At 69.6% G+C, this 55214-nt stretch carries 51 protein-coding genes (1 of these 51 running past the window's edge); 18 read left to right on the forward strand and 33 right to left on the reverse strand.

The window, feature by feature from the left end:
• Nucleotides 1-90 precede the first annotated feature (90 nt).
• Nucleotides 91-651: a GNAT family N-acetyltransferase gene (locus tag AB0H36_RS30280; protein ID WP_360530996.1), complete on the reverse strand. Its 561-nt coding sequence runs from the start codon at nucleotides 649-651 to the stop codon at nucleotides 91-93.
• Nucleotides 652-883: 232 nt separating this feature from the next.
• Here AB0H36_RS30280 and groL point away from each other — a divergent pair, with 232 nt between their 5' ends.
• Together groL and AB0H36_RS30290 are read left to right on the forward strand one after the other, a co-directional pair.
• Complete coding sequence (groL, locus tag AB0H36_RS30285; protein ID WP_360530999.1) at nucleotides 884-2509, forward strand: chaperonin GroEL; 1626 nt, start codon at nucleotides 884-886, stop codon at nucleotides 2507-2509.
• Between the two features lie 269 nt (nucleotides 2510-2778).
• Nucleotides 2779-5058, forward strand: coding sequence for an MMPL family transporter (locus AB0H36_RS30290; RefSeq protein WP_360531002.1), 2280 nt, complete (start codon nucleotides 2779-2781; stop codon nucleotides 5056-5058).
• A gap of 4 nt (nucleotides 5059-5062) precedes the next feature.
• Here the strand turns inward: AB0H36_RS30290 and AB0H36_RS30295 are convergent, their stop codons facing one another.
• A complete protein-coding gene (locus AB0H36_RS30295; RefSeq protein WP_360531005.1) occupies nucleotides 5063-6004 on the reverse strand; it encodes a glycoside hydrolase family 6 protein in 942 nt (313 codons plus the stop codon).
• Nucleotides 6005-6245: 241 nt separating this feature from the next.
• On the opposite strand from AB0H36_RS30295, the gene AB0H36_RS30300 reads away from it, so the two are divergent.
• Together AB0H36_RS30300 and AB0H36_RS30305 are read left to right on the forward strand one after the other, a co-directional pair.
• Nucleotides 6246-7181 carry a GNAT family N-acetyltransferase gene (locus AB0H36_RS30300; RefSeq protein WP_360531008.1) on the forward strand — a complete coding sequence of 312 codons (936 nt, stop codon included), beginning with the start codon at nucleotides 6246-6248 and terminating at the stop codon, nucleotides 7179-7181.
• Nucleotides 7182-7228: 47 nt separating this feature from the next.
• On the forward strand, nucleotides 7229-7684 hold the full coding sequence (locus AB0H36_RS30305; RefSeq protein WP_360531011.1) for a hypothetical protein: 456 nt from the start codon (nucleotides 7229-7231) through the stop codon (nucleotides 7682-7684).
• Here AB0H36_RS30305 and AB0H36_RS30310 read toward each other — a convergent pair whose 3' ends face one another.
• The 12 genes from AB0H36_RS30310 to AB0H36_RS30365 all read right to left on the reverse strand — a co-directional run bounded on the left by AB0H36_RS30310 (nucleotide 7685) and on the right by AB0H36_RS30365 (nucleotide 21196).
• Nucleotides 7685-8407: an FHA domain-containing protein gene (locus tag AB0H36_RS30310; RefSeq protein WP_360531015.1), complete on the reverse strand. Its 723-nt coding sequence runs from the start codon at nucleotides 8405-8407 to the stop codon at nucleotides 7685-7687. It lies immediately after the preceding gene.
• On the reverse strand, nucleotides 8404-9681 hold the full coding sequence (locus AB0H36_RS30315) for a VWA domain-containing protein (protein ID WP_360531018.1): 1278 nt from the start codon (nucleotides 9679-9681) through the stop codon (nucleotides 8404-8406). Before AB0H36_RS30315 ends, AB0H36_RS30310 begins: the two co-directional genes overlap by 4 nt.
• Nucleotides 9682-9700: 19 nt before the next feature.
• Entirely contained in the window at nucleotides 9701-10741 is a 1041-nt protein-coding gene (locus AB0H36_RS30320) for a PP2C family serine/threonine-protein phosphatase (protein WP_360531021.1), read from the reverse strand.
• Nucleotides 10738-13131 (reverse strand): tetratricopeptide repeat protein, encoded by a 2394-nt coding sequence (locus tag AB0H36_RS30325; protein ID WP_360531024.1) that lies wholly within the window; start codon nucleotides 13129-13131, stop codon nucleotides 10738-10740. Before AB0H36_RS30325 ends, AB0H36_RS30320 begins: the two co-directional genes overlap by 4 nt.
• A complete protein-coding gene (locus AB0H36_RS30330; protein ID WP_360531027.1) occupies nucleotides 13128-14252 on the reverse strand; it encodes a hypothetical protein in 1125 nt (374 codons plus the stop codon). Before AB0H36_RS30330 ends, AB0H36_RS30325 begins: the two co-directional genes overlap by 4 nt.
• On the reverse strand, nucleotides 14249-15223 hold the full coding sequence (locus AB0H36_RS30335; protein WP_360531030.1) for a glutamate ABC transporter substrate-binding protein: 975 nt from the start codon (nucleotides 15221-15223) through the stop codon (nucleotides 14249-14251). Before AB0H36_RS30335 ends, AB0H36_RS30330 begins: the two co-directional genes overlap by 4 nt.
• Nucleotides 15220-16542: a hypothetical protein gene (locus AB0H36_RS30340; RefSeq protein WP_360531033.1), complete on the reverse strand. Its 1323-nt coding sequence runs from the start codon at nucleotides 16540-16542 to the stop codon at nucleotides 15220-15222. Before AB0H36_RS30340 ends, AB0H36_RS30335 begins: the two co-directional genes overlap by 4 nt.
• Nucleotides 16539-17909, reverse strand: a complete 1371-nt coding sequence (locus AB0H36_RS30345; protein WP_360531036.1) for an AAA family ATPase — start codon at nucleotides 17907-17909, stop codon at nucleotides 16539-16541. Before AB0H36_RS30345 ends, AB0H36_RS30340 begins: the two co-directional genes overlap by 4 nt.
• Nucleotides 17906-18457 carry a hypothetical protein gene (locus tag AB0H36_RS30350; protein WP_360531040.1) on the reverse strand — a complete coding sequence of 184 codons (552 nt, stop codon included), beginning with the start codon at nucleotides 18455-18457 and terminating at the stop codon, nucleotides 17906-17908. Before AB0H36_RS30350 ends, AB0H36_RS30345 begins: the two co-directional genes overlap by 4 nt.
• A gap of 30 nt (nucleotides 18458-18487) precedes the next feature.
• Nucleotides 18488-19762 carry a toxic anion resistance protein gene (locus tag AB0H36_RS30355; protein WP_360531043.1) on the reverse strand — a complete coding sequence of 425 codons (1275 nt, stop codon included), beginning with the start codon at nucleotides 19760-19762 and terminating at the stop codon, nucleotides 18488-18490.
• Nucleotides 19763-19872: 110 nt separating this feature from the next.
• Entirely contained in the window at nucleotides 19873-20328 is a 456-nt protein-coding gene (locus AB0H36_RS30360) for a dihydrofolate reductase (protein WP_360531046.1), read from the reverse strand.
• A gap of 76 nt (nucleotides 20329-20404) precedes the next feature.
• Entirely contained in the window at nucleotides 20405-21196 is a 792-nt protein-coding gene (locus AB0H36_RS30365) for a thymidylate synthase (RefSeq protein WP_360531049.1), read from the reverse strand.
• A gap of 33 nt (nucleotides 21197-21229) precedes the next feature.
• Between AB0H36_RS30365 and AB0H36_RS30370 the strand changes: the two genes are divergently transcribed.
• Nucleotides 21230-21880 carry a peptidyl-tRNA hydrolase gene (locus AB0H36_RS30370; RefSeq protein ID WP_360531052.1) on the forward strand — a complete coding sequence of 217 codons (651 nt, stop codon included), beginning with the start codon at nucleotides 21230-21232 and terminating at the stop codon, nucleotides 21878-21880.
• On the opposite strand, the gene AB0H36_RS30375 is transcribed toward AB0H36_RS30370, so the two are convergent.
• From AB0H36_RS30375 to AB0H36_RS30390, 4 genes are read right to left on the reverse strand one after another with little or no spacing between them, the layout of a single operon-like run.
• Entirely contained in the window at nucleotides 21859-22449 is a 591-nt protein-coding gene (locus tag AB0H36_RS30375) for a dihydrofolate reductase family protein (RefSeq protein WP_360531055.1), read from the reverse strand. The genes AB0H36_RS30370 and AB0H36_RS30375 overlap by 22 nt on opposite strands.
• The gene (locus tag AB0H36_RS30380; RefSeq protein ID WP_360531058.1) at nucleotides 22434-23057 is read right to left on the reverse strand and encodes a dihydrofolate reductase family protein; all 624 of its coding nucleotides are present in this window, start codon (nucleotides 23055-23057) and stop codon (nucleotides 22434-22436) included. Before AB0H36_RS30380 ends, AB0H36_RS30375 begins: the two co-directional genes overlap by 16 nt.
• Nucleotides 23058-23059: 2 nt before the next feature.
• Complete coding sequence (locus tag AB0H36_RS30385) at nucleotides 23060-23530, reverse strand: SRPBCC domain-containing protein (protein WP_360531061.1); 471 nt, start codon at nucleotides 23528-23530, stop codon at nucleotides 23060-23062.
• A gap of 13 nt (nucleotides 23531-23543) precedes the next feature.
• Entirely contained in the window at nucleotides 23544-23882 is a 339-nt protein-coding gene (locus tag AB0H36_RS30390) for a metalloregulator ArsR/SmtB family transcription factor (protein WP_360531064.1), read from the reverse strand.
• 123 nt (nucleotides 23883-24005) lie between these two features.
• Here AB0H36_RS30390 and AB0H36_RS30395 point away from each other — a divergent pair, with 123 nt between their 5' ends.
• Genes AB0H36_RS30395 through AB0H36_RS30405 form a run of 3 tightly spaced genes read left to right on the forward strand, consistent with a single transcriptional unit; the run spans nucleotide 24006 to nucleotide 25383 of the window.
• Nucleotides 24006-24230 carry a hypothetical protein gene (locus AB0H36_RS30395; protein ID WP_132212221.1) on the forward strand — a complete coding sequence of 75 codons (225 nt, stop codon included), beginning with the start codon at nucleotides 24006-24008 and terminating at the stop codon, nucleotides 24228-24230.
• Nucleotides 24230-24721 carry a Clp protease N-terminal domain-containing protein gene (locus AB0H36_RS30400; RefSeq protein ID WP_360531068.1) on the forward strand — a complete coding sequence of 164 codons (492 nt, stop codon included), beginning with the start codon at nucleotides 24230-24232 and terminating at the stop codon, nucleotides 24719-24721. The genes AB0H36_RS30395 and AB0H36_RS30400 overlap by 1 nt, the downstream gene beginning before the upstream one ends.
• Nucleotides 24721-25383: a DUF998 domain-containing protein gene (locus AB0H36_RS30405; protein ID WP_360531071.1), complete on the forward strand. Its 663-nt coding sequence runs from the start codon at nucleotides 24721-24723 to the stop codon at nucleotides 25381-25383. Before AB0H36_RS30400 ends, AB0H36_RS30405 begins: the two co-directional genes overlap by 1 nt.
• Here the strand turns inward: AB0H36_RS30405 and AB0H36_RS30410 are convergent.
• From AB0H36_RS30410 to AB0H36_RS30435, 6 genes are all read right to left on the reverse strand, one after another.
• Nucleotides 25380-26891, reverse strand: a complete 1512-nt coding sequence (locus AB0H36_RS30410) for a multicopper oxidase domain-containing protein (protein WP_360531074.1) — start codon at nucleotides 26889-26891, stop codon at nucleotides 25380-25382. The two genes, AB0H36_RS30405 and AB0H36_RS30410, sit on opposite strands and share 4 nt — an antisense overlap.
• Nucleotides 26888-27319: a hypothetical protein gene (locus AB0H36_RS30415; RefSeq protein ID WP_360531077.1), complete on the reverse strand. Its 432-nt coding sequence runs from the start codon at nucleotides 27317-27319 to the stop codon at nucleotides 26888-26890. The genes AB0H36_RS30410 and AB0H36_RS30415 overlap by 4 nt, the downstream gene beginning before the upstream one ends.
• Entirely contained in the window at nucleotides 27316-27681 is a 366-nt protein-coding gene (locus tag AB0H36_RS30420) for a hypothetical protein (protein WP_360531080.1), read from the reverse strand. The genes AB0H36_RS30415 and AB0H36_RS30420 overlap by 4 nt, the downstream gene beginning before the upstream one ends.
• 57 nt (nucleotides 27682-27738) lie before the next feature.
• Nucleotides 27739-28083, reverse strand: a complete 345-nt coding sequence (locus tag AB0H36_RS30425) for a hypothetical protein (protein ID WP_360531083.1) — start codon at nucleotides 28081-28083, stop codon at nucleotides 27739-27741.
• A 149-nt stretch (nucleotides 28084-28232) separates the two neighbouring features.
• Nucleotides 28233-28445 (reverse strand): hypothetical protein, encoded by a 213-nt coding sequence (locus AB0H36_RS30430; protein ID WP_360531086.1) that lies wholly within the window; start codon nucleotides 28443-28445, stop codon nucleotides 28233-28235.
• 116 nt (nucleotides 28446-28561) lie between these two features.
• Complete coding sequence (locus tag AB0H36_RS30435; protein ID WP_360531089.1) at nucleotides 28562-29602, reverse strand: LacI family DNA-binding transcriptional regulator; 1041 nt, start codon at nucleotides 29600-29602, stop codon at nucleotides 28562-28564.
• 168 nt (nucleotides 29603-29770) lie between these two features.
• Here AB0H36_RS30435 and AB0H36_RS30440 point away from each other — a divergent pair, with 168 nt between their 5' ends.
• A complete protein-coding gene (locus AB0H36_RS30440; RefSeq protein WP_360531091.1) occupies nucleotides 29771-30475 on the forward strand; it encodes a copper homeostasis protein CutC in 705 nt (234 codons plus the stop codon).
• Nucleotides 30472-30729: a DUF4031 domain-containing protein gene (locus AB0H36_RS30445; protein ID WP_360531094.1), complete on the forward strand. Its 258-nt coding sequence runs from the start codon at nucleotides 30472-30474 to the stop codon at nucleotides 30727-30729. The genes AB0H36_RS30440 and AB0H36_RS30445 overlap by 4 nt, the downstream gene beginning before the upstream one ends.
• 39 nt (nucleotides 30730-30768) lie before the next feature.
• Here the strand turns inward: AB0H36_RS30445 and tuf are convergent, their stop codons facing one another.
• Complete coding sequence (gene tuf, locus AB0H36_RS30450; protein ID WP_360531097.1) at nucleotides 30769-31956, reverse strand: elongation factor Tu; 1188 nt, start codon at nucleotides 31954-31956, stop codon at nucleotides 30769-30771.
• Nucleotides 31957-32290: 334 nt separating this feature from the next.
• Nucleotides 32291-34672 carry a hypothetical protein gene (locus AB0H36_RS30455; protein ID WP_360531100.1) on the reverse strand — a complete coding sequence of 794 codons (2382 nt, stop codon included), beginning with the start codon at nucleotides 34670-34672 and terminating at the stop codon, nucleotides 32291-32293.
• Nucleotides 34673-34880: 208 nt separating this feature from the next.
• Between AB0H36_RS30455 and AB0H36_RS30460 the strand changes: the two genes are divergently transcribed.
• Entirely contained in the window at nucleotides 34881-35765 is an 885-nt protein-coding gene (locus AB0H36_RS30460) for a Gfo/Idh/MocA family oxidoreductase (RefSeq protein WP_360531104.1), read from the forward strand.
• On the opposite strand, the gene AB0H36_RS30465 is transcribed toward AB0H36_RS30460, so the two are convergent.
• Nucleotides 35749-38010 carry a PQQ-binding-like beta-propeller repeat protein gene (locus AB0H36_RS30465; RefSeq protein WP_360531107.1) on the reverse strand — a complete coding sequence of 754 codons (2262 nt, stop codon included), beginning with the start codon at nucleotides 38008-38010 and terminating at the stop codon, nucleotides 35749-35751. The genes AB0H36_RS30460 and AB0H36_RS30465 overlap by 17 nt on opposite strands.
• Before the next feature lie 90 nt (nucleotides 38011-38100).
• Nucleotides 38101-38412 carry a helix-turn-helix domain-containing protein gene (locus AB0H36_RS30470; RefSeq protein WP_360531110.1) on the reverse strand — a complete coding sequence of 104 codons (312 nt, stop codon included), beginning with the start codon at nucleotides 38410-38412 and terminating at the stop codon, nucleotides 38101-38103.
• Nucleotides 38413-38500: 88 nt separating this feature from the next.
• Here AB0H36_RS30470 and AB0H36_RS30475 point away from each other — a divergent pair, with 88 nt between their 5' ends.
• The 5 genes from AB0H36_RS30475 to AB0H36_RS30495 are packed head-to-tail and all read left to right on the forward strand — an operon-like array spanning nucleotide 38501 to nucleotide 47075.
• Nucleotides 38501-39688, forward strand: coding sequence for an MFS transporter (locus AB0H36_RS30475; protein WP_360531113.1), 1188 nt, complete (start codon nucleotides 38501-38503; stop codon nucleotides 39686-39688).
• Nucleotides 39689-39748: 60 nt separating this feature from the next.
• Complete coding sequence (locus tag AB0H36_RS30480) at nucleotides 39749-40672, forward strand: MurR/RpiR family transcriptional regulator (RefSeq protein WP_360531117.1); 924 nt, start codon at nucleotides 39749-39751, stop codon at nucleotides 40670-40672.
• Nucleotides 40669-43311: a family 20 glycosylhydrolase gene (locus tag AB0H36_RS30485; RefSeq protein ID WP_360531120.1), complete on the forward strand. Its 2643-nt coding sequence runs from the start codon at nucleotides 40669-40671 to the stop codon at nucleotides 43309-43311. The genes AB0H36_RS30480 and AB0H36_RS30485 overlap by 4 nt, the downstream gene beginning before the upstream one ends.
• A gap of 10 nt (nucleotides 43312-43321) precedes the next feature.
• Complete coding sequence (locus AB0H36_RS30490) at nucleotides 43322-46141, forward strand: alpha-L-fucosidase (protein WP_360531123.1); 2820 nt, start codon at nucleotides 43322-43324, stop codon at nucleotides 46139-46141.
• Nucleotides 46142-46172: 31 nt separating this feature from the next.
• Nucleotides 46173-47075: a hypothetical protein gene (locus tag AB0H36_RS30495; protein WP_360531126.1), complete on the forward strand. Its 903-nt coding sequence runs from the start codon at nucleotides 46173-46175 to the stop codon at nucleotides 47073-47075.
• On the opposite strand, the gene AB0H36_RS30500 is transcribed toward AB0H36_RS30495, so the two are convergent.
• From AB0H36_RS30500 to AB0H36_RS30520, 5 genes are all read right to left on the reverse strand, one after another.
• Nucleotides 47061-49076 carry an AAA family ATPase gene (locus AB0H36_RS30500; protein WP_360531129.1) on the reverse strand — a complete coding sequence of 672 codons (2016 nt, stop codon included), beginning with the start codon at nucleotides 49074-49076 and terminating at the stop codon, nucleotides 47061-47063. The genes AB0H36_RS30495 and AB0H36_RS30500 overlap by 15 nt on opposite strands.
• Nucleotides 49077-49114: 38 nt before the next feature.
• On the reverse strand, nucleotides 49115-49915 hold the full coding sequence (locus tag AB0H36_RS30505; RefSeq protein ID WP_360531132.1) for a phosphatase PAP2 family protein: 801 nt from the start codon (nucleotides 49913-49915) through the stop codon (nucleotides 49115-49117).
• Between the two features lie 113 nt (nucleotides 49916-50028).
• Nucleotides 50029-50916, reverse strand: a complete 888-nt coding sequence (locus AB0H36_RS30510; RefSeq protein WP_360531135.1) for a carbohydrate ABC transporter permease — start codon at nucleotides 50914-50916, stop codon at nucleotides 50029-50031.
• Nucleotides 50913-51854, reverse strand: coding sequence for an ABC transporter permease subunit (locus AB0H36_RS30515; RefSeq protein WP_360531138.1), 942 nt, complete (start codon nucleotides 51852-51854; stop codon nucleotides 50913-50915). The genes AB0H36_RS30510 and AB0H36_RS30515 overlap by 4 nt, the downstream gene beginning before the upstream one ends.
• The gene (locus AB0H36_RS30520) at nucleotides 51855-53477 is read right to left on the reverse strand and encodes a substrate-binding domain-containing protein (RefSeq protein ID WP_360531141.1); all 1623 of its coding nucleotides are present in this window, start codon (nucleotides 53475-53477) and stop codon (nucleotides 51855-51857) included.
• Between the two features lie 47 nt (nucleotides 53478-53524).
• Here AB0H36_RS30520 and AB0H36_RS30525 point away from each other — a divergent pair, with 47 nt between their 5' ends.
• Together AB0H36_RS30525 and AB0H36_RS30530 are read left to right on the forward strand one after the other, a co-directional pair.
• Nucleotides 53525-54586, forward strand: a complete 1062-nt coding sequence (locus AB0H36_RS30525; RefSeq protein WP_360531144.1) for a sialidase family protein — start codon at nucleotides 53525-53527, stop codon at nucleotides 54584-54586.
• Between the two features lie 14 nt (nucleotides 54587-54600).
• On the forward strand, nucleotides 54601-55214 hold the 5' portion of the coding sequence (locus tag AB0H36_RS30530; protein ID WP_360531147.1) for a dihydrodipicolinate synthase family protein. Its footprint extends 322 nt past the window's final position; 614 of the gene's 936 nt are visible here — the first part of the coding sequence; the start codon lies at nucleotides 54601-54603; its stop codon lies beyond the right edge, outside the window.

The following is a 55214-nucleotide window of genomic DNA, read 5'->3' on the forward strand; positions in this document are numbered from 1 at the left end:
GCCAGCCTTCACACGCACCCGCCCCGACAGCATCCGCGCTACAGCCCACACAGCGACCAACCCCAGAACCCGCCCTAATTCAGCGCCCTCCTAGAGGCTCTTGCGGACGAGGACCCAGCGCTCGCTGGTTCGGCTGACCTCGGTGAAGCCGGCGTCGAGGAACACCGTGAGCGGGCCGCGGTAGAGGTCGGCCGACGAGGTGCGGTCGACCTCGTCGACGTCGACCGCGCAGGCCTCGACGACTGAGGCGCCGTACGACTGCGCGAAGTCGGCGGCGCCGAGGGCAAGCTCGCCGGCGATGCCCTGGCGGCGGTGCCCGACGGGTACGACGAAGCAGGTGATCACCCAGGCGTCCGGCTGGTCGGTGCGCCAGTTGGGAGAGGCGACCACCCGTGGGTACGCCGTCCGCGGGGCGACCGCGCACCAGCCGACCGGCGCGCCGTCGTCGTACGCCAGGACGCCGGGTGGGACGTCGCCGTGGCAGACCTGCTCGCGGAGGGCGCTCCGGTTGCTCCGCTGGGTGGCGGCGTTCCATTGCTGTCCGCGCAGGCGGAAGTACTGACAGAAGCAGCGCGCGGGGTCGCCCCGCTCGCCCATCACGGTGGCAACGTCCGGCCACGAGTCCGGGCCGGCCGCTCGTACGTCCACCATGGGGCCTACCGTAGCGGGGGGCTGGCTTGCACTCGTTTGGGGCGAGTGCTAATACTTGGTTAGCACTCCATGGGTGAGAGTGATAAGACTCGTGCTCGCGGTGTGTGACAGAAGACGGCCTCGATGAGGTGCCGGAGCGTGGCGGGACGTGACCGCCGCGGTGTGGCGCCGTCCGTCGCGGGCATCCCGGCCGGCTGAACACAAAGACTCGACGCGGGAGGACTCGCGGAGAATGCCCAAGCTGATTTCTTTCAATGAAGAGGCGCGCCGCGGCCTCGAGCGGGGGATGAACACCCTCGCCGATGCGGTCAAGGTGACGCTCGGCCCGAAGGGCCGCAACGTCGTCCTGGAGAAGAAGTGGGGCGCCCCCACGATCACCAACGACGGTGTCTCCATCGCCAAGGAGATCGAGCTCGAGGACCCGTACGAGAAGATCGGGGCCGAGCTCGTCAAGGAAGTTGCGAAGAAGACCGACGACGTCGCGGGTGACGGCACCACCACCGCCACCGTGCTGGCCCAGGCGCTCGTCCGCGAGGGTCTGCGCAACGTTGCCGCCGGCGCCAACCCGATGGGCCTGAAGAAGGGCATCGAGAAGGCCACCGAGGCGGTCAGCGAGCAGCTGCTGTCGCTGGCCAAGGACGTCGAGACCCGGGAACAGATCGCCTCCACGGCCTCGATCTCCGCCGCCGACAACCAGGTCGGCCAGATCATCGCCGAGGCGATGGACAAGGTCGGCAAGGAAGGCGTCATCACCGTCGAGGAGAGCAACACCTTCGGCCTCGAGCTCGAGCTCACCGAGGGTATGCGCTTCGACAAGGGCTACATCTCGCCGTACTTCGTGACCGACACCGAGCGGATGGAAGCGGTCCTCGACGACCCGTACATCCTGATCGTGAACAGCAAGATCTCCAGCATCAAGGACCTGGTCCCGGTGCTGGAGAAGGTGATGCAGACCGGCAAGCCGCTGGCCATCATCGCCGAGGACATCGAGGGCGAGGCGCTGGCCACCCTGGTCGTCAACAAGATCAAGGGCACCTTCAAGGCCGTCGCCGTCAAGGCGCCGGGCTTCGGTGACCGCCGCAAGGCCATGCTGGTCGACATCGCCGTCCTCACCGGCGGCGAGGTGATCTCCGAGGAGGTCGGCCTCAAGCTCGACTCCGTCGACCTGGAGCTGCTCGGCCAGGCCCGCAAGATCGTCGTCACCAAGGACGAGACGACCATCGTCGAGGGCGAGGGCGACGCGGACCAGATCGCCGGCCGGGTGAACCAGATCCGCGCCGAGATCGAGAAGTCGGACTCCGATTACGACCGCGAGAAGCTACAGGAGCGGCTGGCCAAGCTGGCCGGTGGCGTTGCGGTGATCAAGGTCGGCGCGGCCACCGAGGTCGAGCTGAAGGAGCGCAAGCACCGCATCGAGGACGCCGTTCGCAACGCGAAGGCGGCCGTCGAGGAGGGCATCGTCGCCGGTGGCGGCGTGGCGCTGCTGCAGGCGTCCGTGGCGGCGTTCGAGAAGCTGGAGCTCGAGGGTGACGAGGCGACCGGTGCGCAGATCGTGCGCCACGCGCTGGAGGCACCGCTGAAGCAGATCGCCGTGAACGCCGGCCTCGAGGGCGGCGTCGTGGTGGAGAAGGTCCGCAACCTCGACAACGGTTTCGGCCTGAACGCCGCGACCGGCGAGTACGTCGACCTGCTCGCCGCCGGCATCATCGACCCGGCCAAGGTGACCCGCTCGGCGCTGCAGAACGCGGCGTCCATCGCGGCGCTGTTCCTCACCACCGAGGCCGTCATCGCCGACAAGCCGGAGAAGGCCGCGGCCGCTCCGGGCGGCGCGCCCGACATGGGCGGCATGGACTTCTGACCCCCTGAAATCCCACAGCGCCGGGCTTCTCCCGGGGTTGTGGGTGGGAAAGTCCACAGCGTCGGGCTTCGCCCGGGTTGTGGGAGGGAAAGTCCAGCAGCACAAGCAGTACAAGGCGGTCCCGGGCAGATGCCCGGGACCGCTTTTCTTGTAGTGCTTGACTACTGCGGGTAGCCGAATTCGGCGTGTGGTGACGGGTTGTCAGGTTTGCGGGCTCGGCCGTACTGTCGAATTTGGGTGTCCGGGGGGTGGGCGCCCCGGGGGGTGCTATGCACGCGTTTCTGGAACGTCTCGGGCGGGGGGCCGCTCGCCGGCACTGGATCGTGATCGGGATCTGGCTGGTCATCGTGGCCGGCCTGTTCGTACTCCGGTCCTTCTTCGGCGGCACGTACGTCAACAACTACACAGTGCCCGGCAGCGAGTCCTCGGCCGGCCTCAACGTGCTGAACCGCGACTTCGCCAAACAAGGCGGGTACTCCGGCTCGATCGTCTTCCACTCGCCGTCCGGCAAGGTCTCCGACCAGGCCGCCGCGGTGAAGACCGCGATGACCAACGTCGCCAACCTGCCCGACGTGGTCTCCGCGGACGACCCGCTGGCCGCCCAGCAGGCGGCGTACATCTCCAAGGACGGCACCGCCGTCAACGCCCCGGTCTCGTTCTCCGTCGTACCGGCGTCGCTCGACGCCGACTACCTCGCCACCCTGGACACGGCCGTGAAACCGGCCCGCGACGCCGGCCTCGAGGTCGAGTACGGCGGTGGCGCCGGCCAGATCGGGAAGCAGGCCGACGACCAACTGTCGGAGGCGATCGGGCTCGCGCTGGCGCTGATCCTGCTGTTCCTGATGTTCCGCTCGATCGTCGCCGCCGCGCTGCCCCTGGTGTCCGCGGTCTTCAGCGTGGGTGGCGGCCTCGCGATCCTCGGCCTGCTCGCGGCCGTGAAGGAGTTCCCGGTCTCGGCCCCGACCGTCGCGACCCTGCTCGGCCTCGGAGTCGCGATCGACTACGGCCTCTTCCTGGTCTCGCGCCATCGCGAGCAACTGGACAACGGCATGGAGGTCGAGGAGTCGATCGGCAAGGCCGAGTCCACTTCCGGCGCGGCCATCCTGGTCGCCGGTGGCACGGTCGTCATCGCGATCCTCGGTCTCTACGTCTCCGGCGTACCGTTCGTCGGCGCCCTCGGCCTGTCGTCCGCGATCCTGGTCGCGGTCACCGTGCTGGCCGCCCTGACGTTGATCCCGGCCCTGCTCGGCCTCGCCAAGCTCATGGTGCTGAACCGCGCGGACCGCAAGCACGTCGTCGAGGAGCGTGCCCTCGAGGCCGACCTCGACGCCGCCGCCGTGACCGCGCACCGCGCCGAGGAGCGCGCGATCCGGGACGCCAAGCACGAGCAGAGCGCCTTCGCCCGCTGGGGCCGCCGGGTCAGCGACCGGCCGTGGTCGTACGGAACCATCGCGACCCTGCTGCTCCTGATCCTCACGATCCCGCTGCTCTCGCTCAACCTCGGCCAGCTCGACGCCGGCACCGACCCGCCCGAGGACTCGAGCCGCAAGGCGTACGACCTGATCGCCCAAGGCTTCGGCCCCGGCGCCAACGGCCCGCTGACCGTCGTCGTCTCGCTGCCGAGCCAGGACGCCAGCGCCAACCAGACCCTGCTGACGAACCTCGCCGGTGAGCTGCAGAAGACGCAGGGCGTGGCCGCCGTCCAGCCGCCGTCGACGAACCCCGCCGGTACGACGGCCGCCATCAACGTCGTCCCGACCACGTCACCGTCGTCGGCCGACACCGAGGACCTGGTCAACCGGATTCGCAGCGACGTCCTGCCAGGAGTCGGAGCGACGACGTACGTCGTCGGCACGGTCGCCGGGTACGTCGACTTCACCGAGAAGGTCGCCGGCCGCATGCTGTGGCTGATCGGCGCGGTCGTCCTGCTCGCGCTGATCCTGCTCACCGTGGCGTTCCGGTCGATCGTGATCGGTCTGAAGGCCGCGGTCCTGAACCTGCTGTCGGTCGGAGCCGCGTACGGCGTGATCGTCGCCGTCTTCCAGTGGGGCTGGGGATCCTCGCTGGTCGGGATCGACGAGACGGTGCCGATCCCGTCGTTCGTGCCGATGCTGATGTTCGCGATCGTGTTCGGCCTGTCGATGGACTACGAGGTGTTCCTGCTGTCCCGGGTGCACGAGGCCTGGGTGGCGACCAAGGACAGCCACCGCGCGGTCGCGATCGGGATCGGCGCGACCGCCCGGGTGATCACCACCGCGGCCGCGATCATGATCGTGGTCTTCCTGAGCTTCGTCCTCGACGACGACCCGACCGTGAAGATGCTCGCCGTCGGCATGGCCGTGGCCGTGCTGATCGACGCCAGCGTGGTCCGGATGGTGCTCGTCCCGTCGGTGATGACGCTGCTCGGCGACAAGGCCTGGTGGCTGCCGCGCTGGATGGACCGCATCATCCCCGACATCCAGCTCGAAGGAGCCCCGGAGGAGCCCGCCCCCGAGCCCCCGAGCGAGATGCCCCCGCGCGAGACCACCTCCGTCCCGCCGGCACCGTGAGACCTCACGTCCCGGAGATCAGGCGCTTGGCCAGGGTGGCTGAGAAGGTGCCGGCTGGGATGCCCTTGCCGATTCCGCAGTCGCCGTCGGAGTCGCCGGGGACCTTGAGCCAGAGCAGCAGGTCCGCGCCGCCGCCGACCTGGGACGGGGCGCCGAGCTTGCGGCCGGCCGGGTTGCACCACTCGCCGTTCGAGCCGTTGCCGTTGCGGCTGGTGTCGACGACGAACTGGCTGCCGCCGCCGAGTGCGTTCCTGATCGCGGTGCCCTTCGTCACCGACTGCTCGGTCGTGAAGTAGTTCGACACGTTCAGCGCGAAACCGCGGATCTTGCCGACGTCGACCAGCCGGAGCCGGCGGGCCATCTCACCGGCCTCGATCCAGTTCGTGTTTCCGCCGTCCATGTAGGCCCACGTGTTCGGGTTCTTGCTGGCGATCTGGTTGACGGTGTACTTCAGCAGGTCGATCCGGACCTGCCGCTGGTCCTCCGGCATGCAGTCGAGCTGGGCCAGCGCGTCCGGCTCGATCACGACGACGGCCGGCCGGTTGCCGATCCCGTCGGCGAACTTGGCGATCCAGTCCCGGTACGCCGCCGGCGACCCGGCGCCACCGCCGGAGTGGCCACCGCAGTCGCGGCCCGGGATGTTGTACGCGACCAGGATCGGCAGCTTGTCGGCCCGGTCCGCAGCGGTGGTGTACGACGTCACCGCCGCCTTGATGTCACCGCTCCAGTTGCCGAACCAGCGCCCGCCGGCCTTGCTGGCGATCTTGTCCCGGATCTCGGTCTCGTTCGGGTGCTGCTTGACGTAGACGGCCGGGTTGGAGCTCGGGTCGACGTAGAAACCGTTGGTGAGCTGCACCGGGTTGCCGGCTGCCGGCCCGGGAACGAGCTGGCCGCCGAGGGTGAGCGATCCGGCGGTGAGCAGGGCGACCGTAGGCAAGAGAGCCATCGCGGGTACGTCCTTCCGTCAAGGAGTGACTACTCAACGTGTCCACAACACTACCCTGCGGGCTCAGCTGTGAATAACGGCTGGACTATGACCCCGGCCAGCACCTAGTGTCTGCGGCGGCGAGAAGGATTCCCTCAGTGGAAGGAGCGACCGATGAACACACCGACTTGTTTCCCGGCGCGCCTGATCCGCTCGCACAGCTCGCACTGAGCGGACGATTGCGCCTCCTGCTGGAGGATTCGTGAACATCCGCACCACCGTCGAGGCCGACCTCGACACCATCCTTGCTCTGATCGAGCAGCAGTCCGTCAACACCGTCACGCTCGAGCGCTACCGCGAGTACATCGAGGCCGGCTACTACCGGCACGACTGGACCTGGGCCGTCGAGGACGACGGCAAGATCCAGGCCCTCGCGATCTGGTGGGGCGTACCCGACGAGGACCACCCGTTCAGCATCGACGGCCTGTACTACGCCGGCGCCGGCGACCCGGTCCCGGTCTGGACGGCCCTGATCGAGCACACAGTGAAGGCGCGCCCGGCCGACGCCGAGCCGCCGGAGTACCACTTCTTCCTGGACAGCGACTGGCAGGACCATCCGGACGTGGTCGCCGCGCTCGAGTCGCGCAGCCGGGCCGCCGCGGCCGCGGGGCTGACCGAGATCACGGACCGCCTGCGGTACGAGTGGAAACCGTCGTACGGACTGCCGGAACGATCCACCCGGCTGCGGTTCGAGCAGGCCGACGACGAGGCGTTCGTGGACGTTTTCGCCCGGGTCGCCGAAGGCAGCCTGGACGCGGCCACCGCGCGGGAGATCGCCCGGCTCGGCGCCGAGGGCGCCGCTCGCCAAGAGCTCGAGATCTACAAGTCGATGCCGAACAGCGACAGGTCCTGGTGGCGGCTCGGGTATGACACCGACGGGAAGCTGATCGGGTTTGCGATCCCGTCGGCCAACGCGGGCGGAGCGACGGTCGGGTACCTCGGTGTGCTGCCCGAGCATCGCGGTCACCGGTACATCGACGACCTGCTGGCCGAGATCTCCCACGTGCACGCGGAACTCGGCGCGGAGCGGGTCACCGCGGACACCGATTTCGGCAACGTGCCGATGGCGAAGAGCTTCGAACGCCAGGGATACCGGAACTTCGCGGTCCGCCGGGTGCTGTCCTTCCCGGAGAGCTGATCCGAGCCCTATGCTCCCTGACATGTCAGGGGGCATAGGGGATCGCGATGCGTGACATCGCGCTGATCCTGCACGTTGCGGCGGGCATCCTGGCGGTGCTGCTGGGCCCGTTCGCGATCGTCCGCACGCTGCGCCGCCGCGGCCTGAACTGGGCCGGCGAGCTCTACCACTGGGCGATCGCGCTGGTCTGCCTGACCGCGCTCGTGATGGTCCCGTACGACTGGGGCGGGCTGTGGTTCTTCTGGCCGATCTCGCTCGCGACGTACCTGTTCGTCTACTTCGGCCAGCGGGCCGCGGAGGCGCCCGGCGGCCTCTGGTACCGCGGCGTCCTGCGCGGGTACGGCGGCGGCTGGATCGCCTTGTGGACAGCGATCCTGGTGGTCAGCGCACCCCGGCAGCCGTGGTCCTGGGTGATCCCGATCGTCGTCGGCTCCGCGATCATCGAGTGGTACTGCTTCAAGCCGATGCCGGGCTGGACCAGGGAGGTCCAGCCCGAGCAGTGATCAGGCTTGGCCGGCCTTCTCCTCCGGCGTGGCCTTGCGTACGACGAGGCGCGTCCAGGCGCCGACGTAGACGCGGTCGTCCGGGTTCAGCTCACGGCGCTGGCCGGGGACGATCGGGTCCTCGGGCAGCGGTCCGGCGGCCGGGGCGACGTACGTGCCGTTGGACGACTGCAGGTCCTCGACCCACCAGCGGGTGCCGTCGGTGCTGAGCTGGGCCTGGCGGCGGCTGACGCCGGTGTCGTCGCCGCAGTCGATCTCCGGGTGGATGTTCCGGCTCCGGGACGGGCGTCCGATCAGCACGCTCTTCTCGGTCAGCGGGATCACCACCGGCAGGCCCGGCGACGGACACGGGTCGTCACTCTGCTGTACGGCGTACCAGTCTGGGTCGACCCAGCGTTCGACCACCCAGTCGGCGGTCCCGAGCGGCGCCGGCGGGACCGGGGGCGGTGTGCCCAGGTCCAGGGACGACGCCGGGCGCGGCATCGTGCCGGTGGTGAAGTCGTAGCCGCAGCTCTCGCAGAACAAGGCGTCCGCGGCAGCCGACTCCGAGCAGTTCGGGCAGGTCTGCGTCGCCGGCGCGGCCGGGCCGGCCGGAGCCGCGACGGCCGGTGCCGGGACCGAGGCCGCGGCCGGGGTGGCCGCGGCGCCGATCGGCAGGCCGCAGACGTCGCAGTAGTCGGTCGAGACGGACGGGTGCCCGCTCGGACAGCTGACTGTCGTCATTTCTTCACCCGGGTGGTCTTGGTGGAGGCCGTGTCGAGGGCCATCTCGTCGGCCTTCTCGACGGTCCGCTTCAGCCGCACCGTACCCGCTTCCTGGTCATCGATGTCGACGACCTTGCGCAGCCGCGTGGTCGCCTCCTCGTTGCCGGTCTGGGCGGCCAGCTGGACCGCGCGACCGAGCTTCGTGGTCGCGGTCGCGGTGTCACCCGCGGCCTTCGCGGCCAGGCCTTCCTGGATCGCCTCGGCCAGCTCGGTCTGCCCGGTGTAGTGCGCGACCTCCGGGCTGATCCGGGTGGTCAGCCCCTCGTCCGCGGACCACAGCGCCTTGACCAGGCCCTGCGCGACCACGTCGTCGCCGATCGCCAGCTGCACGCGGGCGGCGAGCTGCTCCTGCCCGATCGCCTTGGCCGCAAGGCGGATCGCGACGTGGTAGTCGCGCGACTCGTCACCCCACGAGCCGGTCGGGTACGAGCCGGTCAGCGGGTTGAGCGCCGTACGGCGAGAGGTCAGGTCCTCGACCGTGGGAGCGACCTGGCGGACGAACAGGACCTCGGCGCCCTGCGGCGCCCAGACCCGCAGGTCGGCCTGGGCGACACCGCGGCTCATCGCGTTCTGGATCAGCTTGGAGAACTCGGCGGCCAGCTGGTCCGGGGCCGGGATGATGTCGACGGTGCCGAGCAGTGCCTGCGCGATCCGCCGGACCTCGTCGACCTGCCAGGCGACGCCGACGCCGCGGCAGTCGCACTGGAACTCGCCGGTGACGGCCTGGATCGTCTGGGTCAGCACCTCGGGCGACTCGTGCTGGTTCTCGCCGTCGGTGAGCAGGATGGCGTGCTTCTGGGTCAGCGACGGCACGGTCTTGAACACCCGCGACGCCAGCCGCAGCCAGGTGCCCATCGCGGTCCCGCCGTCGGCGTAGAACCGGGACACCGCGTCCTTGGCCTGCTGCCGGGTGAACTGGTCCATCCGCACCATCACCGGCTCCGGCGACGGCGGGAACGCCAGCTGGGCCCGGTCGTTGCCGGAGATCACCGCGAACCAGACCCCGTCGAGGATCTGGTCGAGCGCGGTCTGCGCGGCGTACGCGGCGGCCCGGACACCGTCGGCGCCCATCGAGCCGGAGGTGTCGACGATGATGATCTCGCCCGCGTCACCGCTGCCGGACTGCCCGGCCGCACCGGCGCCGCTGCAGTCCACCGTGACGATCGCGTGCACGTCGGTTCCGCCGTCGGGCAGGAACTCGTTCTGGTAGACGGAGGCGGTGAAATCAGCCATTGTCGGCGTCCTTTCGAAGCTAGAGCCGCGCCAGGGCGACGGTGATGTTGTCCTGGCCGCCCTGGGCGTTGGCCCAGTCGACCAGGGCGGACGCGGTGGCCAAGGGCTCGCCACCGTGCGCCGCAGCGGTCTGACGTACGAGGTCGGCCAGTGGTGCCGCCTCGGAGCAGTAGTTCCAGAGCCCGTCGGAGCAGACCACGATCCACCCCGGCCCCGTCACCTGGACGGTCGTCGTGCGGGGAGTGTGGTCCGGGGCGTCCTTGCCCAACCAGCGGGTGATCGCGTGCGCGTGCGGACCGGACTCGGCCTCTGCCCGCGGGATGCCGGTCGCGATGAGCTCCGCCGCCCACGAGTCGTCGACGGTCAGCGCGACCGCCTCGGCATCGTCCGGGAACCAGTACGCGCGGCTGTCGCCGACCACACCGGCGACGAGCAGACCGTCCTCCAGCACCGTCGCCACGAACGTGCAGGACGCCGGGTTCGGACTGTCCGGGCTCGTGTTCTCCAGTACGGCGTCATTGGCCGCGTCGGCCGCCGCCTTGAGTCGGGTGGCGATCGCGGCGCTGCGAGACGACTCGGTGCCCATGCCCTGCGCGTGCCCGGCCTGCAGCACCTCGCGAGCCGCCCGGGCAGCCGCCAGGCTGGCGACGTCGGAGTCGAGTGACGAGCTGACGCCGTCGCAGACGACCAGCAGTGCCCTGCTGCCCGGCTCCTCGTCGGCGGCCAGCGCCATGGCGTCCTCGTTGCGAGTGTGCCGGATGCCCCGGTCGCACACCCCGGCCACCCACGCGGTGGGCTGCTCGTCGAAATGGTCGCGTGGCTTCGCCGCCTTGGTGCCGCAGGTCTCGCAGTAGCCGTCCGCACCGACCACGCCGCCACAGGAATGGCAGGGGCTCGCCGGGGCGGTGGTGATCTCCACCGTCGGCTCGGTGTCGGTGTCCAGCGCCGGCGTGCTCGGCGCGGTGGGCTTGAGCTCGGCCCCACAGGCCTCACAGAAGCGGTCGGCCTCGGACACCGGGCCACCGCAGCTGGGGCAGACCGTCTGGGTCGTACTCGTCATCGCAACGTCCATCCTCTGACTTCGTTGGCCAGGTCGACCAGGGCGATTCGTTCCTGCCGGTGCTGCGCATGATCCGCCAGTTGACGATAGGTGGCCTCCAGCCCGTCCCGCAGGGCGGGCTCGGTCGCTTCCCGGCCGTCGATCCGCAGCCCCTGCTGCGGACCGGACTGCTGGACCTCCGTCAGCGCGGTCCGGAACACGGCGGCGGCCAGGTTGGCCCGGTCGACCGGGTCGATGGTCAGCGACTCGATACTGTCCATCGCGTCGGCCAGCGCGGGCAGGCCACGACCCGATCCTGCCAGCAGACCGGCTCGCTGGCGACGAGCCCGGACGTACGCGCCGCTGGTCCGCGGCACCAGGTCGAGCGCCGCGATGGCGCCGTCCAGGTCGTTCCGCTGGGTGCGGATGGCGGCCAGCCCGAACGCGGACGGTGCGATGTAGTTGGCGTCGGTGCGGGCGCAGGTGAGGTAGAGGCCTTCGGCGACGTCGTACTCACCGCTGAGCTCGCAGGAGATCGCCAGCGCGAGCTTGGGCGCGAGCTCCCCGGGCACCTGGCCGTAGACGGCGTTGAAGGCCGACTGGGCCGCGGCGTTGTCCCCACGGGCGAGGGCGACCAGTCCGGCCATCCAGACCGCGCGCCACTCCCACGGGTCCGCGCCGAGCAGGTCGGAGACCGCGGTGTCGACCATGTCGTAGCGGTGCTCGCCCACCTCGAGGGCAGCCTCGGCGATCTCCAGCAGCGTCTGCGCCGAGGACTCCGGCGCGTCGACGAGCAGCTCGAGTCGCTTGGACGAGTCCGGCACGCTGACCGTCTTCAGCCAGCCGGCCATCTTGTCGCTCTCGTCCGGCGCCAGCGACGGCAGCTGCTGCCAAGGAGCGGCCTTGTCGCCCAGTCCGGATGTCTTGTCGCCCGGAGTACCGAACAGCAACGACGACGCGGAGTGCTGCGCCGCCTTCGTGCCCTGCCGGTCGGCGACGACCTCGCGCAGCACACCGAGCAGCTGCACCCGGAACTCGTCGGCCGTCTGGAACCGGTCCGCCGGGTCCTTCGCACACGCCTTGGCGAGCAACCGGTACACCGAGTCGTACTTCTGGAACAGCGGTACGTCGTTCACCGGCGGCAGCGCGTCGACGTACCGGCCCTGGTAGCCGCGGAACTCCATCGCCAGCACGCACAGCGTCCGGCCGAGCGTGTAGATGTCGGAGGCAACCGACGGCCCGACCTCGGCCACCTCGGGAGCCTGGAAGCCGACGGTGCCGTAGATCGCCGAGTCCAGGTCGTCGATCCGCCGGACCCCGCCGAGGTCGATCAGCTTGACCGCGTCGCCGACCTGGATGATGTTGTCCGGCTTGAAGTCGCAGTACACCAGGCCGAGGTCGTGCAGGTAGGAGAAGGCCGGCAGGATCTCCAGGATGTACGCGATCGCCTGGTCGATCGGCAGCGCGTCGTACTGGCCGCCCTTGGCCGCCATCCGCTGCTTGAGCAACGTCTTCAGCGAGGTGCCGCCGACGTACTCCATCACGATGTAGCCGGCGCCCTCGTGGGTGACGAAGTTGTAGATCTCCACGATCAGCGGGTGCTCGACCCGGGCCAGGAACTGCTGCTCCGCGATCGCGGAGGCGACGGCGTCCGGGTCCTCGGAGTTGAGCAGGCCCTTCAGCACCACCCAGCGGTCGGAGACGTTCTTGTCCCGGGCCATGTAGATCCAGCCGAATCCACCGTGCGCCAGGCAGCCGGCCACCTCGTACTGGCCGGCGATGAGGTCACCCGGGTGCAGCTTGGGCGAGAACGAGAACTTGCTCCGGCACTTCGGGCAGAACCCGTCGGTGCGGCCCGGCTGGTCGCCACGGGAGCGGCCGACCGGGTTGCCGCAGCTGGGGCAGTTCCGGCGGTCCTCGGGGACCATCGGGTTGGCCAGGATCGCCTTGCCGGCGTCGATCGCGGGGATCGACGGCACGTGCGTGAGGCCGGCCCCGAGGCGGGCGCCGCGCAGGCGGGTGGACGACGTACCCAGGCGACGCGTCAGCTTCGAGCCGGCCGCGGCCGCGCGGGCCGAGCCGAGTGGTGTCGAGGCGAGCCGGTTGGACGCGCGGGAGACCGTGGACGGGGTGCTGAGCGGCGCCGCGTCACTGATGACAGCCGGAGCGCCGGTGACAGCAGACGGGCTGGCAGTGCCGTCGGGTGCGGGGGAGCCGCAGACGTCGCAGTAGCCGTCCACGAAGGTGCCGCTGCAGCCCGGCTGGTTGCAGGCGCCGGACGCCGCGGCCGTGCTCGGACTAGGGCTCGGACTCGGGCTCGCGGATGCCGCCGGGGAGCCGCAGACGTCGCAATACCCGTCCAGGATCTTCCCTGTGCACCCCGGTTGCGTGCAGGCGGTGGTCGTGGTCATCTGGTCCCTCCAGTGCTGTCCAGGTAGGCCTGGTACGCGGTGACGAGCGCGGCCAGCCGGATCAGGTCGACCGGCTCCGACTCGATCACCGCACGGCCTCGCCGGTACAACTCGGCCAAGTCTTCGTTGCCCTGGGCAATAGTGGACGCCTTCACCTGGTAGGCATCCAGCCGGGCGTCCAGCTCGTCCCGTCGTTGGAGTGCGGCGCCGTACGCCGCCTGCGCCTGTCCCAGCGCCCGCCGGACGGCGTCCAACCGCTTCAGGTACTTCTCCAGCTCGGCCGGCGTGTTCGGCACCGCACCGAGCGCAGTCACATCAGGTACGGCGAGCCGGGGCGCTGGCCTGACGCTGGCAACCGCCTTGTCCGCAAGCGCGCGTAACGCCGTACCCTGCGCCTCCAGCTCACTGCGCAACGACCGGGCGCGCGCGACATCGGCCGCTCGCTCCTTGCGGGTCGCGGCGCCGACGATCAGGTCGCGCTCGGTCCGCGCCGCGTCGATCTCCAGCGGGCCGATCAGGCCGCCGATGTCCGCGCCGCGTTTGTTGCGTTCGGCAAGATCCGTGACCCGGCGGTCGAGGTCGTGGTGCTCGGCGAGCGCCGCGTTGCGGACGTTCGCCGGCTCCTGCTTGACCAGGTCGCTGATCCGCTCGACCTGCGCCCGCAGGTGCCGCAGCCGGGCGGCCAGGTCGGCGTCACCCGGCTCCAGCGCGAGCTTGGCGCGCAGGCTGGACGCCAGCGCATCCGACAGTTTGCATGCCTCAGGCAACGAGACGGCGAGGGACCCGCCGGCGCCACCGGTGTCCAGACCGCCCCAGATCAGGGTCGAGATCCGCTCGGTCTCGGCCTGTCCGACGCGCCCGGAGTCCCAAGTGACCAGGATCAGCTCGTACCGGTCCGACACCGCCTTCCAGACCGCCATACTCAGTACGACGTCCGCGCTCAGCGCATCCGCGTCGGGGGAGTGCAGCGCGGCCTGGTCGAGCTCGTCGAGCTCGGCCTTCCGCCGGTCCCGCCAGGTGCCCAGCGCATCGAGGAACGAAAGCAGCTCCGTCGCCGGAATGCTGCTCCCCATCCTCCCCGGCGGCGCCGGGGCCGAGGCCGTCGGCGTACGAACGGTCATTGCCCCGGGATCCGGCCGTAGACGGACGGCGGCGGTGTGGTCAGGTCGCCGAGGGCATCGCCGAGCCAGTCGTCGTACGACTTCATCCAGGTGCCGTCGGTCTTCATCTGCGCGAGCACCTGGTTCACGAACTGCACGAACTCCGGGTGATTCAGTGACATCCCGAGGCCGTACGGCTCGTCGCTGATCCGCTCCGCGATCACCTTGGCGTACGGGTCCTGGGCGACGTCGCCCGCCAGCACCGTGTCGTCACCGGTGATCGCGTAGGCCTTGCCCGACTGGAAGAGCGCCAGACAACCCGTGTCGGTGTCGGCGGTGACCGGGATCGCCTGCGGGCTGAACTTCTTCAGGTTGTCCAGGCTGGTCGAGCCAGCCGGGGCACAGACCGGCTTGCCGGCCAGGTCCTCGATGCTCTTCGCCTTCGACTCGCGCGGCACGAGCGTCTTCTGGCCGGAGCGGTAGTACTCGGCGGAGAAGGCGATCTGCTGCCAGCGCGAGCAGTTGATCGTCATGTTCCGCGCGACGATGTCGACCTGTTCCTTCTGCAGCACCGGGATCCGCTGCGGGCTGGAGATCACCCGGAGCTCGACCTTGTTCTCGTCGCCGAAGATGGCCTTCGCGACGGCCCGCACCATGTCGATGTCGAATCCCTCGATCTGGCCGCTCAGCGGGTTCCGGGCGCCCAGGTTCAGGCTGTCCGCGGACACACCGGCGATCAGCCGTCCGCGCTGCTGGATCTTCGCCATGTAGGTTCCGGCCGGCATCGCCTTGGGCTGTGGCATCGCGCCTTCGGGCGCGTACGACGCGACCGGGTTGCCGCAGGTGGGCTGCGTGGCAGGCGGTGCCGCCGAGGTGGCGGACGGCTGCGGCTTCGGCGGGATCTCGGTCGCGGCGTAGTCACCGGAGCTGCAGGCGGTGGCGGCGAGCAGGATCGCGAGCGCGGCCGCGACCGGGACGACCAGTTTCCTCATCGGTACTCCTCCAGTCGCTGCGACATCCCCCAGGCGACCAGCAGCGCGGCCGCGATCCCGATCGGTATGCCCAGCCAGCCGATCGGCGGCAGGGCGTCACGGGCGCCGGTCAGCTCGGTGCGCACTGCTTCACTCGACGTCTTCAACTCACCGGCGGTGCTCTTGTCGAACGCAGTGAACGTGCCGACGGAGTTGGTGCCGGAAGCCTTGCCGATGGCCAGGTCGACCGCCTGGTCCCAGTTGCCGTCCGTGTCGAGCTTGCGGACCTCTCCGTGCACCTTCTGGTAGGCGCCCCATTGCCCCTCGAGGGCCGAGCCGGGAATGTTGTACAGCTGGTCGAGCACCACGGCCGCCGCGTCCTGGTAGGCCTTCTCGTAGGCGTCGCCGGAGCCGCGTGCGATCAGGGTGAGGCTCTCGTTGGAGCGGGCGTCGTACGCGGCGATCCTGGCCCGGGACAGCGCCAGTGTCTGGTCGTAGGCGTCCGTACGGGTGTCGGACGCGTCACTCGAAGCGTTGGCGAGCGCGAGTCCGCCGACGATCGTGGTCAGCAGGACGAGCACGCCGCCGGCCGCGATCGGGACGTTGATGTAGCGGTGCGTACGGCGGGCCAGCCAGCGCAGCGTGATCCCGAAGACCACGAGCGCGAGCAGGCCGCTGACGAGCAGCCAGATGTTGCCGTACCCGATTCCGTCGAACTCGGCGTCGACCCGCTCCTCGTTGGCCTGCACCAGCGCCTTCACCAACGGCAGCGAGTCGTTCTGCAGTACGGCGTTCGCGTCCCTGAGGTACTGCGATCCGATCGGCAGCCCCTGGCGGTTGTTCGCCCGGGCCTGCTCGATCAGGCCGTTGTACGTCACCAAGGTCTGGTTGAGCGCACCGAGTGCATCCTGGTCCGCGGGCTGCGCGGTCGCGGCCTCGGCGATCAGCCGGGCCGCCTCGGCCAGCGAGTCGACGAAGTGCTGGCGCTGGTCCGGCGGCTCCAGACCGCCCACCAGGAAGGCGTTCGTGGCGTCGGCGTTCGCGCTGACCAGGTTGGTGTGGATCGCCTGGATCCGGACCAGCTGGGCGGCGTTGGCCTCGGCGCGCTCGAGCGCGCCCTCGGACTGCCGGAAGCCCTGCGCGGCGGCCAGGCCGAAGACGACGCTCATCACCGCGGTCAGGATCAGGAACGCACGCATCCGGCCCGGCGTGCCCTCGAACCAGGCCGCGATCGGGCCGCGGGCGGTGGGCTGCTGCGCGCCCTGCTGGGGCGGCGGCGCGGCCGGTTGCTGGGCCGGCGGCGACCACGCCGCCGGCGGCGCACTCTGGGTCTGGGTCACGCCTGTTCTCCTTGCTCGACCTGCTCAGGTTCTGCCGCTGACTTCGGCTCGGCCGAGCCGTCGGGCTCATCGGTCGGCTCGGGCTCGTCGGTCAGGTCTTCGGCGAGGATCTGACGCAGCTGGTCCTTGGTGGGTGCCGTGACGTCGCGCAGCCGCCAGGCGTGCCGGCCGATCGCGGCCTCCAGCACGTTCCGGGCGAACCGGCCGTTGCCGAACGACCGGCCCCGCGGCGTCGCGGCGAGGATCTCGCGGAACTTCGCCAGCGCGTCCGGAACCAGCTCGTAGTCGGCGCCCTCGGCGAGCCCGGTGAGAATGTCGGTCAGCTCGTCGTCGCTGTAGTCGTCGAACCCGATCGTGGTCCGGAACCGGCTGGCCAGCCCCGGGTTCGCCGCGATGAAGGCCGCCATCGGCTCGGGGTAGCCGGCCACGATCACGACCAGGTCGTCGCGCCGGTCCTCCATCTCCTTGACCAGCGTGTCGACCGCCTCCCGGCCGTACTGGTCGGCGCCGAGCTCACCCGCGGTCAGGCTGTACGCCTCGTCGATGAACAACACCCCGCCGGCCGCGGAGGCGACCACGTCAGCGGTCTTCGTCGCGGTCTGGCCGAGGTAACCAGCGACCAGCTCGGAACGGTCGACCTCGATCAGCTGCCCCTTCGAGAGCAGCCCGAGCGCCTTGTAGATCCCGCTCACCAGCCGCGCGACGGTCGTCTTGCCGGTGCCTGGATTCCCCACGAACACCAGGTGCCGGGTGATCGTCGGACTCTTCAGCCCGGCCTCGGTCCGCAGCTTCTCCACCCGCAGTACGGCGACCTGCCGGTGCACCTCCCGCTTCACGGAGGTCAACCCGGTCAGCTCGTCCAACTCCGCGAGCAGTTCGTCCACCGTCTTCGCCGGCGGCTCCTCCACAGGCTCCGCCTCGACTGCAGCCTTCGGCTGGGGTTCCGCGGCGACCTGAAGCGGCTTAGCTCCTGCAGCCTGCAACTGCGCCGCCGCAGCTACTGATGCATTACCTACGACCCGCATGGTCGGCTCACCGAGCGTGCACGCCGCCGACGCCACCTCCGCGAGCGCCTGTGCGTAGGCAACCTTCTCCGCCGAGCCCTGCGCGATCAGCTCCACCAACGTCGCCGTCGGCGCACCACGCCACCGGCGTCCGCGCACGGCTGCATCGAAGAAGTCCTGCGTGGTCGCGCCAGGAGTCGCCTTCGCCCAGTCCGCCGGTGCACCGGTTGCGGACTCGGCCAGCGCGGCCGCCAGCGACAACGCCTCGGCGCGAGCCTTGTCCTCCGGCACCCCTGCACGAGCAGCCACAGCCAGCAGGTCCGTGACCGCTTGCTGCAGAGACTTGCCCCCCTCGCCGCTCATGCTCCTCCTCGTCCAGGTGGTGGATCCAGTGGTCCTGCCGTCGGGCCGAGGGCCAGGCCCCCGCCGGTCGATCCGGTGCCGAACTTCTCCTGCAGGAACCGGCCGTGCGCGATCAGCGCCGCCGCGTCGGCCCGGTTCACCGCGTCGAACACCTTGTCCATCGTCGAGCCCAAGAGGTCCAACTGGTCGATCAGGATCATCAGCGACGTCTTGCCCTTGTCCACCGGCCGGGTGTCCGCCCACTGCCGCGGCAGTCGCAGGTAGCCGCCGATCGCCTCCGGCAGGTAGTCGGTCGCGGTCGCCATCACCGAGTACGCCTGCGCGCTGCCGCCCAGGTTCCCCAGCCGCGGGATCGTCTCCCGCACCGTCCGGACCACCCGCGCCACGCGCGACGCGACCACCGCCGGTACGGCGCCCTCGGCAACCAACTGCTCGACGCGGGTCAGCGAGGCGAGCAGGTCGTCGGTGGTCGGCGGACGGGGGACAGGCGCGGGCTCGGGCTCCGCCTTGCGGCCGGTCAGCCGCGCAATGAAGTCACCGAGCGCCATTCAGTCCCGTCCCCGAGCCCATGTTCCGTGTCAGCGACCGAGGTCGAGGTCGAGGCTGCCGTGCACGACGCGCTGGTCCTGCTGCGCGACCCGGTCCAGGTACGCGCGGGACTTGGTCACCTCGGACTCCAGCGTCCCGATGGTCGCGGCCATGTTGTCCAGCGCCTCCACCTTGAACGTGTCGATCGCGTCCATGGTCGCGTAGATGTTCGCGAACGCGGCCTGCAACTGCGGCAGCCCGATCGTCGCCGACGCGGCCTGCTGCTGGATCGCCACCGAGTTGTCCCGCATCATCTGCGAGGTCCGCTCGATCATCCCGCTGGTGGTGGTGTTCAGCGCGCTGATCTGGTCCAGCACCAGCTTCTGGTTGCTCAGCGCCTGCGCCACGATGACCGCCGTCCGCAGCGCCGAGACCGTGGTCGTGGACGCGCGGTCGACACCCTTGATCAGCTCGATGTTGTTCTTGATCACGATGTCGATGGCCAGGTAGTTCTGGATCGACACTGCCAGCTGGGTGAGCAGGTCCTGGTGCTTCTGCCGGACATAGAACAGCACGTCCTCGCGGAACGCCTTCGCCTTGTCCGGGTTGGTCGCCTCCAGCTCGGCGATGGCCGCCGACAACCGGGCGTCCAGCCGCTCGGCGACGTACACGTACTGGTTCAGCCGGGTCATCGCGTCCCAGAGCTGCTGCTTCTCCAGGTTCAGCGCGGCGTTGTCCTTGCCGAGCTCGTCCTGGCCGTTGCGCAGCGCGTGCAGGATGCCCTCGAGGTGGCTCTGCGCGCTCTGGTACTTGCGGAAGTAGTCCTCGATCTTGTCCCCGAACGGGATCACCCCGAGCAGCTTCTTGACCCCGGTGGCTTCCTTCGGGTCCAGGTCCTCGACCGTACGGCGCAGCTCGAGCAGCGTCTTGCCGACGGTCGAACCCTCGGACAGGCCGCCTTCCTGCAGCGCCCGGACCGGTGACTTGAGCAGCCGGTTCGAGCTGTCCGCGGCGGCGCGGATGTCGACGTCGCCCATGCTGCGGACGTCACTGGCCTTGGCGGCGAACTCCGGCGACCGCGGCTCGGCCGTCATCAGAGCGGCCAGGAAGGTGTCCACCTTCGAGTCCAGCCCGGGCAGCGCGGCCGGGTCGACCGCCGGCGCCATACTCGGCGCGGCCGTCGCGGCTACCGGCTGTGACGGCGGTGGCGCGGTCAGTATCAGGCCCGGCGCGGTGGCCGTCGGTGGCTGCAGCGGTTGAGCAGCGGCAGCGGGCGCCGGAGCAGCAGCCCCTGGCGTACCTGCAGTGTTGTCGGCTTCAGTCATCGTCGATCCCCTCCACGTGGTGCCCCCGGCCAGTGCACTGTCACCTCCGTGACGCGCACACAATCTACGCGGTTCCGGGGTTCCAGCGCTGCCCCGTTGCCTACTCGTTGTTAGCGGCGCCGGTAGCTGACGAAAGTGAAGCCTTCGTGGGGCTCCCGGGCGGTCTCGAGCCAGGCGTCGGGGTCGAGGGTGGGGAAGGTGACGTCGCCGGTGGGGGACTGGGCGACCTCGGTGAGCTCGAGGCGGTCGGCGTACGGGAGGGCCTGGCGGTAGATCTCACCACCACCGGCGACATAGAGGTCACCGTCGTACTTGAGCGCCTCTTCGAGGGTGTGGACGATGTCGACGCCCTCAGCGGTCCAGTCGAGCTGACGGGTGACGACGACGGTACGGCGGCCCGGCAGCGGGCGGCCGATCGAGTCGTACGTCTTGCGGCCCATCACCAGCGTGTGGCCGAGCGTCAACGCCTTGAAGTGCTGCAGGTCCGCACGGATCCGCCACGGCAGGTCGTTGTCCCGCCCGATCACGCCGTTGGCGCCGACCGCGGCGATCAGGATGAAGCTCATCCACGTCCTCGCTTCGCTCCGGGCGTGGATGAGGCACGACGCGGACTGTGCTTGATGATGCCCTCGCTTCGCTCGGTCATACCGCGATGGGCGCCTTGATCCCGGGGTGCGGGTCGTAGCCGACCAGCTCGACGTCGGCGATCTCGTAGCCGTCGATCGCGTCCCGCTGGTTCAGCTTCAGGGTCGGCAGCGGCCGGGGCTCGCGGGTGAGCTGCAGCCGGGCCTGGTCCAGATGGTTCAGGTACAGGTGCGCGTCGCCGAGGGTGTGGACGAAGTCGCCGGCCTCGAGCCCGGTCTGCTGCGCCACCATGTGGGTCAGCAGCGCGTACGACGCGATGTTGAACGGGACCCCGAGGAAGATGTCCGCGGACCGCTGGTACAGCTGGCAGGACAGCCGCCCGTCGGCGACGTAGAACTGGAACATCGTGTGGCACGGCGGCAGCGCCATGTCGTCCACGTCCGCCACGTTCCAGGCGTTCACGATGTGCCGGCGGGAGTCGGGGTTGTTCTTGATCGACTCGATCACGCCCGCGATCTGGTCCACGTGCCGGCCGTCCGGGGTCGGCCAGGACCGCCACTGGTAGCCGTAGACCGGGCCGAGCTCGCCGTCGGCGTCGGCCCACTCGTCCCAGATCGAGATGTTGTTCTCGTGCAGCCACTTGATGTTGGTCGAGCCGCTGAGGAACCAGATCAGCTCCCCGATCACCGACCGCAGGTGCAGCTTCTTCGTCGTCACCGCGGGAAAGCCCGCGCGGAGGTCGTAACGCGACTGGTACCCGAAGACACTCAGGGTGCCCGTCCCGGTCCGGTCGCCCTTCTCGACCCCGTTGTCCAGCACGTGCCGAAGAAGATCCAGGTACTGCTGCATGCCGCCAACTTACCGCCCTGGCAGACTCGCGGCGTGGAACAGGTGCTCACTCTCGTGGTGCGAGTCGAGAAGAATGCGCGGCCGGGGCAGACGGATGCGCTGGAGACGGCGGCGCGGGCGGTGCTGGCGATTCTTGCCGACGAGCGGTCGGTCGGCGAGGGGGAGTGGGCCGAGGCGATGCATGCCTGGCAGGACGACCGGATCCGGAAGGTCGTACGGCGGGCGCGCGGGGCGGAATGGCGTCGTGCCGAGGCGCTGCCGGGGATCACGATGCACGGGTCGGGCGCGGAGGTCCGGGTGTTCCCGCCGGTGCCGCTGGACGACGTACCGAAGGATCTCGCGAAGCTGCAGGTGACGGGCACCGACTTCGAGGACCCGGAGGAGTTGCCGGCGGTCGAGCCGGGATTGCCGGTGCTGTGGATCAACCCGGGGCTGGAGATGTCCAGCGGGAAGGCTGCGGCCCAGTGCGGCCACGCGGCGCACCTGGCCTGGTGGGCGCTGTCAGCCAGGGGAAGGAAGGAGTGGGTGGCGGCGGACTTCGCGTTGGCGGTGCGCACCGCCACCCCTGAGCACTGGCAGGAACTCTCGAGGAGCGGACTCCCCGTGGTCCAGGACGCCGGCTTCACCGAGGTGGCGCCGGGCTCGCGGACCGTCATCGCGGATCACCCTTTGCTGACGCGGTAGTGCAGGTGGGTGACCCTGTCGCCCTCGACGACCTTCGGGTTGTCCAGCAGGACGTGCTCGCCGACGTAGTCGCCGAAGAACTTCACGCCGCTGCCGAACACCACCGGGGCGATGTTGTAGGCGATCTCGTCGACCAGCCCGGCCGCCAGCGCCTGGCCGGTCAGGTTGCCGCCGGTCAGCGCGACGTTGCCGTCCCCGGCGATCTCCTTGGCCTTCGCGATCGCGTCCTCGATCCCGCTGACGAACGTGTACGGCGCGTCCGGGAACGGCCAGTCGGTGGGCGCTTCGTGGGTGACGACGACAACGTGGTCGCCGACCGCGGGGACGCCGTTCCAGCCGTTGGTGATGTCGAACAGCCTGCGCCCGATCACGCAGACCCGGGTGTTCGGCCAGATCGTGTTGAGGTAGTCGGCGCTCGCCTGGCTGACGTGGAACGCACGCCCGGGGTCGGTGCCGTAGATCTCGACGGGGCCGTTGTAGTACCAGTCGAACAGTGCGCCGACCCCGTCCTCGGGATCCGCGACGAAACCGTCGAGGGAGACGACGGCGGAGGCTATGACGTTGCCCATGACACGTTCTCCTTCTTGACTCGGTAGGTGAGATGCTGCGCGGCCGGCGTGGAGACCATCTCGATCAGGTCCAGCGAGTACGTCGGCGCCGCGTCGGCCGGGAACAACCGGGTCCCGGCACCCAGTACGACGGGTGCGATGTGCAACCGCAGTACGTCGGCCAGTCCGGCGGCCAGCGCCTGGTGGCAGATCTGCCCGCCACCCATCACGTAGACGTCCTTGTCGCCGGCGGCCTCCCGGGCCTGGGCGACGGCGTCCTCGACGGAACCGACGAAGCGGAACCGTTCGCCCAGCCGGGTCTTCTCCGGCGCCGAGTGGGTGACCACGAAGATCGGCGGATTCACCTCGCCGGTCGGCTTGGCGCCGTACCCCATCTCGTCGTTCCAGCCGTGCGGACCGTCGATGATGTCGAACAGGTTCCGGCCCTGGATGACCGAACCGGTGGCCGCGAAGGCTTCGTCTAGTACGTTGCGGTCCTCGGCGGTGCCGTTGAAGACCCACTCGTGCAGCGCCTCGCCGCCGTCGCCGAGCCCGTTGTCGAGGCTGACGTTCGGCCCGGTGACGTAACCGTCCAGGGACACCGAGATGTCGACGACGACCTGGCTCATGGTCAGCCCTCCTTCGCGACGAGCTCGGCCAGCCGGTCCATCGAGTCGCGGAGGCCGACCTCCATGCCGTGCTCGATGGTCTGGTCGCGGGCCTCCACCGAGGGGAACACCGACCGGGTGTGCAGCCGGACGCCGGTCTCCGTCGGCTCGTAGGTCGCCTTCTCCAGGCACACCTCGCCCGGGGCGCCTTCCCACTCGAAGGTCTGGATGACGAGCTTGTCCTGCTCGACGGTGTGGTAGACGCCGCGGAACGCGTACTCACCGGACTCGTCCTTGTGGATGTACCGGTAGCTGCCACCCGGGCGGACGTCGTACCGGTCGACGGTCATCTCCAGGCCGCGCGGGCCCAGCCACTCGGTGACCAGCTCCGGGTCCGTCATGACCTTGAACAGCTGCGCCGGGGTGGCGGCGAACTCGCGGGTCACCTCCACGAACGGGGTGCCGGCCGGGGTGTTGATGGTGGTGGCGCTCATGTCTCCTGCTCCTTCACTTGTCCTGCTCTTGAACGGTCTTGAGGACTGCGTCCAGCCGCCGGAACCGGCGCTCGGTCTCCAGCCGGTACTCGTCGATCCAGCTCGTCAGGGCCTCGAGGGCGGCCGGCACCAGGTGACACGGACGGCGCTGGCCGTCCCGGGTCCGGGTGATCAGCCCGGCGGTCTCCAGCACCTGGATGTGCCGCGACACCGCCTGCTTGGTGATCGGAAACGGTTCGGCCAGCTCGTTCACGGTGGCCGGGCCGCGGGACAGCCGCGCGATCATCGCTCGCCGGACCGGGTCGCCGAGCGCGGCGAAGGCCTTGTCGAGCTGGTCGTCGTCAACCGGCATCTTTATCAACCATTTCCTTGATCAACTGATGTGTTGAATATAGGGAGGTCCTCTGCCCGTAGTCAAGGGCAGGGTTTAGCAACTTTGGTTGACAACCGCTGGCTGTCAACTTAAGTTGCTTACATGACCGAGTTGGTGGATCCCGAGGACCCCGCGGCCGGCCTGGCCGCGGTGGTGGCGTTGCGCCGGCTGGCCGACCGGCTGGAGGACAGCCAGGTGGAGCAGGCGATGCGGGCCGGCTGGAGCTGGTCCGACGTGGCCGAGGTGCTGGGGGTCACCCGGCAGGCCGTTCACAAGAAGCACGCCAAGCGGCTGATCGCCGCGGGTGTCGCCCTGAGGAGGCGCTGATGTCGTCCGACGCGAAGGACGTTCGCACCATCCTGGTGCGTGGTGCGCGCGAGGTCGCCCGCCGGGACGGATCCCGGACCATCGAGGCCGAGCACGTGCTGCTCGCGCTGGCCGCGATGGAGAACAACCCGGCCGCCCGGCTGCTGTCCGAAGCGGGGCTCACCGAGGACGGGATCCGGGCGGCCCTGGATCGCGAGTGGGAGCACAGCCTGGCGATCGCCGGGATCGCGGTCCGGATCGGGCTGTTGCCGGAGGCAACGCCTGACCACAGCCGGGATCCGCAGATCGGTGAGTCGGTGCGGCTGCTGCTCAAGCGGGCTCTGGACGCCGAGCCCCGAGTCGGTGGCACCCGGATCGGATCGGTCCGGATCCTGGTCGGCATCCTCGATTCCGACCGAAGCCGAGTCGCCCGAGCCTTGCAAACCGCAAACGTGGACCGCGCCGCCCTCCGCGCCCGCGCCGCCGAAGCCTTGGCCGAAGGCGTCCGCTGATGGTCGGCCCAGGCAGCTCAGCGGCGGCGGTCAAGGCGACCGCTCGGGTTCCGACGACCCGCCGCCTCGTCTCCTGCGGATTGCTCGCGGGCCCGCTCTTCGTCGTCGCTTTCCTGATCCAGGGGTGGTTGAAGGGTTCCGGGTACGACCCCATGCGCCACCCGGTCAGCTCGTTGGCGCTCGGCGATCACGGCTGGGTGCAGACCGCCAACTTCCTGGTCTGCGGTTTGCTAACCATCGCGTTCGCCGTGGGTCTCTGGCGATCCGGCCTGCGCGCCGGCGCGGTGCTGATCGGCATCTGGGGCGTCGGCCTGGTCGGCGCCGGCGTCTTCGTGACCGACCCCGTGAGCGGATTCCCCGTGGGCACGCCGAACGCCTCGGAGTACACCACGATCGGCGCACTCCACGACGGCTTCTCGCTGCCCGCGTTCGTCGCCCTCGCAGCCGCACAGGTCGTGCTCTCCGGCGGCCAAGGCTGGAAGTGGCGCCTCTATTCGTTGCTTAGCGCAACCGCCTTCGCCGTGATGTTCGTGCTGGCCGGCGCCGGCTTCGACCAGAACCAGTCCCTGGTCGACACGGCCGGCCTCTTCCAGCGGCTGTCTGTGACGATCGGCTGGGCCTGGCTGTTCGCGCTGAGCTTGCGCGTCCTGCGCCGTACCTAGACCGTCTCGAACCCCGCCATCATCGCCATATCCTCGTGCTCGAGGTTGTGGCAGTGGATCAGGTACTTGCCCTTGTGAGCGGTGAACTTGACCAGTACGTCGACCACCTCGGCCGGCCGGATGTCCACGGTGTCCTTCCAGCCGGCGTCGTACGCACCCCGCTTGCCGCCGCCGCGACTCAGCACCTGGAACGGCGCGAGGTGGACATGCACCGGGTGGTGGACATCGGTGACGAAGGTCCAGATCTCGTACTGGTCCAGCTTGACCTGAGCCTGCATCACCACCGGATCGAACGCCTTCCCGTTGATCGTCCAGCCCTTGTGCCCACCGGCGTCGCCTCGGCTGAACTTCCACTTCCGCTTGACGATCCCGGCCGGCTTGGGCAGCAGGCCGTACGACGAGAGCTTGGCCGGGATGCTGCTGTCGTCGGTGGCCTTCCGGGCGACCTTGAAACGCAGGACGTTCGCGTTGCCGTCCAGCTTGTTGACGATCGTGACCTCGTCACCAGGCTGGTACGCCGAGAAGTCCACGATCACGTCGAAGCGCTCGGCCGGCGCGATCACCAGGGTGTCGTGCTCGATCGGCGCGTCGAGCAGTCCGCCGTCACTGCCGATCTGGACGAACTTCGCCGGCCCCTTGTCGAAGGCGAGCTCGTAGCGGCGCGCGTTGGCCGCGTTGAGAATCCGGAAGCGGTAGCGGACCGCGTCCACCTCGTGCACCGGCCAGGGCGCGCCGTTGACCAGGGTGACGTCGGCGACGACACCTTCCATGTACGCCGACTCGACACCGGGACGGTCCTTCGCCGCGGGGTACAAGAACGAACCGTCCTCGGCGAACGCGCGGTCCGCGATGACGAGCGGGATCTCGCGATCGCCCGCAGGCAAAGGCAGACGGTCCTCCTCGTCGTCCCGGACGAGGTGGAAGCCGAACAGGCCGCGATAGACCTGTGGAGCGGTGTAGTCCATCCGGTGGTCGTGGTACCAGAGGGTCGCGGCGCGCTGCGTGTTCGGATACGTGTAGATGCGACTGCCGGTCTTCACATCGCCGCCGGTCATGTTGTGGTGACCGGCGTGCCCTTGATGATCGCCTGGCGGCATGAGCAGGTCCAACGGCCAGCCATCACTCGCAGCGGGTGTGTGTCCGCCGTGCAGGTGTACGGCGGTCGGCACGTCGAGCTGGTTGACCTGCTCGATCACGGTGGTCCTGCCGCTCCGAACGTCGAACGTTGGTCCTGGCAGCAGGCCGTCGTACCCGAGAATCTCGGTCTTGAGGCCGGGGAGGATCTCCAGACCGGCCTTGCGTTGTACGACGCGGTAGTAGTCGACGCCGGCCTCGGTACGGATCGGTTTCTTGACCGGAGGGATCGGGAGCGGGACCTGGAACGGCTCTGGGAGTTTGGCCTGGCTGCGCAGGAGCTCGCCGGCCTGTGACGGCGATGGGTCGAGGCCGCAACTGGTCAGGGAGACGGCGCCGGCAGCGGCAAGGAAACCGCGGCGGGACAGCTTCATCGGGTGGGCTCCTTTCGGCTTCGGCGAGCGGCGGGACGGAACGACCAGACGGTCATCCACACGACGGTGACGACGATCGCCGTGCCGAGCGGGACGTGGACGGCGAAGTTCTGCAGGTAGCCGAAGGTCAGCTGGGCGAACTCGGCGAAGAACAGCACGACGGTCAGCAGCAGCGGCCAGATCCGGCCGCCGCCGGCCAGCCAGTAAAGGAGCGCGGCGACGAACTGGATCATCGAGACCATCCACAGCGTCGACCCGATCGGGCCGTGTGCGCTCATCGCGTCGACCTCGCCGGACAGGAAGTAGCCGGCGAGGATCGGCTGCGCCACGACCAGGCCTGCGTGCAGCAGCAGGACGATCCGCAGGGTCCACAGGGTGGCGCGTGGCCGCCGTACCTTCGGTTCCGTGGCTGTCGCCGTCGCGGTCATGCGGCGCCTGCCTGCTGGCGACGCGTCCAGAACGCGAAGCCGACCACGGCACCCACCAGGGTGATGCCGAGCGGGAGGTGCAGGGCCAGGTCGCGGCTGTAGCCCATGCCGACCTGGAAGCCCTCGCCGACCGTGATCAGCAGGGAGACGGCTGGGGCGACGATCCGGCCGCCGGACCGCCACCAGATTGTTGCTACGAGCAACTGGAAGAGGCCGGTGAAGGTGAGAGCCAGGCCGAGTGGCTCATGGATCCGGATCGCTCCGCCGGAGCCGTTCAGGTAGACGCCGGCCAGGATCGGCTGCAGGCAGATCGCGATCGCGTGGGTCGCGGCGACCAGTCTGAGGGCGGCAAGGGACTTCATGTAGACCGACAATAGTAGTCTGGCTACATGTAGGGCAATCAGGTATTGCCCTGACCGCTACGTGAGGCGCCCCAGGGGTGCCACCGTGATGCCGGCGCGTTCACAGACCCAGTGCGGGTCCGGGCCGAGCTCGGGCTCGATCCGGAGCTCGTGGTCGTTCAGGTCGTCGCACGCGGTGCAGCGCGGCCAGCGGATGCCGGAGTCGACCAGCCGGTCCTGGACGTCCTGCGCGACCAGCCCGGCGATGTGCTCCGCGCCGTCCGGCCACTGGTCCAGCCACCACTGCCGGCCGGCCACCGCGTCCTCGAGTACCGACACCATCACCGCATCGTCGAATCCCCGCGCAGCCAGGTCGTGCAGCACCATGGCGCGGGCGGTCAGCAACACCCCGGGCTCGTTCATCGCCCTTCAGAGTGCCACGCCGTACCGACAAAACCCCACGCCGCCCACCCGCGTCGCTCGAGGGGATATCCCCCCGAGTGCAGCCTTCTCCCCTCGTATACCAGGGGAGAAGGCTGTGTCGGCGGGGATATCCCCTCGAGTGCGGTGGGTCAGTTTGCCGTGCAGGCCGGGTCGATCCGGTTGGCCAGCCGGAGCTCGCGTTCGGCGGCGGTCCGCAGTACGGCGCTGATCCGGGCGCGGACTGCGAGGGTCCGGCGCGGGGCCGGCTCGTCGTACGGCTGCTGCGGAGCGTTCGGAAGAGCCGACTGCGCCAGGTTGCGAGCGTTTTCGACAGCGGTGTTGGCGGCGATGAAGTACGTCATGATGCTGCTCCCTTCCTGAGAGCGTGTTCGGTCGGCCGGCGGCCGGGCGGCCGTCGGAGATCGTGGGGGATCGGCCCGGGAACCCGCTGCGGGCCCCAGGTGTTGCTGTGTGGTTGTTAGCTACGTGGCGCCGGCCCGCTGCTGGATCGGACGATCAGCTGGGTGGGCATCAGCACCTGCCGTTCGGTGGTCGCCGGGTCGAGCAGGATCCGGCCGACGGCGCGGCCCTTGTCCCGGATCGGCTGGCGGATCGTGGTCAGCCCGGCCGGCTCGGCGGCCGGGATGTCGTCGAAGCCGACCACGGTCAGGTCCCGGCCGGGCGTCAGCCCGCGGACCCTCATCGCCTCCATCGCGCCGAGCGCCTGTACGTCGCTCAGCCCGACGATCGCGGTCGGCCGGTCCTGGGAGTCGAGCACGAACTCGGCGCCCTTCAGGCCGGAGGCGAAAGCGTTGTGACCGCCGGATATCAGCCGCAGCCGGGCGTCCGGCATACCCTTCTGCAGGCCCTGGATCCGCAGCTCGCAGTCGGTGCAGCCGATCTCGTCGAAGTCCACGTCGACCGCGGTGTCACCGGCCTGCTCACCCTTGTCGTCGACCAGTACGACGACGTCGCGGTGACCCAGCCGGGCCAGGTGCTGGCCCAGCTTCGCGGCCGCTTCGACCTCGTCGATCGCGACCCAGGACAGGTCCGGGTGGTCGCCGCGATCGGTCGAGACCGCCGGGATTCCGCGCGCGTGCAGGATGTCCACCGCGGGGTGGCCGCTCGGCACGCAGAAGATGGCTGCCGCGTCGATCGCGGCCTGCTGCACCGCGTTGCTGCCACCGACGAGGTCGGCCGAGCTGAGCGGCATCAGCAGCAGGCTGGTGCTGAACTCCTCGGCGACCTCGGCCAGTCCGGCCAGGAAGCCGACCGCGTACGGGTCCGAGAACGCGTACGCCAGCTTGTCGGTGAACAGCACCCCGATGGCGCCGGCCTTGCCGCTGCGGAGCGCCCGTGCGGACGCGTCCGGACCGGCGTAGCCGAGCTCGTGGGCGGTGGCCAGGATCCGCTCGCGGAGCGCGGCGGACAGCTGGTCGGGCTTGTTGTAGGCGTTGGAGACGGTCGACGGGGACACGCCGACGGCCTGAGCCACGGTCTTGAGCGTGACGCCTGCCATCTCTCGTCTCCTTCCGCCGGGGCTGCCGCTTGTCGGGGCAGTCTTCTGGATCGTTCTTCTAAATCGTTCTAGAAAAACGATACAGAAGACTGCTGGGGAGTGCAACACCTATTTCCGGCGTCCGCCGTACTGCGGTCTGCCGGGCGGGCACCTGGGATGATTGCGCGCATGGGGTCGTTGCTGGAGGTCATCGCGCTGCATCCGGCGGATGCGGAGGCGGCGCAAGAGGGTGGGGCGGACCGGCTGGAGCTGTGCGCGGCGATGGAGGCCGACGGGCTGTCGCCGTCGGTGTCGACGGTCAGCGCGATCCGGCGGTCGACCGATCTGCCGCTCCGGGTGATGCTGCGGCTGTCCGACTCGTTCACGACGAACGGCGCCGAGCTCAACCGGCTGACCGCGATGGCGCAGTCCTACCTGTCGGCGGGGGTGGACGGGTTCGTGTTCGGCTTCCTGACCCCGGACAACGAGGTGGACGTCGAGTCGACGGCGGCGCTGGCGAGCACGTTCGCGGAGACGCCGTGGACGTTTCATCGCGCGATCGACGCCGTACTGGTGCAACGTCCGGCTTGGCGTGCGCTGCGGACGCTGCCGGGACTGGACTGCGTCCTGACTGCCGGGTCGTCGCTCGGGGTCGGACACGGGCTGGATGACCTGTGCAAGCTGGCCAACGAGGAGCCCGCGGTGGCGAAGGTGATGATGGCCGGCGGCTCGTTGCAGCCGGAGCACGTGCCATGGCTGTACCAGAGCGGCGTACGGCGCTTTCATGTCGGCTCGTCTGTGCGGCAGGACGGCTCGTGGACGAAGGCGTACGTGAACTCGCGCTTCGTGCGCGCCTGGCGCAACCTGCTCGACGCGCAGGACTCGCGCGGATGATCCTCATCGACCCACCGGCCTGGCCCGCCTGGAACAGAGTCTGGTCCCACCTGGTCAGCGACGAGTCCTTCGACGAGCTGCACGCCTTCGCCCGCGCCGCCGGCATCCCCGCCCGAGGCTTCGACCGCGACCACTACGACGTCCCCAGCGACCGCTACGAATCTCTCATAGCCGCCGGCGCCACCCCAGTCTCCAGCCGAGAACTGGTCCGCCGCCTGACAGCCGCCGGCCTCCGCCACCGCAAACGCACGTGACACGGCCCTCAGTTGCTTGCGGCAACTGAGGGCCGTTGGTCAGTCGAGCAGCTCGGTCACCGTGCCGGCGGCTACGGTGTGGCCGCCTTCACGGACGGCGAAGCCCAGGCCGGTGTTCATGGCGATCGGCTTCGACAGTTCTACGGTGAGGTCGACGGTGTCGCCGGGCATGACCAGGGTGATGTCGCCCAGGTCGATGCCGCCGTCGACGTCCGTGGTGCGGAAGTAGAACTGCGGGCGGTAGTCCGGGCCGAAGGGGCTGTGACGGCCGCCTTCGGAGGTGGACAACGCGTGCAGTTGCGCGCGGAACTTGCGGTGCGGTTGCACGCTGCCCGGCAGTGCCACGACCTGGCCGCGACGGACCTCGTCGCGCTTGATGCCACGCAGCAGCACGGCCGCGTTGTCGCCCGCCTCCGCGGACTCCAGCGACTTCCCGAACGTCTCGAGCCCGATCGCCGTACTGGTGACTGTCGGGCCGAGGCCGACCACCTCGACCGTGTCGCCGACCTTCAGCGAACCGCGCTCGACCGCTCCGGTGACCACGGTGCCGCGGCCGCTGATGGTGAGCACGTTCTCGATCGGCATCAGGAACGGCTCTCCCAGCTCACGGTCCGGGGTCGGCACGTAGGAGTCGACCGCGTCCAGCAGCTCGCCGATCGCGCCGGTCCACTGCGGGTCGCCCTCGAGCGCGCGCAGTCCGGAGACGCGCACGACGGGTAGGTCGTCGCCCGGGAAGCCGTACTCCGACAGGAGCTCACGGACCTCCAGCTCGACCAGGTCGAGCAGCTCGGGGTCGTCGACGGTGTCCGCCTTGTTCAGCGCGACCACCAGGTACGGAACACCGACCCGGCGCGCGAGCAGCACGTGCTCCCGCGTCTGCGGCATGGCGCCGTCCTGTGCCGACACGACCAGGATCGCGGCGTCCACCTGGGCGGCGCCGGTGATCATGTTCTTCACGTAGTCGGCGTGCCCGGGCATGTCGACGTGCGCGTAGTGCCGGGTGGCGGTCTCGTACTCGACGTGCGAGATGTTGATGGTGATCCCGCGCGCGACCTCCTCCGGCGCCCGGTCGATCCCGTCGAACGCGACGAAGCGGTTGACGCCCGGGTCGCGCTCGGCGAGCACCTTGGTGATGGCGGCGGTCAGGGTGGTCTTGCCGTGGTCGACGTGACCCATCGTGCCGATGTTGAGGTGCGGCTTGGTCCGCACGAACTGGCTCTTGGCCATGAAGATTTCCCTTTGCTGTCAGAAGATTCGTTGAGCCAGGACCCCCGGCTCGGCCTCCGCAGCGCTGTCACCGCACGGGAGGGGGCCGGTGAGCGCGCCACCCTCCTCCGCGGGTCCTGTCAGCAGGAGAAGGGTCGGCTTCGCGCGCCGGTGCACGTCGCTGAATCGACTGACGCAGCCCACGTGGGAGCGCCCGTCAGGCCGGTGCCTGACAGGTCGTGCTCGAGAACCACGCGGAACATGTGCATCACGTTAGAAAGGAACGCTGCCCCGGGCAACAGAATTCCCGCGCTGCGCGGGAGGAAAGAAGCGAGGAAGGAGGGGAGGCGGGGCCTCAGTTGAGGGCGAAGAGGCGGGTGCCGTCGGAGAAGATGGGGCGGGCGCCGGCGACCGTGACGGCGGGTTTGTTGCAGGTGACCGCTTCGGACTGGGCGACCGATTCGGCGGTGGGGCCGGCGAGGATGGGGCGAGGCTGGATGCCGGTGGTGCCGATCATCACCGGGGAGCAACTGCCGTTGGTCAGCGGCATCAGCGTCACCACGCGACCGTCCGGCAGCAGGCCGAAGCCGTCCCGCGGGTACTCGGGCTGCTGCAGCTTCGGCGGCACCTCCAGCAGGTGGTGCCACTGCGGCGTTCCGTCCGCCGGGCTCACCGCGGACACGTCGTACGTCTGCGGCTGACCGGGATCGGTCGCGTTCCGGCACGTCACCAGCACCAGCGACGCCGGCGTAGCGGCGAGCTGAGCGTCGCACGACGCCGACCCGAGTCGCGGCCGCGGTGTGCCAGGCACCGGCGTCGTCCAGATGATGCGGCCCTCACCCACGTCGACGGCCCACTGGTTCAGCGTGCCGCCCGCAGCGCCGGTCCAGATCAGGCCGGAGACCTCGCGAGTGTCAGGTACGGCGACCAGGTCACCGACCCACGTGGCCGGGTCCAGCTCGGCGCTCAGGTCGAACCGAGTCCCCAGGTCGACCTCCCACCGCTGGTCGCCGTTCTTCATGTCCAGACCGCGTACGACGGCACTGTTGCCCCCACACGCATCGACGACCACTGCCTGGTCGCCCATCAGCTCGCCCTGCGTCACGCCGCAGCGCAGTTGGGTCCGCCAATGCGTCGGGCTGCTCACGCCATGCGCCACGACGTAGTTGTCCTCCGCCACCAGCAACTGGTCCGCGTCGACCGCGAGTGCCGTGCCGTCGGTGTGCACCTCGGTGAGCACCTTCCCGCTCACCGCATCCAGTACGGCGTACGTCGGCAGGTCGATCCCACTCGGTGCACGGGTGCCGCCGTACGGAAGGTGTGCGGCCAGTGTGCGGCCGTCGCTGGAGACCAGGAGGCCCCGCGAACCGCTGGAGGCCGCGTCGTCGACGTCGGCGCGGGAGTACCGCCACCGGATCTGGCCGGTGTTCGCGTCGGACATCACCACGCCGTCCGGACGCAGTTCGGCGACGCCACCCGCCGTACCGGCGATGGCACCGGTGGCCGGCACCTCGCGGCTCCAGGCGAGGGCGCCGTCGAGCTGAACAGGCTGCTGCTCGGGCTTGGTGGTCGTAGTGGTGCTGACCGTGTTGGCCGTCTCCAGCCGGGCCTGCACGAACGGCTCACCGGCGGACACCACGATCCACGCCAGCAGTGACCCGCACACCACGGTCACAGCGAGGCCCAGCAGGCGCGGTGGTGCTTGTGCGTACGCCGGTGCCAGCCGCAGTCGCCGAGCCAACGCCAAGAGCGCGCCGGCGAGCACTAGCGAGACGGAGGCGAGCAGCAGGTAGGGCCAGCGCTCCGACATCGCCGCACCGGGCTGTGCAGCCGGCCAGCGCCACCAGCACAGGCCGACCGCGATCACACCGACCACTGCGAAGGTCAGCGCGGGGATGCTCACGAGTCGCGGCTGCGCCCGGCGGAACCATGCACACGTCAGGCCGGCAGACAACGCCGTACCGGCGATGGGGGCCCAGACCGGGAAGCCGGTGACCTGGTCCGGGTCGGCCGGCCACTTCGCCGCCGCGCCGAGACCACGGCCGAGCAGGACGGACGCAGCCACGACCGCACCGAGGGCCGCGCCGAGGTAAACGATCGGGATCAGCCCGCCGATCGGCCGGGCCGCCTCAGGGACCCAGGACTCGACCTCCCGGGTGAGGTTGTCCCGGGCTGCCTGTTCCCACGCGTCGTGGCCGCGCTGGGTCGCGTACAGCCGGGTCTCGGCCAGGCCTTGCAGGAACGACATCCGGCCGCGGGCGAAGTCCCGGTCGCCGATGTGCGCGTACTCCTGCCGGATGCCCTCGGCGTACTCGTCGTACCGCTCGGGGGGCATGCCGAGGATGCGCAGGTCGGCGTCGCACAGCACCGCGCCGTTCGCGTCGTCCGGCTCGCAGTCGTGCTTGGCGGTCAGCCGGACCAGCCGGCCGATCTCCTCGACCCGCTCGGCGTCGACGCCGTACGCGGCGAGCTCGAGCTCGGCCAGCTGGGCCGAGACCTCCTCGTTCTCGCCGGGGTCGGCCTTCGGGTCGTAGATCGCGTCGTGGAACCAGGCGGCCAGCCGGACCGTGTCGGCGTCGTCGGCCTGGTCGGCGAGCTCGTCGATGGTGGTCAGCACCTCGGTCAGGTGCCGCTGGTCGTGATAGTGGCGATGTTGCTCTGCGTAACGAGCCAGCAGGTCGTCGCCCAACGGCTGCGCGTGCGGCAGCAGGCGATTCCACTGGTCGCGCAGGTCCATGGCTGGGAGTCTCGCACCCGGCGGGAGCCTGCACCGACCGATCCGGCGCTGACGGATAGTCTCGTGGCCAAAGCGATATCGGCTCGTCACCTGACCACCGCGATGGGTGCGTCCGGCATCGAGTCCCACCGGTGCAACTGCGGTCCAGGTCACATCTATACCGGCTGGTAAGGACGATCAGGTGGCCCGGCAACGAGATGGAGGACGGATGCGATTCGGCCTGGTAGGCACCGGCCCGTGGGCGAAGCTGACGCACGGGCCCGGGCTGCGCGCCGCCGCGGACGCCGAGTTGGTCGGCGTCTGGGGCCGCGACCCCGGCAACACCGCCGCGATCGCCGCCGACCTCGAGGTCACGCCGTACGGCGACTACGCGGAGTTACTGGAGTCCGTCGACGCGGTCGCGTTCGCCGTACCGCCGAAGGTGCAGGCGTCGATGGCGCTGGAGGCCGCCGCGATCGGCAAGCACCTGCTGCTGGACAAGCCGGTCGCGGACTCGCTCGACGACGCCCGGGCGCTGGCCGCCGAGGCCGCCGACGAGGGGATCGCGTCGGTCGTGTTCTTCACCCACCGGTTCGAGCCGCCGATCCGGAAGTTCTTCGCCGACGTGCAGGCCAAGGGCGGGTGGAAGGGCGGCTGGTCGCGGATCCTGGCCGCGCTCGACGAGCCGGGCAACCCGTTCACGGACTCGCCCTGGCGGCGCGAGCAGCGTGGGGCGCTGTGGGACGTCGGTCCGCACGCGCTGTCCAACCTGACCGCGATGCTCGGCCCGATCACCGACCTGACCGCTGTCGGCGGCGAGGGCGATCTGGTCCACCTGGTCGTGGTCCACGAGTCGGGTGCCACCAGCACCGCCAGCCTGTCCCTCTTCGCCCCGCCGGCCGGCAGCAACTTCGAGACCGGCATCTGGGGACAGACAGGTACGGCGCTCATGCCGGAGAGCGACACGGACCCGGTGGACTCGTTCGCGCTGGCCGTGCAGGAGCTGGTCGCCGCAGCCGAGTCCGGCGAGTCGCACCCGGTCGATGTGGCCTTCGGCGCCCGGGTGGTCGAGCTGCTGGCCGCGGCGGAGGAGCAGCTCAACGCAGCGCGATGACGGTGTCGGCGCCAGAGGTCAGGACCAGGTTGCCGATCGCACGGACGTCGCGGCTGCAGGAGATGCCGGTGGGGAGGCGGACCTGGCGGTAGCCGGTGCGGCTGATCACGTTGGCCCAGCAGGCGTCGGAGCCGCGGCTGAGTGAGATCACCCGGCCGTCGGCGGTGACCGTGACCTTCGCGCGCGGGTTGACCGGTGCGGCGGTCTGCCACGCGGTCTCACCGGTGCTCGCGTCGATCGCAGTGACCAGCGTTTGGCCGTTCTCCAGCTTCCGGGTCGCTGGACAGTCCACGACGATCAGGTAGCGGCCGGCTGCGTTCATCAGCGTGCGACAGGCCCACGTCCGTGGCACCGACCACCGCCACTTCGTCTCACCGGTCCGTGGGTCGATCGCGGTCAGCGCATCAGGTAGGTCGGAGTCGCCGCCGGGCTCGGCCACGACCACCAGACCGGCCACGACGACCGGCCGCCGGTACGTGTCACCGGACTGCTTGGTCCACAGCTTCTTGCCGGACTTCAGGTCGAGGCCGACCATCTCGTCGTCCTCATCACCGCAGCTGCGGCCGAGGAAGGTGACCACGGTGTCGGTGGTGGCGACCGCGCCGATCCCGGTGCAGCGGCCGGGCTCGAACGTCCACCGGTCCCGGCCGTCCGGGTCGACGCCGCGCAGCTTGTCGGAGCCGCGGGCGACGCGCTCGCCGGTCAGCAGCGGCTCGGCCTGCTGGATGACGTGGTCCCTGGTCCGACCCGGCCAGGCTGCCTTGCGTTCGCCGGTGTTGGCGTCGAGCAGCAGGTAGCCGACGTCCGCGAACTGGGCGAGCACGTAGTCGCCGTTCCCGGTCGCCACGATGTCCGGCTTCTCGTCGGAGTCGGACCGGCTGTAGCGCCAGCGCAGTACGCCGGTGGCCGCGTCGAGCATCTCCACCACACCGGACTGCCTGGGTACGGCGATGCCGTAGCGGGTGCCGATCGCTTCCTCAGCGCCGGAGCCGAGCATTGACTTGCTGATCCATGCCACCGTGCCGTCCAGCGTGGAGGCGGTGGCCTTGCCGGCTGGGCGGTCGGTGTCCTCGACCCGCTCGTTGGAGCTCAGCACGTAGTTGCGAGCGAGCGGCTGGATGATCAGGAGCAGGGCCAGTCCGACCACGACTGGGATTACCAGCCAGGCGAGTTGTTGGCCGACGTTCCTGGGCGGGAGGAAGCGCGCGGATCGGGTGCGGAGGAGTGAGCCGACCAGTGCGGATGCGCCGGCTGCGAGCAGTAGGAGCAGGGCCGAGATGAGCAGGGGGACGCGGAGGCCGACGCCGACTGCTGGGTTGACTCTGGGCATCTGCGCCCAGGCGATGAGCAGTCCGGTGACTGCGGTGGCTACGACGGCGCCTGCGATGAGTAGGGCACGCTGAGTGGCGCTGCGGGCGCAGCGGAACAGCACTGGTGCGCTGAAGAAGGCGGCGATGGCCAGTACGACGGGCGGCCAGCCGATCGCGTCCTCGGCCGCCGGAACCTGCCAGGAGGCGCCGGACGCGGCGATGGCGACGACGGCGGAGGCGATCGCGCAGAAGGTGGCGGTCGCGGTGAGTGCGGCTTGCTGCCAACCACGCCAGGGTGCGGGGAGCTCACTGTCCAGGCTGGCCAGCTCAGTCTCCAGGTTGATGCGTGCGACCGGGCTGAGGCGTTGGCGGGCCAGTTGGGTGCGGTAGAGGTGGCCGTCGAGCAGTTGGCGCACCTCGTCGTACCGGTGCTCGAGTGCGGACCCGCGGTCGGCGGCGTCTCGCCGTACCTCTGCGGTGTGGACGGCGTAGCGGCTGGGGTCGGCGGCGAGGATGGCGTTGACGGCGTCGAGCAGTACGTCGCCGTTCGCGTCGCGGCGGGGTGGTGCGTAGGAGTCAGGTGGGGGTGCGGCCAGGTCGCCGGTGAGGCGGATCAGGCGGGCTACCTCGGCGATCCGGATGGGTGGTACGCCGTACTGCGGGAGGAGCTCCTCGGCGAGTCGGGCGGAGGCCTCGGCGTCCTCGGCGGGGGTGCCGCCGGGCTCGTGGACGGCGCGGTGCAGCCAGGCGGCCAGTCGCACGGAGGTGGGGTCGGTGGCGAGCTGGACGAGTGAGTCCAGCGCGGTGAGGACGATGTCGAGGTAGTAGTCGCGGTAGGCGCGGCGGTTGCGGTCGACGTACCGGGCGACCAGCTCGTCAGCCAGCTGGTCCGAGCCGGGCACCAGCTGGTCCCACCTCGCACGCAGCTCCACCACTGCAACAGTCTGCCAGCCACACCCCCACGACAAACGCTCGATCTCCCCACCGAGACCTTGCAGGCGCCGCTCAGTTGCCCGTTGGTGCGCCTACTGGCGGGCGGTGAGGATGCCGGTGAGGAGGCCGGGGTAGAGGGTGTCGAGGTCTTCGCGGCGGAGGGTGCTGATCCGGCGGGTGCCTTCGGTGTGGGTGGTGAGGACGCCGGCTTCGCGGAGGATGCGGAGGTGGTGGGCCCGGGTGGAGGCGGTGACGGGCAGCTCGATCTCGCCGCAGGCGATGCCCTCGGGGGCGTCGGCCAGGGCCCGGATGATCTGCAGGCGGACGGGCTCGCCGAGCGCCTGCAGGACCGACTCGACCCGGATCTCCTCCCGGTCCGGCTGCGGTAACGCCTTCCTCGTCATGTCCCCATAATACGACGCCTGTCGAACTTCGATGAACTTCGTAGTACGATCTTCATCGAACTAATCGTCCTCGTCCGGAAGGTCCTCGATGTCCGCACGGATCTACCTGCTCGGCGCCGGCGCGTTCGCGGTCGGCACCAGCGCGTACGTCGTGTCCGGTGTGCTGCCCGACGTCAGCTCCGAGCTGCACGTCTCACTGACGGCCGCGGGTCAGCTCGCCACCGCGTTCTCCCTGTCGTACGCCATCGGCGCCCCGATCCTGTCCACGCTGACCGGCCGCTGGGAGCGCCGTACCCTGCTGATCGCCGCGCTCGTGCTCGCCGCGCTGGGCAACTTGATCGCTGCCGTCGCCACCAACTACCCCGTGCTGATCGTCGGCCGGGTCGTGGCCGCCTTCGGCGCCGCGGTCTACACGCCGGCGGCGACCTTGTTCGCGACCGGACTGCTGCCACCGGAGGAGCGAGGTAGGGCAGTCGCGATCGTCTTCGGCGGCCTCACCTTCGCGCTAGTCCTCGGCGTCCCCGCCGGCACGCTGCTCGGCCCGACCCTCGGCTACAAGGGCGTCTTCGCCCTGATCACAGTCGTCGCCGTACTGGTCGCCATCGCCGAGCGCGCCGCCCTGCCGAAGGTGGCCGCGCCGCCCGTGGTCAGTCTGCGCGAGCGATTCGCCGGTGTGACCGACCGCCGGGTGCAGACCGTGCTGGCGATGTCGGTCCTCGGAGTCCTCGCCGCGTTCAGCGTCTACATCTACGTCGTCCCGCTGCTCAAGCAGACCGTGCACCTCGGCGGCAGCGCAGTCGGCATCCTGCTGCTCGTCTACGGGCTGGGCGCCGTCCTCGGCAACCTGCTCGGCGGCCGGGCGACCGACCGCTTCGGCAGCCTCCGGACCCTGTACGGCGTCCTGATCGGCAGCATCGTGATGGTCGGAACACTCGACCTGACCGCCACGACCGTGGTCGGCGCGGCCACAGCGCTGTTCCTGTGGGGCATGTTCACCTGGGCGTTCAACCCGCCGATCCAGAACCTGCTGCTCGAGTTGGGTGGCGGCCTGCTGATCTCGCTGAACGCGTCGGCGATCTACCTCGGCGCCGGCCTGTCCGCAGTCGTCGGCGGCCTGGTCATCCAGCTGGCCGGAATCACCTACCTGCCTCTGGTCGCCGCCGTACTGGACATCGCAGTGCTCGGCCTGCTCGTCACCCTGCGGCGTGACCCGGCGCTCCAGCGGGTCGAGCATCTGGACGAAGAAGAAGCCCTCGTCGTTGTTGCCGACCAGTAGGTCTTGACAGCGCTGTCACGCTGACGCAGTGTTTCACCGATCCGCCCGATCGGTGAATGGATGATTCACGTGCGCGACCCCGCCCCTCCGCAGCCGCCGGCTGACATCGCCGACCGTGTCCGGGCGACGTTGCCGCGGCTGACCGGTGCGCTTCGCCTGGTCGCCGACACTGTGCTCGCCGAGCCGGAGCTGGTGGCCGAGCTGTCCACCGCGGCGCTGGCGGAGCGGGCCGGGGTCTCCCAGGCGAGCGTCACCCGGTTCGCGCAGGCGATCGGGCTGGCCAGTCACCAGCAGCTGCGGATCGCCGTCGCGACGCAGCTGGGCCGCGCGACCATCCCTGGCTGGAGCACGGACCTCGGCCCGGTGATCACCGATGACGACTCGGTCGCCCGGGTCGCCACGGTGGTCGCGAACGCCGACATCCGGGCCATCACCCAGACCGTCGACCAGCTCGACCTGGAAGCCCTCGACCGGGCCGCGCGCGCCCTCGCCGCGGCCCGGCGGATCGACGTGTACGGCGTCGGCGGCAGCTCGACCATCGCCGCCGAGCTCGAGATGCGGCTGTTCCGGATCGGCGCACAGGTCCGGGCCTGGCCCGAGATCCACGGCGCCGCCACCTCCGCGGCCCTGCTCACCGCCGCCGACGCTGTCGTCGCGATCTCCCACTCCGGTACGACGGCCGAGGTCCTCGAGCCCGTCGAGCTGGCGCGGGAGCGCGGCGCGACCACGATCGGCATCACCAGTGACCCGCGGTCCCCGCTGGCCGGCGTGGTCGACGAGGTGCTGACCACCGCCGTACTCGAGACGTCGTTCCGCAGCGGTGGTCTGGCCGCGCGGCACTCCCAGCTCGTCGTCACCGACTGCCTCTACATCCGGGTCGCACAGCTGACCTCGGACCGGGCCGGTACGGCGATCGACCTCACCGCAGACATCAGCTCCAAACACTCCGTCCGCACTCGCCGCTCCCGAGGAGACAGACGATGAAGTCCCGCCTGATCGCGGGTGTGCTGGGCACGGTCCTGCTTGCCGCAGGCCTGGTCAGCACCCCGGCGACCGCCCAACCCGTCACCCCGAAGACCGTCCCCGCCCTGACCGGTTGGCAGCCTGCCGCCGGCACGTTCGAGCTCACCCGGCAGAGCCGCGTCCTGGTTGAGCCTCACCAGACGGCGGTGCACGACGATGCCGCCACCTTCGCCGCCGACGCGAAGGAGCTGACCGGTCGCCTGCTCCCGGTGGTCCGCAGTACGTCAGGAGGTCGTGCCGGAGATCTGCTCGTGCGGCTCGACCCGACCCGGGCTGACCTCGGTCCTGAGGGCTACGAGCTGACCGTCGGCAAGACCGTCGCCATCACCGCGAAGACCGACGCCGGCGCGTTCTACGGCACCCGCACGGTTCTTCAACTCCTGAAGGCGGAGACGATCCCGGCCGGCCGCGTCGTCGACGTACCGGAGTACGCCGAACGCGGCGTCGGCGTCTGCGCCTGCCTGATCAACGTCTCGATGGCGTGGTTCGAGCGGCTGGTGAAGGATGCGGCGTACCTGAAGCTGAACCAGCTGTGGGTCGAGCTGAAGGTGAAGAGCGACACGCATCCCGAGTCCGTCGAGTGGGGCTACTACACCAAGCCGCAGCTCGCCGCCCTGCAACGGCTGGCCGACAAGTACCACGTGACGATCGTGCCGGAGGTCAACTCGCCCGGTCACATCGAGCCGTGGATCCGCAACCGGCCCGATCTGCAGCTGACCGACAGCTCCGGCCAGAAGCAGGTCAGCCGGCTCGACATCACCAAGCCCGAGGCGTTCGACTTCCTCACCGACATCATCGACGAGAACCTGAGCGTGTTCCGGACGCCGTACTGGCACATGGGCGCGGACGAGTACATGCTCGGCTCCGACTACGCCCGCTACCCGCAGCTGCTCGCCTACGCGCAGCAGAGGTTCGGGCCGGACGCCGTGCCGCAGGACGCATTTGTCGACTTCATCAACCGGATCAACGCGTACGTGAAGGCCAAGGGCAAGACGCTGCGGATCTGGAACGACGGGATCACCACCGCGGCCACGGTCCCGCTGGACCGCGACATCATCGTCGAGCACTGGCTGGGCAGCGGCGTGAAGCCGACTGCGCTGCTGGCCGACGGCCGCAAGGTGATGAACGCCGCCTACGCGCTCTACAACGTGCGCGGCGGGTTCAAGACCAACCCGCAGCAGCTCTACTCGTCGGGCTGGTCGCCGCTGAAGTTCGACGGCGAGACGATCGCCGACCGCACCGGGATCACCGGCGCCAAGATCACCCTCTGGCCGGACAACGGCTCCGGGAACACCGAGAACGAGATCGAGGCCGAGGTCCGGATGCCTCTGCGCTTCATCGCGCAGGCGACCTGGGGCACGCCGCAACCGGACCCGGACTACGCCACCTTCGCCACCCGCGCGGACGCGGTCGGACGCGCGCCCGGCTTCGACAACGTCGACCGCACACCAGTTGCAGCAGGCACCTATTCGTTGACATCCGGCGGCGAGTACCTGGGCGCCGACGGCGAAGGCGAGCAACTCACTCTGAGCGGAGTGGAGTCCGCCTGGGACGTGAAGCCGACCTCCGACGGCTACTACACGCTGACCAACCTGGCGTCCGGCCGGTGCGCCGAATCCCGACTCGGCACCCGCTACCTCAACACCCCACTGGAGCCCGGTACGGCGATCACCGCGCAGACCTGTGACGCGACGAACCGCCTGCAACGCTGGCAACTCGCCAAGTCGGGCGACCGCATCACGCTGGTCAACGCGATCACCCGGATGGTGGCGACGTTCGACGGCAACGGCCTGGTCCAGCAGCTCCCGGACGGTCACAGCCCGGCTCCACTCACCCTGACCCCGGTGATCCGGTCGACGGCCGTCGTCGACCGCCAGACGATCACGCCGGGCACTCCCGCGACGCTGACCGTCACCGTCGCCAACAACACCGAGTCGACCGCCACGGGTATCACTGTGACGCCATCGGTGCCCGCCGGCTGGACCGTTGCGCCGAGCAAGCAGTCTTTGCCGGCGCTGGATCCGGGCGCCTCGAAGGACCTGGCGTTCACCGCGACCCCGCCCGCCGATGCCCCGGCGTCCATGGTCGCGCTCGGCGCAGTCACGTCGTACGTCCAAGGGCGTGAGCACCAGCTCGCGACTACGGCTGGTGTCCGGCTGAGTTGTGTGCCGGAGGCGAGCAGTCCGGTGGCGGTCACGTACGTCGACAGCGAGGAGACGGCCGGAGAGGACGGCCGGGCGGTGAACGCGATCGACGGGAACCCGGCGACGTTCTGGCACACCGAGTGGTCCGCAAAGCAGCCGCCGCCACCGCACGAGATCCAGCTGGACCTGGGCGCGGCGAAGTCGGTCTGCGCGGTGACGTACCAGACCCGGCTGAACGCGACCAACGGCCGGATCGCGGACTACGAGATCTACCTGAGCACCGACGGGACGAACTGGGGCGAGCCGGTGGCCAAGGGCACGTTCGCGAACAGCCCGGACGCCAAGTGGGTGCCGATCGCCGCGACCACCGCCCGCTACCTGCGGCTGGTGCAACTGTCCGAGGCGAGCGGGAACCCGTTCGGCACCGCCGCCGAGATCACCGTCGACGCGAAGTGAGGACGATGCCATGCGAGCCGCAGTCGCCCTGCTCGCCGCTGCGCTGGTGGCGAGTGCGTTGACCACTGTCCAGGCCCAGGCGGCCGATCCCGACGTATTGGACGTCTCGTTTGGTGGATCGTTCTCGAGCGGCAACACGTACACGGCCGCGACCGGTGAGGTGATGGGTGGCACGGTCACCCGCCGGTCCGGCGCGGAGTCTCTCGACCCGGCCCGTGGTGTCGTCCTCGGCGGCGGTGCCGACGGCGTCCGCTTCCAGCCGAGTACGGCGCTCAGCGGCGGCGACGTCCAGCGGTCGTTCCTGATCGAGACGGCCTTCACCCCGGACGCGGCGCAAGGCTCGCTGGCCACGATCACCGCGATCGGCGGCGCGATCTTCGGCCGGTACAACGGCACGAACCTGCAGTACGGCTTCAGTGTCGAGAGTGGTGGGGAGTGGAGGGACGTCGTACAGACCGTGCCAGTGCCGTCCGCTGGAGAGCAGCACGTGCTCGCGCTCGCCTACGAGGTGACCAGCGGCGGCGCAACTTTGCATGCGTTCCTCGACGGGCAGCAGTTGCCAGCCGCGGTCAGCACCGACGGCACCGCAACCTGGCATCCGGACGCCGGTGCGGACATCGGGATCGGCAACGAGGTGCACCCGTCCGCTCTGCAGCGCGGGCTCGACGGCTCGATCCGGCAGGTGCGGCTCGCGACGTTCAGTGGCGCCTTCAACCCGGCGGACCTTCGGCTGGCGAAGCCGGTGGTCTCGACGTCCAAGGTCGCGGTCGGGTTCGAGGGCGCGATCGGGGCCGACGGCAACTACCAGCCGGCGCTGGGGGAGAAGGCCGATCCGGTCCCGGTGGTCACCGGCGGCGTGGTGACCGAGCCCGGACGGCTGCGGCTGTCCGGCAAGGGTGGCATCAGCTGGCAGGGATCTCAGCTGGACGGCGGGGTGCTGGCGGAGACCGTCGTGTCGCCGGATGTGCTTCGCCCGGGTGTCGTGCTGATCGACCTGCTGGGACTTGCCCAGTTGGTCGTCGGCGCCAAGGACATCGAGCTGAAGGCAGGCGGCGAGTCCATTCCGCTCGAGCTCGGAGCACCCGCGGTCAAGGAAGGCGTGCGCTACCACCGGTTCGGTCTGGCGATCGAGAACGGCGACACCGTGACGGCACTCGTCAACGGGACCCCGGTGAGCCGGACAATCTCCAGCCAGGCCAACGGTCAAGTGCGCTGGCTGGACGGTGCGCGCGGTATGGCGTACGGCATCGGTGTCAGCACCTTCCTGGGTAAGCCGCCTGTGGACGCCCAGGCCCTGCAATCACTCCCGTGTGTAATCGGCAAGCTCAGCCTAGCCCGGACGATGCCCGTTGCGGAGGGGGAGTGCGCCACCTCGCTGGTGGCCAAGGCTGCCGCGATGCGGCCGGACGCCCGGCAGGTCGCGTGGCAGCGGATGGAGCAGACGGCGTTCCTGCACTTCGGGGTGAACACGTTCACCGGCCTGGAGTGGGGCCACGGCGACGAGGACCCGAACCTCTTCCAGCCGACCGGTCTCGACACCGACCAGTGGGCCCGCACCCTGCGTGACTCCGGCTTCAAGCTGGCCATCCTCACCGTGAAGCACCATGACGGCTTCCTGCTGTACCCGTCCCGCTACAGCAAGCACAGTGTCGCCTCCAGCTCGTGGCAGGACGGCCAGGGCGACGTGGTCCGGGCGTTCGTCACGTCGATGCGCAAGTACGGCGTCAAGGTCGGCTTCTACCTGTCGCCCGCAGACGAGAACCAGTACCTGGACGGCGTCTACGCCAACGGCAGCGCGCACACCCCACGCACCATCCCGACCCTGGTCCCGGACGACGACCGGGTCGGCCAGGACCTACCGCAGTACACGCTGACCGCCTCCGACTACGGCGCCTACATGCTCAACCAGCTGTACGAGCTGCTGACCGAGTACGGCCCGGTGGACGAGGTGTGGTTCGACGGAGCGCAGGGCCGGATCCCGCCGGACAAGGTGGAGACGTACGACTTCCCCAGCTGGTACACGCTGATTCGGGAGCTCGCGCCGCAAGCGACGATCGCGGTCAGCGGCCCGGACGTGCGCTGGGTCGGCAACGAGTCCGGCCTGGCGCGCCCGGACGAGTACAGCGTCGTACCGACGATCACCAAGCCGAACGGCGCTCCGGAGTACGCACTCGGGTACGCCGCCGCCGACCAGGGCAGCCGCAAGGCGCTGCTGGCCGGGCGGGACGCGGGTGCGACCGAGCTGGCGTGGTGGCCGGCGGAGTCGGACGTGTCGATCCGCGAGGGCTGGTTCCACCACCCCGAGCAGGAGCCGAAGACGGTCGCGCAGCTGACCGACATCTACTACAAGTCGGTCGGCCGGAACTCGGTGCTGCTGCTCAATATCCCGCCCGACCGTCAGGGCCGGTTCGACGAGCGTGACGTGACCAGACTGGCCGAGTGGCGGGCACAGCTGGCCGCGGACATGCCGGACGACCTCGCCCGCCAGGCACGGGCGACCGGTGACGGCGTGATCCCGCAGGCGGCGATCGACGGCAACCCGGACACCTCCTGGCGGAACCCGGGGACCGGCGCGCTCACGCTGACACTGCCCGAGCCGGCCACTGTGCGCAGGGTGTCGCTCGGCGAGGACATCCGGTACGGCCAGCAGATCGAGGCCGGCGTGGTCGAGGTGCGGACCGGCGAAGGCTGGCAGCAGGTGGCCACCTTCGGCGCGGTCGGCCAGCGCCGGATTCTGGCCCTGGAGACGCCGGTGGAGACCAGCGCGGTCCGCGTCCGGATCACCGGATCCAGGGCGAAAGTGAGGCTTGCAACAGTCTCCGTTTTCTGACTGGCACCCCCGTTGAGGCAGGCTTAGCGGCATGCGTTTCCTGGCCGCGCTGATGCTGCTCACCTCGACGATGACGAGCGCCGGCGACCCCAACTCCGTGGTCGAGGGCTGGAAGACCTCACCGGTGTACGTCGACCCGACACAGAGCGTGCTCGTCTCCGACGAGGAGGCCGCCAAGCTGGCCGAGCGGGTCGAGGACTACGACCCGGCCATCCGGATCGCCGTACTGCCGGAGGAGGCGCTCGACGACGGGCGCCGGGACAAGCAGATGTCCGCGGAGGCGTTCGTGGACACGGTCGCCTACAAGCAGGCGTCGGACGGGATCTACCTGGTCGTGTTCGGCGACCGGATCACCTGGGCGAAGGCCGTCGGTGTCACCTCACCGATCGACGGCGTGCTGGCCGAGGAGCTGCGCGAGCACGGCCGGTCCGACCCGGTCGGGACGCTCAACGGGGTGCTGGACCAGCTCGACGTACCCAAGTCGTCCAGTGGGGTGCCGGGCTGGTTGGTGGCGTTCCTGATCACCCTGGGCCTGCTTGCGGGAGGCGGCGCGGCGGTGTGGTGGTGGCGGTTGCGTCAGGAGACTGAGGAGGAGCCCGAGCCGGAGGAGGACCCGCAGCCGGACACGCTGGAGGAGCGGAGAGCCCTGGCGCGGGAGGAGGTCGCCCGGTTCGGTGCGGAGCTCGACTCCGCCGGCCTGACCAAGGACGGCCTCGGTGAGGAGGCCGCGACGGATCTGCAGGCGGCCCAGGCTGCGTACGCCGCCGCCACCCGAGTGATCGACGGCAAGCCCGACGACGACCAGCTGCGCGGGGTCCGCGCGACCGTCGGGTACGGCCGCTGGCGGCTGGCCTGTGCACAGGCCAGGGTCGAGGGTCGACCGGTGCCACCGTTCCGGGCGCTCCGGCCGGTGCGGCGGTCAGGCGGTCTGTAGGACTGCGGGCAGGTCCTCGCTGTGCAGTACGGCAAGCGACGTGACCGCACGGGTCAGGCAGACGTAGAGGCGGCGGAGCCCGGTGCGCTCGTCGGCCTCACCGGCGACGATGCTGGCCGGCTCGACCAGGACCACGTGGTCGAACTCCAGACCCTTGGCCAGTGACGCCGGTACGACGTCCAGGTGCGCGTCGACGTCGTCCTCGTCACCGAGCACGGAGAACGGGATCCCCTTGTCCTGCAAGGCCTTCCGGGTCGCCGTGACCAGGGCGTCCGGGACGATCAGGCCGATCGATCCGAGGCGCGACGACACCTCGTGGACGGTCGACACGGCCGCGACCAGGCTGTCGGGTACGCGCGTGATGGCGAGCTCACCGCGCGAGCGCCGTACTGCAGTGGGCGGGGTGAGGTGTGGGGCGATCGACGGCAGCAGACGGGCGGCGTACTCGATCACTTGACCGGGCACGCGGAAGCCTGCGGTCAGCTCCTCGGTGTGGGCGCCGGTCTTGCCCAGGTGCCCCAGCGCCTCGTCCCAGGACGGTGTCGCCCACGGTGTGGTGCCCTGCGCGATGTCACCGAGCACAGTCATCGAGCCGGTCGAGCATCGACGCCCGACTGCCCGCAGTTGCATCGCCGACAGGTCCTGCGCCTCGTCCAGGACCACGTGCCCGAGTGACGGCGTACGGTCGACCAGATCGGCGACCTCGTCGATCAGAGTGGCATCGGCGACGGACCACTTCGCCGCGCCGACCGACCGGGGCGCCTTGTCCCACTGCAGCAGCTCCTGCTCCTCAGCGGTCAGGATCCCGTCGGCGTGCTCGGCCAGCAACTCCGGGTCGGTGAACAGCCGGAACACCAGCTTCGCCGGGTCCACAGCCGGCCAGAGCGCCTCGGCGTACTGCTTGACCGGACGGCTGCGCGCGACCGCGTCCTGCACTCGGTCGTCGGGGGAGTCACCGGCCGCCTCCATCCGGAGCAGCACGGCGTGGGCCAGCCGCTGCGGCAACATCGCCCGACCGGCGCCGTACCGAATGCCTCGGGTCCGCAGCTCGCTGACCAGCTCCTCCGCCTGGTACGCCGCAACCCGCCAGCGATGCGCCCCACGCGGCACGACCAGCGCCTCCTTCGGCAGCTGCACCTGCGACCACACGGCCCGGTGCAACACCTCCGCCATCCGGGCGTCACCCTTCAGTACGTCGACCGCCGCCGGCCCCGGCCCGGTCACGCGGACCCGCGCGACCAGCTCCTCGACAGTCGTCTGCTTCGCCTCGATCTCACCCAGCGCGGGGAGGACGTCACCGATGTAGCGCAGGAAGCTGGCGTTCGGCCCGACCACGAGGACACCGGCGCGGCTGAGCTGGTCCCGGTAGGCGTAGAGCAGGTACGCCGCGCGGTGCAGGCCGACCGCGGTCTTCCCGGTCCCGGGCGCCCCCTGGACGCAGATGGTGTCGTCGACGCCGGCCCGGACGATCACGTCCTGCTCGGGCTGGATGGTCGCCACGATGTCGCGCATCGGGCCGGAGCGCGGGCGCTCGATCTCGGCGTCGAGGATGTCGCTGTGCTCGTCGGTCGGCGCTGCGGCCGTCAGGTCCTCGTCCTCGAAGGCGGTCATCTCGCCGTGCGTGAAGCCGAACCGCCGCCGGATCCCGACGCCCATCGGCTCGGTCCGGCTGGCCCGGTAGAACGGCACCGAGATGTCTGCTCGCCAGTCCACCACCAGCGGCTCGCCGAGCGCGTCGTTCACGTGCCGGCGGCCGATGTGGAACGTCTCGGTGGTCGGCTCGAGGTAGTCCAGCCGGCCGAAGAACAGCGGCACCTCGGGGTCGTCCTCGAGCTCCTTCATCCGCCGCCAGATCGCGGCTTTCAAGAACTCCTGGTTGACCCGGTCGGCGCTGTGGATCTCCAGCGAGCCGGTCTTCTCCCGCATCACCGCCAGCGCGGCACGGGACGTCTTCAGGTAGTCCTTCTCGGCCTGGAGGGTGTCGTACGTATCAGGGGGCACAGCGAACCTCCGGCAGGGGTGGGGGAAGCCCAGCTACGTTACTTGAGCACCCTGCTCGGGGAAACCGAATTTCGGGCTCGCAGGTCGTCGTGCATGCCGGGGCGGAGCAGCAGGGGGAGGCTGACCGCGAGCAGCAGCAGAGCGACGATCCCGTCCAGCCAGTAGTGGTTGGCGGTCACCACGACGACTCCGAACGTGATGATCGGGTGCAGCAGCCACAGCCAGCGCCAGCGCGTCCGGGTGATCAGGATCATCGACAGCGCGATCAGGGCGGCCCAGCCGACATGCAGGCTCGGCATCGCGGCGAACTGGTTGGCCACGCCGCCGGACCGCTCGGCGCCGTACACCGACAGGCCGAACTGCAGGCCGGTGTCGACGAACCCCGGCATCATCCGCGGCGGTGCGAGCGGGAACACGATGTGCCCGATCAGGGCCAGTCCGGTCAACGACACGATCGTCCAGCGGACGTGGGTGTACGCCCGCGGTCGCCAGATGCTGAGCCAGAGCAACACGCACGCGGTCAGCGGGGCGTGCACGCTCGCGTAGTAGACGTTCGCTCCCTCGACCAGTTGCGGGACCTTCAGCGCCGCGTGCTGGATCGATGCCTCGTTCGGCAGGTGCAGCCAGTTCTGTAGCGCGAGGATCTCCCGGGCATGGTCGAACGCCGACCCAGTGTGCTTCGCGGCGATCTGCCGGCCCGCGCTGTAGACCAGAAACAGCGTGGCCAGCAGGATCGCTTCCCGTACCACCCGCCAGACGACCGGCGCGGGCCGCCTGCCTGCGTCCCGCCCCTCGTCTTCCCCATCGATCCCCACCCGTTCGAGCGCCTGCGTCCCCATAACTTTCGACGGTACCTGGCGTTCGGTCGGGATTTGCCCAGGCGAAACCCTGGCGTTGCCCCTGGGCAATCCCCCGGGCGACAGTTCGTGACGCACCCGTCACCCGGTTGGGATCAACCCTTCACGGCCCCCGTCAGCACGCCCTTGGCGAAGTGTCGTTGCAGGAACGGGTAGATCAGCAGGATCGGGACGATCGAGACGACCAGGATGGCCATCTGGATCGACGCCTGCGGCGGCAGCAACTCGGTGCCGAGCTCGGCGCTGCCCAGCTGGGTGTCGTTGATGACGTACGTCCGCAATACCAGCTGCAACGGCCACAGCTTGCTGTCGTTCAGGTACAGCAGGGCGCTGAAGAACGCGTTCCAGTACGCCACTGCGTAGAACAGGCCGATCACCGACAGCACCGCCTTGGACAGCGGCAGCACGATGTAGCCGAAGATCTTCAGCTCGCCGGCGCCGTCCATCCTTGCGCTCTCGGTGAGCTCGCCCGGCAGGTTCATGAAGAACGCCCGCAGCACGATCACGTTGAACGCGCTGACCATCGTCGGCACGATCAGCGCCCAGATGCTGTCCAGCAGCCCGACCCCCTTGACCACCAGGTACGTCGGGATGATGCCGGGGGAGAACAACATGCTGAACAGGATCACCAGCAGGATCGGCCGCCCGGCCACGAACGACGGCCGGGACAGCGCGTAGGCGAGCAGGCAGGACACGGTGAGGCTGAGCAGCGTCCCGACCACGGTGACGAAGACGCTGATGAACAGCGCCTGCGTCACCACGCCGCCGGCGAACAGCGACTCGTACGCCGCGAAGCTGATCGACTCCGGCAGCAGCACCAGCCCGCCCGACTCGTTGATCTGCTTGTTCGGCGCCACGCTGGTCGAGATCACCCCGACGAACGGGAGGATCACCGCCGCGCAGAACACCAGCAGCACCAGGCCCTTGAAGATCCGCATCGGCCAGGACGGCATCGGCACGCCCTGCACGATCTTGCGTGTCATCGCTGGTACACCCCTTGCTCGCCGAAGATGTGCGCCACCTTGTTCGCGGCCAGCACCAGGGCCACGCCGACCAGGCCCTTCACCAGGCCGACCGCGGCGGCCACGCCCCAGGCGCCGCCGATCACGCCGTTGTTGTAGACGTAGGTGTCCAGGACCTCACTGACGTCCCGGCCGACCGCCTGCTGCTGCAGGATGATCTGCTCGAAGCCGACGGTCAGCGAGTCGCCGAGCCGCAGGATGAACAGCAGGATGATGATCCCGCGCAGCCCCGGCAGCGTGACGTGCCACAGCTGCCGCATCCGGCTCGCGCCGTCCACGCTGGACGCCTCGTACAGCTGGGAGTCGATCTGGGACAGCGCGGCCAGGAACAGGATCGTCGCCCAGCCGGTGTCCTTCCAGATGATCTGCGACGTCAGCAGCACGTGGAACAACTCGGAGTTCCCGATGATGTTGATCGTCGCCAGGTCATGCGATCGCAGGTAGTTGTTCAGCAACCCGCTGCCACCGAGCATCTGCTGGAACAGCGCGACCACGATCACCCACGACATGAAGTGCGGCAGGTAGAGGATGCTCTGCGCGATCCGCTTGATCCGCTCCGAGAACAGCGAGTTCAGCAGCAGGGCCAGCAGGATCGGCGCCGGGAACACGAAGACCGACTGCAGGCAGGTCAGGATCAGGGTGTTCTTCAACGCCCGCAGGAACGCCGGGTCGCCGTTGAAGATCACGCCGAAGTTCGACCAGCCGGACCAGTCGCTGCCGCCGATGCCGAGGAACGGCTGGTAGTCCTTGAACGCGATCACGTTCCCCAGCAGCGGCACGTAGTGGAACGCGATGATCAGCGCGGTCCCGGGCACCGCGAACAGCAGCAGCACCTTGTCCCGGAGCAGTCGCTGCCCCAGACCGAGCCGCTGCTGTCGCGTGGTGGATCGCTGGAGCATCTACTTCCCTGCCGCCTCGGAGAAGGCCTTCTCGAGCTCGCCGCGCATGGTGTCGCCGCCGGACGACTTCCAGGTCTGCACCGCCGCGGTCCAGTCCGACACCGGCTTCTTGCCCTGCACGATCTGCGACTCCAGGTCGGTCATCGTCTTGGCCAGCTGGGTCTGCTTCTTCGACTGGGTGTCGGAGTACAGGCCGTACGACGCGTCGTACACGAGCCGGTCCGCCACCTTCTGCTGGATGGCGTGCTGGTTCTGCGGCACGTCGGGCTTGCCGGCCCAGTACAGCGCCAGCGCGGAGTCGCTGATGTACTGCAGGCCGATGCCGGTCTCGACCACACCGGTCTTGGTCGGCACCGGGTCCGTGCCCTGCAACGCGTAGTGGCGGCCGGCGACGCCGTACTTGCGGAACAGGTACTCCTCGGTGCCGAACGGTGCGGCCATCCAGTTCGCGATCTTCAGCAGCGTGTCGGCCGAGTGCTTGCTGTCCTTGCTGAAAGACGTGATGTTGTTCAGCGCCGAGCCCATCCACGGCGCGCCCTGACCGCCGTCGAAGCCCGGTACGTCGAGCATGTTCACCGAGAACGCGTCACCGGCGGTGTTGTCGGAGTAGTACTGGTTCCAGGCGACGAAGCTGTCGTAGTCGAACGCCGCGATACCGCCGTTGAACCACTGCTTGCGGGCACTGGCCTTGTCGTTGAACGCGTCCGGGTTGATCACCCCGGCCTCGACCATCTTGCGGCCGGCCTCGAGCGCCTCGAGCTGCGCCTCGTGCTCGTACATCGAGGTGAACTTGCCGCCCTCCTCCCTCCAGATGTTGGGGATCATCAGCATCTGGCGGATGGTCGACAGCGGCACCCGGGTCCAGGCCCACTTGTTCTGCTTGGCCGCGGTCATCTCCTTGGCCAGGTCGAGGAACTCCTGGAAGTTCTTCGGCGCCGGGTCCTTGATGCCCTTCGCGGCCAGCAGGTCCGCGCGGTACAGCGGCAGCGACGTCCGGGACATGCCGCGCGGCACCGGGACGCCGTAGATCGCGCCGTTGAAGACACAGCCCTTCCAGTACTCGGTCGGGATGTTCGCCAGGAACGGGTACTTCTTCACCGCGTCACCGGACAGCTGCTCGGTCAGGTCCATGCACTTGGCCTTGACCAGGCCCGGGATCTGCACGGTGTCGACCGGGATGTTCAGGATGTCCGGCAGGTCGCCGCCGGCGATCCGGGTGGCGAACTTGTCCTTGTACTCGTCGTTCGAGGCCATGCTGATCTGCAGCTCGGAGCCGAGCCGCTGGTTGACCGCCTGCCAGAACTGGTTCTTGTCCGCCGCCGGCGGGATCGCGCCGGGGATGTTCGTCATGAACGTGATCGGCTTGCCGTCGCCGGGCGCCTCGGCGATCGCGCGGACCGGGTTCGCCGGGTACTTCAGGAACCCGTCCAGGACGACGTCGGTGCCGGGCAGGTCGGGCTTGATGTCGCCGTACTTGGTGTAGGTCGGCAGTTTCACGGCCAGGTTGGCGGCGGCCGTGTTCTTCTTGTCCGAAGCACACCCGGCCAGCAGCGGCGTACCGGTGACCGCGACAGCGGCGACGGCCAGGCCGCCGCCGAGGAATGTTCTTCTGCTGACTGGCATGAGGCCTCACTTCCATCGGAGGGCCACACCATGACATAGTACGTCCTATGTCTTCAAGAGTCGGCGCGCAGATCGTTTTCGATCCGGCGCACAGCGGCTACCACACGTTCCGGATCCCGTCCGTGCTGGCGCGGGGGCCGCTCGTGCTCGCCTTCTGTGAGGGACGGCTGCACGGGTCCGGCGACGCCGGCGAGATCGAGGTCGTGCTGCGGCGCTCCCTCGACGGCGGCCAGACCTGGCTGCCGCTGCAGGTAGTGTCCGCGGTGCCCGGCAAGACCTGCGGGAACCCGGTGCCGGTGATCGACCCGGCGAGCGGCGACATCGTGCTGGTCACGGTGCAGAACGGCGCCGACGCGGTGGAGATGTCGCTTGCCCGCGGCACCGATCCCGAGTCCGGGCGGCGGGTGTTCGTGCAGCGGTCCGCGGACGACGGTGCGACGTGGAGCCCGACGGTCGAGATCACCTCGCAGGTGAAGCCGGCCGACTGGGGTTGGTACGCGACCGGGCCGTGTCATGGGATCGCGCTGACGGCCGGGCGTCTCGTCGTACCGGCGAATCACTCCTTCGTGCCGTCCGAGCCTGTCGACGACCTGATCCGGCTGAACGGCGGGCACTGCATCGTGAGCGACGACGGCGGTGTCACCTGGTCGGTCGGGTTCGTGGATCGCAACGACGGCGCGGAGATCAACGCCAACGAGACGACCGTGGCCGAGCTTCCGGACGGACGGCTGTACTTCAACGCCCGCAACCACCAGGGGACCGGGCCGGCCCGGGTGCACGCGTGGTCCTCGGACGGCGGTGCGACGCTCGACGCGCCGTACGCCGGGATCCCGGAGATCACCGCGCCGGGGATCCAGGGGAGCATGCTCGCGCTGCCCGACGGCCGCCTGTTGTTGTCGACACCCGTCAACCCGTCGAGTCGCCGTGAGCTGACCGTGTTCGTCAGCAAGGACTCCGGTCAGTCGTGGGGGCCTGAACTGGTCGTCCACGAGGGCATGGCCGGGTACTCCGACCTGGTCCTGCTGCCCGACGGCCGGGCCGGGATCTTCTACGAGGCCGGTGAGACCTCGTCCTTCGCCACCCTGCGCTTCGCCATGTTCGCCCTTTGAGGTTGGGAGACCCCTTGACCGACTCCGCCCAGTTGACCGGCGTCCTACCGCCGCTCGTCACCCCGCTCACACCCGAGTACGACGTCGACACCGCATCGCTGGCCAGGTTGATCGACCATCAGCTGACCGGTGGTGTGAACGGGGTGTTCGTGCTCGGCACCTCCGGCGAAGGCACGTTCCTGACCGACGAACAACGGCAGGTCGTGCTCGAGACCACCGTGACCGAGGTGGCCGGTCAGGTGCCGGTGCTGGCCGGTGTCATCGACACGTCGACCGCCCGCGCCGGCGCCCATCTGTCTGCCGCGATGAAGGCGGGTGTGGATGGGCTGGTCGCGACCGCGCCGTTCTACGCCGCCACGCATCCGGCCGAGATCGAGCGGCACTTCGTCCGGCTGGCCTCGCTGGCCGGGGACACGCCGCTGTACGCGTACGACATCCCGCCGCGGGCTGGGGTGAAGCTGCCGGCGTCGCTGATGATCTCGCTCGGTCAGCGCGGGGTCATCGCCGGGGTGAAGGACTCCAGCGGACAGGAGACGAGCCTTCGTCGGTTGGTGCTGGACCGGCGAGACGCCGGGCTGTCCGGGTTCGCGGTGATGACCGGCTCCGAGGTGACGGTCGACTCGTCGCT

The organism is Kribbella sp. NPDC050820 (genome assembly GCF_040653975.1).
GTDB lineage: Bacteria > Actinomycetota > Actinomycetes > Propionibacteriales > Kribbellaceae > Kribbella.

Excerpts from the sequence above, each read along its gene's own strand:
- AB0H36_RS30280 (WP_360530996.1), bottom strand. The coding sequence starts at position 651 with ATGGTGGACGTACGAGCGGCCGGCCCGGACTCGTGGCCGGACGTTGCC.
- groL (WP_360530999.1), top strand. The coding sequence starts at position 884 with ATGCCCAAGCTGATTTCTTTCAATGAAGAGGCGCGCCGCGGCCTCGAG.
- AB0H36_RS30290 (WP_360531002.1), top strand. The coding sequence starts at position 2,779 with ATGCACGCGTTTCTGGAACGTCTCGGGCGGGGGGCCGCTCGCCGGCAC.
- AB0H36_RS30295 (WP_360531005.1), bottom strand. The coding sequence starts at position 6,004 with ATGGCTCTCTTGCCTACGGTCGCCCTGCTCACCGCCGGATCGCTCACC.
- AB0H36_RS30305 (WP_360531011.1), top strand. The coding sequence starts at position 7,229 with ATGCGTGACATCGCGCTGATCCTGCACGTTGCGGCGGGCATCCTGGCG.
- AB0H36_RS30310 (WP_360531015.1), bottom strand. The coding sequence starts at position 8,407 with ATGACGACAGTCAGCTGTCCGAGCGGGCACCCGTCCGTCTCGACCGAC.
- AB0H36_RS30315 (WP_360531018.1), bottom strand. The coding sequence starts at position 9,681 with ATGGCTGATTTCACCGCCTCCGTCTACCAGAACGAGTTCCTGCCCGAC.
- AB0H36_RS30320 (WP_360531021.1), bottom strand. The coding sequence starts at position 10,741 with ATGACGAGTACGACCCAGACGGTCTGCCCCAGCTGCGGTGGCCCGGTG.
- AB0H36_RS30325 (WP_360531024.1), bottom strand. The coding sequence starts at position 13,131 with ATGACCACGACCACCGCCTGCACGCAACCGGGGTGCACAGGGAAGATC.
- AB0H36_RS30330 (WP_360531027.1), bottom strand. The coding sequence starts at position 14,252 with ATGACCGTTCGTACGCCGACGGCCTCGGCCCCGGCGCCGCCGGGGAGG.
- AB0H36_RS30335 (WP_360531030.1), bottom strand. The coding sequence starts at position 15,223 with ATGAGGAAACTGGTCGTCCCGGTCGCGGCCGCGCTCGCGATCCTGCTC.
- AB0H36_RS30345 (WP_360531036.1), bottom strand. The coding sequence starts at position 17,909 with ATGAGCGGCGAGGGGGGCAAGTCTCTGCAGCAAGCGGTCACGGACCTG.
- AB0H36_RS30350 (WP_360531040.1), bottom strand. The coding sequence starts at position 18,457 with ATGGCGCTCGGTGACTTCATTGCGCGGCTGACCGGCCGCAAGGCGGAG.
- AB0H36_RS30355 (WP_360531043.1), bottom strand. The coding sequence starts at position 19,762 with ATGACTGAAGCCGACAACACTGCAGGTACGCCAGGGGCTGCTGCTCCG.
- AB0H36_RS30360 (WP_360531046.1), bottom strand. The coding sequence starts at position 20,328 with ATGAGCTTCATCCTGATCGCCGCGGTCGGCGCCAACGGCGTGATCGGG.
- AB0H36_RS30365 (WP_360531049.1), bottom strand. The coding sequence starts at position 21,196 with ATGCAGCAGTACCTGGATCTTCTTCGGCACGTGCTGGACAACGGGGTC.
- AB0H36_RS30375 (WP_360531055.1), bottom strand. The coding sequence starts at position 22,449 with ATGGGCAACGTCATAGCCTCCGCCGTCGTCTCCCTCGACGGTTTCGTC.
- AB0H36_RS30380 (WP_360531058.1), bottom strand. The coding sequence starts at position 23,057 with ATGAGCCAGGTCGTCGTCGACATCTCGGTGTCCCTGGACGGTTACGTC.
- AB0H36_RS30385 (WP_360531061.1), bottom strand. The coding sequence starts at position 23,530 with ATGAGCGCCACCACCATCAACACCCCGGCCGGCACCCCGTTCGTGGAG.
- AB0H36_RS30390 (WP_360531064.1), bottom strand. The coding sequence starts at position 23,882 with ATGCCGGTTGACGACGACCAGCTCGACAAGGCCTTCGCCGCGCTCGGC.
- AB0H36_RS30395 (WP_132212221.1), top strand. The coding sequence starts at position 24,006 with ATGACCGAGTTGGTGGATCCCGAGGACCCCGCGGCCGGCCTGGCCGCG.
- AB0H36_RS30400 (WP_360531068.1), top strand. The coding sequence starts at position 24,230 with ATGTCGTCCGACGCGAAGGACGTTCGCACCATCCTGGTGCGTGGTGCG.
- AB0H36_RS30405 (WP_360531071.1), top strand. The coding sequence starts at position 24,721 with ATGGTCGGCCCAGGCAGCTCAGCGGCGGCGGTCAAGGCGACCGCTCGG.
- AB0H36_RS30410 (WP_360531074.1), bottom strand. The coding sequence starts at position 26,891 with ATGAAGCTGTCCCGCCGCGGTTTCCTTGCCGCTGCCGGCGCCGTCTCC.
- AB0H36_RS30415 (WP_360531077.1), bottom strand. The coding sequence starts at position 27,319 with ATGACCGCGACGGCGACAGCCACGGAACCGAAGGTACGGCGGCCACGC.
- AB0H36_RS30420 (WP_360531080.1), bottom strand. The coding sequence starts at position 27,681 with ATGAAGTCCCTTGCCGCCCTCAGACTGGTCGCCGCGACCCACGCGATC.
- AB0H36_RS30425 (WP_360531083.1), bottom strand. The coding sequence starts at position 28,083 with ATGAACGAGCCCGGGGTGTTGCTGACCGCCCGCGCCATGGTGCTGCAC.
- AB0H36_RS30430 (WP_360531086.1), bottom strand. The coding sequence starts at position 28,445 with ATGACGTACTTCATCGCCGCCAACACCGCTGTCGAAAACGCTCGCAAC.
- AB0H36_RS30435 (WP_360531089.1), bottom strand. The coding sequence starts at position 29,602 with ATGGCAGGCGTCACGCTCAAGACCGTGGCTCAGGCCGTCGGCGTGTCC.
- AB0H36_RS30440 (WP_360531091.1), top strand. The coding sequence starts at position 29,771 with ATGGGGTCGTTGCTGGAGGTCATCGCGCTGCATCCGGCGGATGCGGAG.
- AB0H36_RS30445 (WP_360531094.1), top strand. The coding sequence starts at position 30,472 with ATGATCCTCATCGACCCACCGGCCTGGCCCGCCTGGAACAGAGTCTGG.
- tuf (WP_360531097.1), bottom strand. The coding sequence starts at position 31,956 with ATGGCCAAGAGCCAGTTCGTGCGGACCAAGCCGCACCTCAACATCGGC.
- AB0H36_RS30455 (WP_360531100.1), bottom strand. The coding sequence starts at position 34,672 with ATGGACCTGCGCGACCAGTGGAATCGCCTGCTGCCGCACGCGCAGCCG.
- AB0H36_RS30460 (WP_360531104.1), top strand. The coding sequence starts at position 34,881 with ATGCGATTCGGCCTGGTAGGCACCGGCCCGTGGGCGAAGCTGACGCAC.
- AB0H36_RS30470 (WP_360531110.1), bottom strand. The coding sequence starts at position 38,412 with ATGACGAGGAAGGCGTTACCGCAGCCGGACCGGGAGGAGATCCGGGTC.
- AB0H36_RS30475 (WP_360531113.1), top strand. The coding sequence starts at position 38,501 with ATGTCCGCACGGATCTACCTGCTCGGCGCCGGCGCGTTCGCGGTCGGC.
- AB0H36_RS30480 (WP_360531117.1), top strand. The coding sequence starts at position 39,749 with ATGATTCACGTGCGCGACCCCGCCCCTCCGCAGCCGCCGGCTGACATC.
- AB0H36_RS30485 (WP_360531120.1), top strand. The coding sequence starts at position 40,669 with ATGAAGTCCCGCCTGATCGCGGGTGTGCTGGGCACGGTCCTGCTTGCC.
- AB0H36_RS30490 (WP_360531123.1), top strand. The coding sequence starts at position 43,322 with ATGCGAGCCGCAGTCGCCCTGCTCGCCGCTGCGCTGGTGGCGAGTGCG.
- AB0H36_RS30495 (WP_360531126.1), top strand. The coding sequence starts at position 46,173 with ATGCGTTTCCTGGCCGCGCTGATGCTGCTCACCTCGACGATGACGAGC.
- AB0H36_RS30505 (WP_360531132.1), bottom strand. The coding sequence starts at position 49,915 with ATGGGGACGCAGGCGCTCGAACGGGTGGGGATCGATGGGGAAGACGAG.
- AB0H36_RS30510 (WP_360531135.1), bottom strand. The coding sequence starts at position 50,916 with ATGACACGCAAGATCGTGCAGGGCGTGCCGATGCCGTCCTGGCCGATG.
- AB0H36_RS30515 (WP_360531138.1), bottom strand. The coding sequence starts at position 51,854 with ATGCTCCAGCGATCCACCACGCGACAGCAGCGGCTCGGTCTGGGGCAG.
- AB0H36_RS30520 (WP_360531141.1), bottom strand. The coding sequence starts at position 53,477 with ATGCCAGTCAGCAGAAGAACATTCCTCGGCGGCGGCCTGGCCGTCGCC.
- AB0H36_RS30525 (WP_360531144.1), top strand. The coding sequence starts at position 53,525 with ATGTCTTCAAGAGTCGGCGCGCAGATCGTTTTCGATCCGGCGCACAGC.